Origin of the sequence: Duganella violaceipulchra, assembly GCF_019166075.1 — a bacterium.
Taxonomy (GTDB): domain Bacteria; phylum Pseudomonadota; class Gammaproteobacteria; order Burkholderiales; family Burkholderiaceae_D; genus Rugamonas; species Rugamonas violaceipulchra.
In genome coordinates this window covers 228033-281576 of sequence record NZ_JAHTGR010000003.1, presented here as the reverse complement: position 1 = coordinate 281576, position 53544 = coordinate 228033, and the positions used below count along the sequence as shown (strand labels likewise).

Below are 53544 nucleotides of genomic sequence, written 5' to 3'. Positions count from 1 at the left end.
ATCCTGTACAAGCAAGCCATCCGTTCGCGCCTGGAAAACCAGCCCAACCTGTGGCTGTTCCAGCAGGCGGTCGACGACCTGATGGTGGAGGGCGACCGCGTGATCGGCGCCGTCACCCAGATCGGCCTGAAGTTCCTGGCGCCGGCCGTCGTGCTGACCGCCGGCACCTTCCTCGACGGGAAGATCCACGTCGGCCTGCAGAACTACTCGGCCGGCCGCGCCGGCGATCCACCGGCGATCTCGCTGTCGGCCCGCCTGAAGGAACTGAAGCTGCCGCAAGGCCGCCTGAAGACCGGCACGCCGCCGCGCATCGACGGCCGCAGCATCGACTTCTCGCTGATGACCGAACAGCCTGGCGACCTCGATCCGGTGCCGGTGTTCTCGGTGATGGGCAATGCCGCCATGCATCCAACGCAGATGCCGTGCTGGGTCACGCACACCAACACCGAGACCCACGACATCATTCGTGCCGGCCTGGACCGCAGCCCGATGTACACCGGCGTCATCGAGGGCGTCGGCCCGCGCTACTGCCCGTCGATCGAGGACAAGATCCACCGCTTCTCGTCCAAGGAATCGCACCAGATTTTCCTGGAACCGGAAGGCCTGACGACCAACGAATTCTATCCAAACGGCATCTCCACCAGCCTGCCGTTCGACGTGCAGATCGCCCTGGTGCGCTCGATGAAGGGCATGGAAAACGCCCACATCCTGCGTCCCGGCTACGCCATCGAATATGATTATTTCGACCCGCGCGGCCTCAAGGCGTCGCTGGAAACCAAGGCCGTTGGCGGCCTGTACTTCGCCGGCCAGATCAACGGCACCACCGGCTACGAAGAAGCGGCGGCGCAGGGCATGCTGGCCGGTATCAACGCCGCGCTGCAAACCCAGGGCCGCGAAGCCTGGACGCCGGCCCGTTCCGAAGCCTACCTGGGCGTGATGGTCGACGACCTGGTCACACAGGGCGTGATGGAACCGTACCGCATGTTCACCAGCCGCGCCGAGTATCGCCTGAGCCTGCGTGAAGACAATGCCGACATGCGCCTGACCGAAATCGGCCGCAAGCTGGGCTGCGTCGGCGATGCGCAGTGGCAGGCATTCGAGACCAAGCGCGAAGCCGTCGCGCGCGAACTGGAGCGCCTGCGTTCCACGTGGGTCAATCCACGCATCCTGGAAGCGGCCGAATCCGAGCGCGTTATCGGCCAGGCGATCGAGCGCGAGTACTCGCTGGCGAACCTGCTGGCCCGTCCAGGCGTCGACTACGACAAGCTGATGAGCCTGTCCGGCATCGACGGCCGCGAGCTGGCCGGTCCCGGCGTGGCCGACGAGGCGGTGCGCGAACAGGTGGAAATCCAGCTCAAATATTCGGGCTATATCGACCGCCAGACCAAGGAAGTCGAGCGCCACGAGCACTACGAAAACCTGAAATTGCCGGAAGGTTTCAACTACCTGGACATCACCGCGCTGTCGGTGGAAGTGCGTCAGAAGCTGCACGCGCAGCGTCCGGAAACGCTGGGCCAGGCATCGCGCATTTCCGGCGTGACGCCGGCGGCGATTTCGCTGCTGCTGGTGCATCTGAAGAAGGCCGGTTTCGGCGGTTTTTTGAATCAAAAAGATGAGGCTGTTCAATGAAGGTGTTTGACCGTGTAGCAATTGCGGATGTTTTAAAACAAGGCATCAACAGTCTGAAGCTGGGCCTCGGCGACGACCAGGTGGAGAAATTGCTGGACTATCTGGCGCTGCTGAACAAGTGGAATTCGGTGTACAACCTGACCTCGGTGCGCGATCCGATGCAGATGGTCACCTTGCATGTGCTCGATTCGCTGGCGGCGGTGCCTGCCTTCGCCGGCGCGCAGAACGTGCTGGACGTGGGAGCGGGGGGCGGCTTGCCGGGCATGGTGCTGGCGATCAGCCGTCCGGATATGAAAGTGTCGATGATCGACACGGTGCACAAGAAGACCGCGTTCCTGAACCAGGTGAAGGCGGAGCTGGGCCTGGCCAACGTGACGGTGTACACCAAGCGCGTGGAGCAGCTGGAAGTGAAGACAAAGTTCGACGTCATCACCTCGCGGGCTTTCGCCGACCTGTCCGACTTCGTCAACTGGTCGGGGCACCTGCTGCAAGAGGGCGGGCGATTCATCGCCCTGAAAGGCACGGCGCCGGCAGAGGAGCGCGAGCGACTGCCAGAGCCATGGAAAGTGCAGAAACTGGAGCCTTTAGAAGTGCCGGGGCTGGACGCGGAGCGCCACCTGGTTTTCATCCAAGCCGAAACTAAGTAAATGATTTATACGATATAAATGGTTTATACAGTTTATTCTGTATAAACAGTATAAATCGTTTATATCGTTTTAATAGTATAAATAATTAAGAAGCACAACCCAAAGAAATACATGGCGAAAATTTTTTGCGTAGCAAATCAAAAGGGTGGCGTAGGTAAGACTACCACGACGGTTAACCTGGCCGCCGGATTGGCAAAGCTGAACCAGCGGGTACTGCTGGTCGACCTGGACCCGCAGGGCAATGCCACGATGGGCGCGGGCATCAACAAGGCGGGACTGGCCGCATCGACCTATGAGGTGATGCTGGGTGAATCCGACGTGGCCACCGCGCGCCAGCGTTCGGAGCCGGGCCAGTTCGACGTGCTGCCCTCCAACCGCGAGCTGGCCGGCGCCGAAGTCGAGATGGTCTCGCTGGAGAACCGCGAGCGCCGCTTGAAGGATGCGCTGGCCCTGGTCGACAAGGAGTACGACTTCATCCTGATCGACTGCCCGCCGGCGTTGTCGATGCTGACCCTGAACGGCCTGTGCGCCGCGCACGGCGTCATCATCCCGATGCAGTGCGAGTACTACGCATTGGAAGGTTTGTCCGACCTGGTCAACACGATCAAGAAGGTGCACGCCAACCTGAACCCGGACCTGAAGATCATCGGCCTGCTGCGCGTGATGTTCGATCCGCGCATGACGTTGTCGCAGCAAGTATCGGCCCAGCTGGAGCAGCACTTCGGCGACAAGGTCTTCAAAACCATCATCCCCCGCAACGTACGCCTGGCCGAAGCGCCGTCCTACGGCCTGCCGGGCGTCACCTTCGATCCATCCTCCAAGGGTGCGCAGGCGTATATCGCCTTCGGCGCCGAGATGGTCAAGCGCATCAAGAAAATGTAAGGCAATCACATGGCAACCAAAAAACTCAAAGGCCTCGGTCGCGGCTTGGACGCGCTGCTCGGCGGCGACGGCGACATCACCACCCCGGACGCCAACACGCCGTCCGAACTCCCGGTCACGCAAATGCAAGCCGGCAAATATCAGCCGCGTACCCGTATGGATGAGGGCGGCTTGCAGGAGCTGGCCGCGTCGATCAAGACCCAGGGCATCATGCAGCCTATCCTGGTGCGTCCGGTCGGCAGCGACAAGCTGACCGGCGCCATCAAGTACGAGATCATCGCCGGCGAGCGCCGTTTCCGCGCCGCGCAAATCGCCGGCCTGGAAGTGCTCCCGGTGTTGGTGCGCGACGTGGACGACCAGGCCGCCGCCGCGATGGCCCTGATCGAGAACATGCAGCGCGAGGATTTGAATCCGCTGGAAGAGGCGCAGGGCATCCATCGCCTGATCACCGATTTCAGTTTCACGCACGAACAGGCGGCCACGGCCGTTGGCCGTTCGCGCAGCGCCGTGTCCAACCTGTTGCGCCTGATGAACCTGGCCAACCCGGTGCAGACCATGCTGATGGCCGGCGATATCGACATGGGCCACGCCCGCGCGTTGCTGTCGGTGGATGCGGCCACGCAGATCAACCTGGCCAACATGGTTATCGCCAAACGGTTATCGGTGCGTGAAACTGAAAAGTTGGTGGCAAAAACTATCGAGGATCAAAAAGCTTCGCCGACCGAAGCGCGCCAGAAAGAGAAGTCCGGCGACATCGTGCGGCTGGAAGAAGAGCTGTCCGACAAGCTGGCCACGCCGGTCGTATTCAAGATGGGCAGCAAGGGCCGTGGTCAGATGATCATCGACTTCGCCGACCTCGACATCCTCGACGGCGTCCTCGCCCGCCTGCGCGCCTAACCCTGGGGTCAAGTCTGACATTCGGACACGAGCTCTGCAGTAGAAGCACTGCTACTGCAGAGCTCGTGTCCGAATGTCAGACTTGACCCCCCGATGTTGCGCTGGAGCCAATAAAAGACGAAAACGCTTAACTGGTTCCAACTTGGTGCAACCGGCTTGGAATTGTTTATAAAAGCGTCGCTTTCGTGCACCAATTGCTCTGCTGCGGTGCAGCAATGTTTGACGTGATACAGTAAAGACACATATAATCCCGTGTCTTTGGGTTTTATCGGCTTTTCAGGGAGCTCGCCAGATGAATGATTCGACGAGTATTTCCAAGCCGGTGTTTAAAGTTGTCGCCCTCCAGTTAGCCATCGCAACTGGATTCGCCTTGCTCGCCTGGAACTTGGGCGGAGTACTCAAAGCTTGGTCGGCCGCCTATGGCGGAGCAATCGCAGTCATCGGGAGTCTGATGTACGCGATGATTGTTGCGGGCGGAACAAATGACGCCAAAAAAGCTTTCCGGTCGCATGTACGCGCCGAAGTTGTAAAAATATTTATCACGGTAGTGCTGTTTGTGTTGGCACTGGCGCTGTTTCAGTCGGCCTCTTGGTTATGGCTGATCTTGGGTTTCGCGGTGGCAACCTTAGCTTATTGGTTTTCACTGCTCGCAATTTAATCACCAAAATCTAATACTTTTATGACCACAGAAAACGCTGTAGGGGCACACGAAGCGCCCACCTCCATTGAGTATATTCAGCATCACCTGTCGCACCTGAAGTCCGCGGACGGCGCTTTTAACCTGGACACGTTCTGGGTTTCGGCCATTCTGGGCTTGATTTTCCTCGGCGTGTTCTACATGGCTTCGCGCCGTGCGACCGCCGGTGTGCCGGGCAAGCTGCAAAACTTCGTCGAAGCCGTCATGGAGCTGGTCAACGAAGTCGTCAATTCCGCATTCCACGCCAAGAGCAAGGTCATCGCACCGCTGGCCATCACGATCTTCTGCTGGGTTTGGCTGATGAACGCGATGGACTTCCTGCCGGTCGATCTGCTGCCTAAGCTGCTTGGCTACGCTGGCGTCCACAAACTGCGTGTCGTGCCGACCGCGGACGTCAACCACACTTTCGGCATGTCGTTCGGCGTCATGCTGTGCATTATTGGTTTCTCGATCAAAGCCAAAGGTCTCGGCGGCTGGGGTAAAGAGTTGCTGACCGCTCCGTTCCACGCCCACGGCTTCATGGCCGTCGTGCTGGCTCCGGTCAACTTCGCCTTCCAGATGATCGAGTTGCTGGCTAAGCCACTGTCGCTGTCGCTGCGACTCTTCGGCAATATGTACGCCGGCGAGCTGCTGTTCATTCTGATCGCTCTGCTGCCATGGTGGGCGCAGTGGCTGCTGGGTGGTCCTTGGGTTATCTTCCACATCCTGGTGGTGACCCTGCAAGCGTTTGTGTTTATGGCGTTGACTGTTGTGTATCTGAGCCTCGCGGTTGAGAAACATTAAGCAACAAATCGTTTTAACTTTTTAGTATCTGTAGTCTTTTTTAAAATCTTAGGAGAAATTCAATGCAAGCTCTGATCGCACAAGTACAAAGCATGACCGTTCTGGCCGCAGCAATCATCATCGGCCTGGCCGCTATCGGCACCGCACTCGGTTTCGCAATTCTGGGCGGCAAATTCCTGGAAGCTTCGGCTCGTCAACCAGAACTGATGCCACAACTGCAAACCAAGCTGTTCGTTATCGCTGGTCTGCTGGATGCGATCTCGATGATCGGCGTCGGCGTTGCCCTGCTGTACACCTTCAGCAACCCGTTCCTGGCAGCTGTTCTGGCGGCACATTAATTCGCTCCCTTCTAGGAGAAACTTTTAGTTAGGAGCAAAGGTATGGACATCAATATGTCTCTCATCGGTCAGATGATCACCTTCGCGGTGTTGGTCTGGGTTTCGATGAAGTTCGTATTTCCATCGCTGAATGCAGCGTTGGATGAGCGTGCCAAGCGTATCGCTGACGGTCTGGCTGCGGCCGACCAAGGCCAGCAAGCGATGGTAGTGGCTGAGAAGCGCGCCAGCGAAGCGCTGGCAGGTGCACGCGAAGAAGCTTCGCAACGCGTTGCCGACGCTGAAAAGCGCGCGCAACTGGTGGCAGAAGAAATCAAAGCAAATGCACAAGCCGAAGCGGACCGCATCATTGCGCAAGCCAAGGCCGACGCCGATCAGCAACTGGCCAAAGCGCGCGACACGCTGCGCGCTCAGGTGGCTGACCTGGCTGTGAAGGGCGCCGAGCAAATCCTCAAGCGCGAAATCAACGCGTCGGCCCACGCCGATCTGTTGTCGCGCCTGTCTGTCGAGCTGTAATCATGGCAGAAAACGCAACCGTCGCCCGTCCCTACGCGGAAGCTTTATTCCGCGTAGCCCAAGCAGGTAAGGAATCGTTCAACCTCGCGGCGTGGTCCGAACTGGTGGCCGAACTGGCCCAGATCGGTGCCCACCCCGAGGTGCAAGCATTCGCCCGCAACCCGAAAGCGTCGGCTAGCGATGTGAGCGCCGCTATTTCGGCACTGGTCAAGTCGCCGCTGAACACGGAAGCGAAAAACTTCCTGGCGATGCTGGTCGACAATGGCCGCATCAGTCTGCTGCCGGAAATCGGCGCGCAATTCCAGGCGTTGAAAAACGCCGTGGAAGGTGCGGCAGACGCCGACATCACCAGCGCCTTCGACCTGAGCTCGGCTCAAGTGAGCGAGCTGGTCGCCACGCTGGAGAAGAAATTCAGCCGCAAGCTGAACCCGGTCGTGACCGTGGATCCAGCGTTGATCGGTGGCGTGCGCGTCGTTGTTGGCGATCAGGTGCTGGACACGTCGGTCCGCGCCAAGTTGCAGCAATTGCACGTTGTGCTGGTCGCGTAAGCGCCGCTTAGAACAGATTCTTCCCCTCGCGCAAGCTGAGAGAAACACTTTTAGGAGTTAGTATGCAACTCAACCCATCTGAAATCAGCGAGCTGATCAAGAGCCGTATCGAAGGCCTTGATGGCGGCGCTGAAGTACGCAACCAAGGCACGGTTATTTCCGTCGCCGACGGTATCGTTCGCATCCACGGCCTGTCGGACGTGATGCAGGGCGAAATGCTGGAATTCCCTGGTAACACCTTTGGTCTGGCGATGAACCTGGAGCGTGACTCCGTCGGCGCCGTGATTCTGGGTGCTTACGAGCACATCTCCGAAGGCGACACGGTCAAGTGCACCGGCCGCATTCTGGAAGTGCCGGTCGGTCCTGAACTGCGTGGCCGTGTGGTCAACGCCCTGGGCCAGCCGATCGACGGCAAAGGCGCCATCGACGCCAAGCTGACCTCGCCAATCGAAAAGATCGCTCCAGGCGTTATCGCCCGTGAGTCCGTCTCGCAGCCTATGCAGACCGGTCTGAAGTCGATCGACGCGATGGTACCAATCGGCCGTGGCCAGCGCGAGCTGATCATTGGCGACCGTCAAACCGGTAAGTCCGCCGTGGCGGTTGATGCGATCATCAACCAAAAAGGCCAGGGCATGACCTGCATCTACGTGGCGATCGGTCAGAAAGCCTCGACGATCAAAAACATCGTGCGTTCGCTGGAAGCGCATGGCGCGATGGAATACACCATCGTCGTCGCCGCCACCGCATCGGAATCGGCAGCGATGCAGTACATCTCGGCCTACTCCGGCTGCACCATGGGCGAGTACTTCCGCGACCGCGGTGAAGACGCCCTGATCGTGTACGATGACCTGTCGAAGCAAGCAGTTGCCTACCGTCAGATCTCGCTGCTGCTGCGCCGTCCACCAGGCCGCGAAGCCTACCCGGGCGACGTGTTCTACCTGCACAGCCGTCTGCTGGAACGCGCAGCACGCGTCAACGCCGACTACGTCGAAGCCTTCACCGGCGGCGCAGTCAAAGGCAAGACCGGCTCGCTGACCGCACTGCCGATCATTGAAACCCAGGCTGGCGACGTTTCGGCGTTCGTGCCAACCAACGTGATTTCGATTACCGACGGCCAGATCTTCCTGGAAACCTCGCTGTTCAACGCCGGTATCCGTCCTGCGATCAACGCCGGTATTTCGGTGTCGCGCGTCGGTGGCGCCGCCCAGACCAAGGTCATCAAAAACCTGTCCGGCGGTATCCGTACCGACTTGGCGCAGTACCGTGAACTGGCTGCGTTCGCGCAGTTCGCTTCCGACCTGGACGAATCGACCCGCAAGCAGCTGGACCGCGGCGCCCGCGTGACCGAACTGCTGAAGCAGGCTCAGTACTCGCCGCTGCCGATCTCCCTGATGGCCGCTTCGCTGTTCGCAGTGAACAAGGGCTTCCTGGATGATGTCACGGTCAAGCAAGTGCTGTCGTTCGAGGCTGGCCTGCACGGCTACCTGAAGACCAAGCAAGCCGACCTGCTGTCCAAGATTGAAGCATCGAAGCAACTGGACAAAGACGGCGAAGCAGCGCTGTCGGCCGCCATTGCCGACTTCAAGAAATCCGGCGCATATTAAGCTAAACGGCGGTCCCGGCTGAACCCTGGATCGCCTGCAGCGCAGAAGGAGTAAGGACTCATGGCAGCAGGCAAAGAGATACGTGGCAAGATCAAGAGCGTAGAAAATACGAAGAAGATCACCAAGGCGATGGAAATGGTCGCCGCATCGAAAATGCGCAAAGCGCAGGATCGCATGCGCGCCGCCCGTCCCTACAGTGAGAAGATTCGCAATATCGCCGCTAATCTGGCTACCGCAAATCCGGAATACACCCACCCGTTCCTGGCTGAAGAGCAAAAGGAACAGGCGAAGGCAGTTGGCTTCATCGTCGTCACCACGGACAAAGGTCTGTGCGGCGGCATGAACACCAACGTGCTGCGCATGGTGACGGCGAAAACCCGTGAGCTGGAAACAGCCGGCAACAAGATTGCCGCGGTAGCTATCGGTAACAAAGGTTTGGGTTTTTTGAATCGCGTGGGCATTCCTGTCGTTGCGCAAGTAACGCAGATCGGCGACACGCCGCACCTGGAAAAACTGATCGGACCTGTCAAGGTCATGCTCGAGAAATTCCAGAACGGCGAAGTCGACGCAGTCTACCTGTGCTACACCAAGTTCATTAACACGATGAAGCAAGAGCCGGTAGTGGAGCAGTTGCTGCCACTGCCAGCGGCGAAGACGCAGGCCGACGCGGGTAATCACAACTGGGATTACATCTACGAGCCGGATGCTGCGACCGTGATTGATGAGCTGCTGGAGCGCTATGTTGAAGCGCTGGTGTACCAGTCGGTGGCGGAAAACCTGGCGTCCGAGCAATCGGCGCGTATGGTGGCGATGAAGGCTGCGAGCGACAACGCTGGCAGCGTGATCGGCGAACTGAAGCTGATCTACAACAAAACCCGCCAAGCTGCGATTACCAAAGAACTTTCCGAAATCGTCGCCGGTGCGGCTGCGGTTTAAACGAATTAAACTATATAGAAGGAACGAACATGGCTGATGGCAAAATCGTTCAGTGTATCGGCGCTGTGGTGGACGTAGAGTTTCCACGCAACGCGATGCCTAAGGTATTCGATGCCTTGAAAATGGCTGGCTCCGAGCTGACCCTGGAAGTACAACAACAGCTGGGCGACGGCGTGGTCCGTACCATTGCTCTGGGTTCGTCCGACGGCCTGCGCCGCGGCATGATGATCCAGAACACCGGCAAACCAATCATGGTGCCAGTGGGCAAAGCGACCCTGGGTCGCATCATGGACGTGCTGGGCAACCCGATCGACGAATGCGGCCCGGTGTCGCACGAGCAGACCGCGTCGATCCACCGCGCTCCTCCTGCGTACGACGAACTGTCGCCATCGCAAGAGCTGCTGGAAACCGGCATCAAGGTGATCGACCTGGTGTGCCCGTTCGCCAAAGGCGGTAAAGTCGGCCTGTTCGGCGGCGCCGGCGTCGGCAAGACCGTGAACATGATGGAACTGATCAACAACATCGCCAAGGCGCACTCGGGTGTTTCCGTGTTTGCCGGCGTGGGCGAGCGTACCCGCGAAGGTAACGACTTCTACCACGAGATGGCCGATGCTAAAGTGGTCGATCTGGAAAATCCAGAGAACTCCAAAGTGGCGATGGTCTACGGCCAGATGAATGAACCACCAGGCAACCGTCTGCGCGTCGCGCTGACCGGTCTGACCATGGCGGAATCGTTCCGTGACGAAGGCAAGGACGTTCTGTTCTTCGTCGATAACATCTACCGCTTCACCCTGGCCGGTACCGAAGTATCCGCACTGCTGGGCCGTATGCCTTCCGCAGTGGGTTACCAGCCTACCCTGGCCGAAGAGATGGGCCGTCTGCAAGAGCGCATCACCTCGACCAAGACCGGTTCGATCACCTCGATCCAGGCCGTCTACGTTCCAGCGGATGATTACACCGATCCTTCGCCTGCAACCACCTTCGGTCACCTCGATTCGACCGTCGCCCTGTCGCGTGACATCGCCTCGCTGGGTATCTACCCTGCGGTCGATCCACTGGACTCGACCTCGCGCCAGCTGGACCCGCTGGTCGTCGGTCAAGAGCACTACGACACCGCCCGCGCAGTACAGATGACCCTGCAGCGCTACAAAGAACTGCGCGACATCATCGCGATTCTGGGCATGGACGAACTGGCGCCGGAAGACAAGCTGCTGGTGGCACGCGCACGTAAGATGCAGCGTTTCCTGTCGCAGCCGTTCCACGTTGCTGAAGTGTTTACCGGTTCGCCAGGTAAATACGTTTCGCTGAAAGACACGATCAAGGGCTTCAAAATGATCGCTTCCGGCGAACTCGATCACCTGCCAGAACAAGCGTTCTACATGGTCGGCACGATCGACGAAGCTATCGAAAAAGCCAAGAAGCTCAACTAATCATTGAGTTTCGATTGCGGCCTCGCGCGAGCGGGGCCGCATCACACCGACAGGACACACATGGCAAACACTATACACGTGGACGTGGTTTCCGCCGAGGAGTTGATCTACTCGGGCGAAGCCGAATTCGTCGCGTTGCCGGGCGAGCAGGGCGAGCTGGGGATCTATCCCAAGCACACGCCGCTGATCACCCGCATCCGTCCGGGCGCGGTGCGCATCCAGGTACCAGGTCAAGCCGAGGAAGAATTTGTCTTCGTCGCGGGCGGCCTGCTGGAAGTGCAGCCGGGCGCCGTGACGGTGCTGGCCGATACCGCGATTCGCGGCAAGGATCTGGACGAAGCCAAAGCAACGGCGGCCAAGAAACGTGCCGAAGAAGCGCTGGCGAACAACTCGTCCGGTATCGACTACGCGAAAGCGCAAGCCGAACTGGCGGCGGCCATCGGCCAGCTGGCGGCGATCGCCAAGCTGCGCGCCAAGCACTAAGCAACGCCACACAGTCAAAGGCGGCTTCGGCCGCAACGGACGGCCCGGTCGAGTTTTCGACCGGGCCGTTTTTATTTCAGACCAGGCTGGCGTCGTCTATCGTGCTGGCGAGCAGCTCGGCAAAGGCACTCGCCGCCGCGCTTTGGTAAGCGCCTTTCCGGCTGAGCAGCGCGACGCTGCGATGAGGGAAGGCCGGCGTCAGCGCGACCGACCGCAGCGCCGAATTGTCGCGGACGATCGCGTCCGGCAGTATCGTCGCCACCTTTCCCCGGCGGACGATTTCAACGATGCCGCTGATCGTGTTGGCTTCGATCGCAATCCTCGGCGCAATCCCGTGGGTCTGGAAGTACGCGTCCACATGCGCACGGGTCGCAAAATCGGCCGTCAACAGCGCCAGCGGCGTCGACGCCAGATCGGCGGCGCCGATGGCGCGCGGGCGCAGCGCAAAAGGATGACCGGCGCCGACCACCACGCTGAGCTTTTCAACAAACAAGCTGCGGCAATCCAGTTCCGCCGACCGCACCGCGCTGAAGGCGATGGCGAGATCCACCTCGTCCTGCGCCAGCGCGGATTCAATCGCGTCCAGCGCCATTTCACGGATGCCGAGCTTGATGCCGGGATAGCGGGTATGGAAACGCTCGATCACCGGTCCCACCAGATAGGCGGTGAACGTCGGCGTCATGGCCAGCCTGAGCACGCCGCGTGACAGGTCACGCACGTCATGTATCGCGCGCTCGCCCGCTTGAAGTTCCCTCAACGCCCTGCGCGCATGGCCGATATACGCTGTACCTGCATCGGTCGGTCGCACCGTGCGGCCGGTCCGGTCCAGCAACTGCACCCCTAGCGACTCTTCAAGTTGCCTGATCTGCTGCGACAAGGCCGGCTGCGACACATGCAGCGCCTCGGCGGCGCGGGTGAAATTGCTGTGCTCCGCCACGGCGAGCAGATAGCGGATGTGACGTAGTTGCATGTCCTGAACTATAAGCATTGATTATGGATTTCATTGTATATGAGTCTTGGACACAATAGCTGAACCGCTCCATCATGACCTTACTGCTACACCACCTTAGGAGAAACGCCATGAAGTCCATCGTCGACGGAGTTATCAAGTTTCAGCAACAGGCGTTCCCGGCGCTGTCATCGCTGTTCAAGCAGCTGGCCACCACCCAAAGCCCCACAGCGCTGTTCATCACCTGCTCGGACAGCCGGGTCGTGCCCGAACTGCTGACCCAGCAAGATCCGGGCGACATCTTTGTGATCCGCAATGCCGGCAATATCGTGCCCTCGTACAGCTCCGAACCCGGCGGCGTCACCGCCACGGTCGAATATGCGGTCGCGGTGCTGGGCGTGACCGATATCGTGGTCTGCGGCCATTCGGACTGCGGCGCGATGACGGCCATCTCCAGCTGCAAGTGCCTGGATCATTTGCCGGCCGTCGCCGGCTGGTTGCGCCACGCCGATTCGGCCAAGGTCGTCAACGCATCCCGCACCCATATCTCACCGGCTGCGCGCCTGAATTCGATGGTGCGTGAAAACGTCATCGCACAGCTGGTCAACATCCGTACCCATCCGTCGGTCGCGCTGGCGCTGGAACAAGGTCGCTTGAATCTGCACGGCTGGGTCTACGACATCGAGACCGGATCCATCGTGGCCCTGGATGGCGAGACCAACAGCTTTGTCCCGCTCGCCGAATTTCCACAAACCCGCGCTATGCAAGCCAAGCATAGCGCCCTGGTCGCCTGACCGTCTTCACCCCCCGTTGATAAAGGAAAATACCATGCAACAATCGAACGTTTTTCAAGATCCCCGCCTTGAAGTCACCTACCGCGTGCTGGCAGCCAAGGCGCTGAAGGACCTTTCCTGGAAAGAGATCGCCTCGGGCAGCGGCCTGAGCGTCCCCTACGTGACGGCGGCGCTGCTGGGGCAGCACACGCTGAACCAGGACGCTGCGGAGCTGGTGTGCCAGCGCCTGGGCCTGGACAGCGCCGACGCACGGCAACTGCAAGCCATTCCGCTGCGCGGCAGCATCCCCGGCGGCATACCCACTGATCCGACCATCTATCGTTTCTATGAAATGGTGCAGATCTACGGCACCACCTTGAAGGCCCTGGTCCACGAAGAATTAGGCGACGGCATCATCAGCGCGATCAACTTCAAGCTGGACTTCAAGACCGAAGATGATCCCGACGGCGGCAAGCGCGCAGTGATCACCTTGAACGGCAAATTCTTGCCGAACAAGCCGTACTGATGCGGCGCCGGCGCACCAGCATGGCTGATACCCCCACCCCCAGGCTCAGCGCCGGCCTCGTCATGCTGATGGCGACCGCCACCGGCGTTGCCGTCGCCAGCAACTACTATGCGCAACCTTTGCTGCCTACCATAGCCGCCCAACTGGGCATCTCCAACGCCAGCGCCGGATCGATCGTGACCGCGGCGCAAGTGGGATATGCGCTGGGCCTGATGCTGCTGGTGCCGCTGGCCGACCTGTTCGAACGCAGGAAGCTGATCGTCAGCATGACCCTGCTCTCGGCGGCAGGCTTGTTGCTGACGGCGCTAGCCTCCGGCATCACCCAGGTGTTGATCGGCACGGTGCTGACCGGCCTGTTTTCGGTGGTCGCGCAAATCCTGCTGCCCTTCGCCGCCACCCTGGCCGCGCCGGACCAGCGCGGCAGAGTCGTCGGCAATGTCATGAGCGGCCTGCTGCTGGGGATCTTGTTGGCCCGTACCATCGCCGGTTATTTTTCTTCGCTGGGCGGATGGCAAACGGTGTACTGGTTTGGCGCCGGCATGATGGTCGTCACGGCGCTCGCGCTTGGGCGCGCGCTGCCGCACCACCCGCAGTCGCCGGGCCTGGGCTACCCGCGCCTGCTGGTCTCGACGCTGACCTTGTTCGTGGAAGAACCTGTGCTGCGCGTCCGGGCTTTGCTGGGCGCCGTGGTCTTCTGCGTCTTCAGCATGCTGTGGACATCGTTGTCCTTCTTGCTGGCCGCCGCGCCCTACCATTATTCCGACCGCAGCATAGGTTTGTTCGGACTGGTCGGCGCAGCAGGCGCCCTGGCCGCTGCTCCGGTCGGGCGCTGGGCTGATCGCGGCAAGGCCGGCCATGTCACCAGCATGGGCCTGGGCCTGCTGCTGCTGTCGTGGCTGCCGTTGGCGGCCGCCCAGACTTCGGTCGTGGCATTGCTGGTTGGCGTGCTGGTACTCGACCTGACAGCGCAAGCGATCCATGTGATGAACCTCAGCGTCATCAACCAACTGCGTCCAGACGCGAGCAATCGGCTGACTGCTTGCTATATGAGCTGCTATTTCATCGGCGGCGCCTCCGGGTCCGTGCTCTCCACCTTCGTTTATGCCAGGGCCGGATGGACCGGCGTATCGCTGGCCGGCGCGCTACTCAGCGCAATTGCCATGCTCGCCTGGCGTGCGGGCAATACCATCCAGCTTGCCCGGAACGGTATTGTTGAGAGGAATTAAGCTTCGCTTGGTGACAATTGGTTAGTATTAAAAGACTATTTTCTGCAATAATTTCCGAAAATCAATAACTGTCGAAAAGCAAAGTTGATTTCCCAAAAATAAACTTGCTGGCCGTCGCTGGATTCCGGAGATTAACTTGCTTTTCAAAACGCCAGCCACCCCGCGCCTGTCCCTGCTGTTGCCGGCCTTGTGCCTGGCCTTGCTGCTGTCTCCCTTGTCGTCCAGCGCGCAGACGATCACCTTCGCCGGCTTCTCCTTTGCCGGCGATTAGGCGACGATAGCCGAACGCTTCCCGCACGCGGCCAGCATCGAAAAGTCGCTCAAGGCCGAGGGCGCCGGCCCCTCGCTGTCCCGCATCACCATCGACCGCGCCTACGCCGGCGAGCACGCCGGGCTGGAATACGCGCCGCGCGACACCCTGGCCAACGCCAAGGGCGCCGACCAGGTGCTGATGGCGGTGCTGCTGCTGAACGGCGAAACCGTCTCCACCGAACATATCGGCGACTACTACAAGACCTTCGTCAGCCTGCGCGCCGACGCCCTGATTTTCGACTACAAAAACAAGAACGTGGTGCGCAGCTATCCGCTCAGCGTGGTGATGTTCGACGCCACCGCGCAGCCGCCGACGCCGGCGGCGATCGAAGCCTACGTCAGGGACTTGCTGCTGCGCGAAGACGGCGGCGGCCTGCTGACCCAATTTACCCGCCGCCTGTCGGCCGCGCGCCTGCCGGCGCCCGGCACCAAGACCATCCAGGTACGCCGCGCCCAACTGGCGCCGGAAGCGATGGCGGTGATGCCGGCCGCGATCCGCGACAAACCGGCGCTGGCCGGACAGATGATCGCCGACGCCTTCGGCTCCATCCTGGCGGCCAAGCTGGGTGTGTCGCTGCTGCCAACCGGCCTCGGCCATGCACTGGGCACCATGTCCTTCCGCCTGGACAACGGCGACGCGCTGGACCTGAAGGTCGGCGAGGGCGATTACCTGTTCGACGTCAAGCTCAACAAGTTCGCCAAGATCAAGAGCGGCGAAAACAATGTCGGCGCGTCCTATGTCTACGGCGTGTACGGCAACGTCCGCTTCTTCGAGCCCTTGCTCAACACCGACTTCTTCAATTCGGATTTGAAGAACGGCGAAGTGAAGATCGTGCCGGCCAACCAGACCGACCTGGACGACTTCCCCGCCTACGAGGCGGCGATACGCGGCCTGTTCCTCAAGTTCGCCGACGCCCTGGTGCAGCCGGAGTCGAAGTGGATCGTCACCGCCGCCGCCGCCCCGGAAATCACCAAGCAAATCGCAACATCCAAAGCAATCATAAAGGCGAGTAAATAATGAAAAAAATTCTGTTGGCACTGGTTGCCACGCTGTTGGCGCTGCCGTCCTATGCGCAAGTCGTCACCGCCAAGGGCGTGGCGACGGTCAGCTACGGCGCCACCCTCGGCCCGGCCGACGTCGAGCGCGCCTACCGCGCCGCCCAGGTGGCGTCCATCGAGCGCTACTTCGCCGAAGCGGGCGAGGCGGAGTCCGAAAACTTCGAGACCATCCGGCCGCAGGTGGAAGCCAATCTCGACAAGTTCATCATGAGCGCCACCATGCTCAACGAGCAGGACCAGCCGGTGCTGCACAAGTATTCGGTCTCGGTGCGCACCGAACTGAACGTGACCAAGCTGCGCATCACCCTGCGCGGCGCCAGCCGCGTCAGCCAGACCGCACCGGCCGGCAATTCGCCGATGGTGTATGTCTTCCTCGGCCGCGAAGTGGGCGCGGTGAAATCGTTCGACGACCGCGTGGTCAAGCGCGTCGAAACCAAACTCGACAGCGACGTCAAGGTCAACACCACGGCCCGCGGCAGCGAAGGCGAGAACATCAAATCCAGCCAGATCGCCACCAACGCCAGCAAGCAGAAGACCGCCAAGGTCGCGCTGAACCAGACCCTCAACGTCGAAACCGGCGGCAGCACCACCCGCAAGCAGGACGAAACCAGCTTCCGCATGCTGTCCATGGCCGGCCACAAGACCTCGGTCACCAGCGTGTTCTCGCAATCGGGCTTCGCCGTCGCCGATCCCGAGTTCGTGCTGGCCGACGGCGACCTGAAGGCGGTCAACGCCGACTTCTCCAAAGGCAGCGACCTGACGCCGGCCACCATGCGCGCCCTGGTGCAGTCGCTGCGCAAGGCCGGCGTGCCGCTGTTCGTGCTGGCCACCTTCGACGTCGGCACGCCGGCGCAGGACCCGGAAACTGGCATGCAGCGCGTGACGGTCACGGTGTCGGGCCGCGTGCTCGACGTGAGCGGCGCGCTGCCGCGCGAAGTGGCTGCGGTGCCGCCGGTGCAGTACTTCGCCCTGGCGCCCGACAACGCGGTCGCCACCACCAAGGCGCTGAAAGATGCGTCGCTGCTGGCGGCCAAGGAAATCGTCAGCCGCCTCAACGTCAACGGTATTCACTGATGCATGCGACCGGCAGGCGAACGTCGATAGCCCGCCGGACTATCCAATCGACGGTCCTAAACTAATGAGAAGGCAATACCTATGAAAAGTTCTTACGTCAAAGCCATCGCCGCTGTCGCGATGGTCATGGTTGCCGGCGCCGCCTCGGCGCAATTGGGCAGCTTGACCAAGTCGCTGAACATCGGCACCGGTGGCGGCAGTGCGAGCGCCGAGCAGATCGTGGCCAAGTACGTGGGCGGCACCCAAAGCGTGATGCGCGCCGACGCCAACATGCTGGCGGCGGTGGGCTTGAAGGATGAGGCGGAGAAAGCATCGGTGCAGGCCAAGAACCTGACCGAAGGCGCCACCAAGGGTTCGCTGGAAGAGGCCGCGGCGGTTCGCACCTCCAGCAGCGAGGCGCTGGAGCGCACCTTGAACGGCAAGAAAATCGAGATGGACGCCGCCAGCAAGAAGCAATTCGCCAACGGCGTGGGCGACTTGGCCAAGGGCGTGATCCAGTACGTCGACATGAGCAAGGACGTCAGCGGCTTCAAGCCTGGCATGTCGTCCTTCGGCGCCGCCGCCGGTTCGGCGATCTTTGTCGCCAAGAACCTGCCCGATTCGATCAAGAACCTGGGCCGCACGCTGAAAACCGTGGTGGACTTCTCCAAGGCCAACAACATCCCGGTGCCGAAGGAAGCGACCGACGCCACCTCGCTGCTGTAATTCACCAGCACCATCGCAGCAAGGCGCGCCATCGCGCGCCTTTTTTTATCTCTAGGGAAGCGCAACGAATATGAAGAACATCGCGATAGCCAGCCTGCTGTGCGTCGGCCTGGTGGCATGCGGCCAGAAACAGGAAGCGCCCGCCGCGGCGCCCCCGCCGGCCGGCCCCAACCTGACCCAGACCCCGGACGTCGGCAAGATCGAGCAAGTCCAGACCACCGCCAGCGGCACCGGCATGACGCCCGGCGCGGCGATCAATGACGCGCTAAAGACGGCCATCATGCAAGTCAACGGCACGACTGTCGATGCCGCTTCCGCCAACCTCAACACCTTCTCGCAGGCCACCGCCACGCTGGACGTCGAAAGCTCCTACGGCAACGACAGCCTGAAGGCCAGCGCCACCGCGCAAGGCAGCCATTTCGCCGAGCAGATCGTCACCCAGTCCAAAGGCGTGGTGTCGTCGTTCAAGGTGGCCAAGCTGACGCCGCCGTCCAGCAAGGGCGGCTTGTACAGCGTGGAGATCGCCGCCAGCATCGCCAAGTTCAAGGCGCCGGCCGATAGCGGCAAGATCAAGATCGTGGTGGCGCCATTGCGCTCGAGCCGCAGCAGCTTCAATATCGGCGGACACAACGTTCCCGCCGCCGAGGTGCTGGGCGCGCTGCGCCAGCAAATCATCGACACGCTGTCGCAGAGCGGCCGCTTCACCGTGCTGGACCGCCAGTTCGAAGGCGAACTGCAAAACGAGCTGGACATGATCGGCTCGGGCCAGACCGTCAACACCGATTTCGCCAAGCTCGGCCAGGCCCTCAGCGCGGACCTGGTGTGGGTGGGCGTGGTCAACGATCTCGCTTATGACAAGCACGTGCGCAAATTGCAGACCTCGGATCGCGACCTGGTCAGCTATTCGGGCGGCTGGTCGGTCTCCCAGCGCATGATCAACCTGGCGACGCGCCAGATCCTGCAATCGGCTACCTTGCAAGGCACGGCGCCGTCGATCGCGGCCACGACCATGGGCGCCGGCATCGACGAAGGCGCGACCATGCGCAGCATGCAGTCGGAGATCGTCATGCGCTCGGCCGAAGCGATCCTGTTGCAGACCTTCCCGATCAGCGTGGTCGAACGCGACGGCATGACTGTCGTGCTCAGCCAGGGCGGCACGTCGGTGGTGGAAAACGGACGCTACAAGATCTACCTGCAAGGCAAGGAGATCAAAGATCCGCAGACCGGCCAGTCGCTGGGCAATATGGAATCGGCCTGCTGCGAAGTGGTGATCAACCGCGTCACGCCCAAGCTGTCGTACGGAACGTTGGAGAATGTCGCGATCAAGCTCGATGGCGTGCGTCCCGCCGCCTTGCAGCTGCGTGAAACAGTGACGGCGAAAGCGGCCGTGGCGGTGGCCGAGCCGGCGGAAAAACCGAAGGCGGCCGAACGCAAAGTCGCGGCCAATCGCAGCGTCCCCGCCGCTGCTGCAGGCGAACCGAAGAAGGAAGACTGGTAGTTGTGACAGCAGCCACAGCGGTGTGAAACCGGCCAGCTTTCCTGGCCTGGTCTGGCTGATCGGCGCAGGCCTGTATGTGCTGTGCCTGCCAGTGTTGGTGCGCAAAACTGAAGCGCCGCCGGCGACATCGTAGCCGGCGGCGCTACTGGCGCGGCTAACGCTTGCCGAGCTTGCCCTTCGAGCGGGCCACGGCGGCGCGCTGCATCACTTTCCACTTGGCGACTTCGGCGATGCGGTCCAACGGCGTCTGCTGGCTGCGGCGCGCCTCGCGCAGCAGCTTGTGGTAGTTCAGCAGACGGTCCTCGTCCACCGCGCCGCGCACCGCGCAGCCGGGCTCGGCGGCGTGGCGGCAGTCGCGGAACTGGCATTGCGCCGCCAGCGCGTCGATGTCTTCGAAGGCGGCCGTCAGGCTGGCCTCGTCGGCATCGGGTTGCCAGCTGCGCAGGCCGGGCGTGTCGATGATGCAGGCGCCGCCGTCGCACAGGTGCAGCGAGCGCGACGTGGTGGTATGCCGGCCGCGCCCATCTCCCTTGCGCACGCCGCCGGTTTGCTGGCCGGCCTGCGTCAGCGTGTTGGTCAGCGTGGATTTGCCGGCGCCCGAAGACCCCAGCAACACCAGCGTCTGCCCCACGCCCAGCCAGGGCGCCAGTTGCGCCGCGGCGTCGTCGCTGAGCGTGTTCACGGCCAGCAGCGGAATGCTGGCGGGCAGGCGCTGCCGCAGCAGCTCCATGCGCTGTTCCACCTCGTCGCCGATGTCGGCCTTGCTCATCACTACCACCGGCTCCACGCCGGCAGTCTTGACAATGGCGAGGTAGCGCTCCAGCCGGCGCGGGTTGAAGTCGTGATCCAGGCCCATCACCAGCAGCGCCGTATCGACGTTGCTGACCAGGCTGTGATGGCGGCCATCGTTGCCGCGCCGGGCGATGTGGGTGGTGGGCGGCAGCAGCGCGCTGAGCCAGCGTTCGTCGTGCGCCAGCGTGGTGCTGAGCACCCAGTCGCCGACGGCCAGGGCTGCGTCGTGCTGCACCGGCAGCACGCGCGCGCGGAACTCGGCCTGGCCGTCGTGGACGGTAAGCCAGTCGCGCTGGATTTCGGTGATGCGCACCAACTGGGCGTTGGCCGGGATGTCGTGCAAGAGATAAAGCTGGCTGGCGATGGTTTGCGTTAAGCCGATAAGGCGCAGCGATTCAAAATCGATGTCGATCATGGTGGTGTGTTTCCTGATTCCGGTAAGGCGAGCAATACCCTTCGCGGTAAGGCGAATAGGTGGCGAATACGGGAAGTCAGCTGCGCGAGTACGCGCGGATCAACACTCTACAGGGGGGAGTCCCGGCGTAATCAGGCAGCCGACAGGAGGGCAGTATCTACGTGGCGCATTTATGGTCTCCTGTGGTTGGGTAAGGCGCACAGTGTCGCACCGGAAGATAGCGCCGTCAATTGCCTTCACACTTCTTGAGGCTGGTTGGCGATCGCGATCAGTGCTTCAGGATGATGGAGGGCGATGGCGATCAGAGTCCGTACGGCACCGACAGGCGGCTTGCGGTCTTGTTCCCAGCTTTCCAGAGTGCTAACGGAAATACCGAATAAGGCGGCGAACTGCTCCGGTGTCAGCCCGGTATTTTTTCGTGCGGCGATGAGAGGCGAATAGACTACGCGTCCGAGCCCGGCTTTCATTTGCTCGCCAGCTTGAAGCAACTCGGCAGCCAAGTCGCGGGTGGCTTCAAAGGCTGCAAGCTCTTCATCGCTGAGAGGCAATTTACTATTCGTAGACACGGCGAATTTCCTTTAATGTTGCGCTGGACAGATTTGCGGTTTCTGCCTTCGCGTATAGCGTCAACAAAACAACTTCGTCAGCAGAGTTACGAGTAAAGTAAATCACTCTCACACCGCCTGACTTACCGGATCCTGCTCGGCGCCACCGGACTTTGCGAACGCCCCCGGTTGCTGGCACAACGTCGCCCGCCGACGGATGCATGGAGATGTATGCCGCAAAGGCTCCCCGTTCGTCCTCATTCCAATACAGAGGCCAGCGGCTTTGGAACAGCGGCGTTTCGATGACGGTGTACATGAAACGACTGTACCTTCAGGAAGTATAGTCGATTTGGCGTGGCGTCAAATGGTCGCCGGTCTTCGTGCTGCAGCTGGTTTGATACGGTCAACGATGCTGGCCGGCGAACGGAAACTCTTCCGCGGTGGTGAGGACATCAACCTGCTTGAAGCGACGACTCATGCTTGCTCCTTGCAACTGCGGCGGTAATCGGCGGGCGGCTTGCCGACCAGTTTTTCAAAATCGGTGGTGAAGTGGGCCTGGTCGTAATAGCCCAGCGCCTGCGCCAGCGAGGCCAGGTCGATCTCGCTGCCGTGCGACAGCTGGTCGGCCGCGTCCAGCAGGCGGTTGCGGCGTATCGCCCATTTCGGCGTGGCGCCCACATATTCCCTGAACAGCATTTGCAGGCGGCGCACGCTGGTGCCGGTGTGGTCCGCCAACTGCCGCACCTGCGTGATCTCGGGATGATGCTGGATCGCATCCAGGATCTGCGCGATGCGCGCGTTCTGCGGATCGGGCACGGGCAGGGCGCGGCGCAGGATGGCGCTGGCCGCCTCCACCATGCCGGCGTCGTCGGCTGCCGTCAGCACGCTGCGCTCGGCTTGCGCGTCGTCGCAATCGAACAGTGCCGACAGCGGCAATTCGCGGTCCGTCACCGACTGCACCGGCCGCTTCAGGAAGCTGCGGAAGGCGCCCGGCAAAAAGCGCACACCGAGGATGCGGCCGCTGTTTTTCAGCGTATATTCGAACGCACCCGTCATCACGCCGAACACCGCCGTGCGGCCGGCGTCGAACACCAGGTGGATGCAGGGCGAGGGCAGGGTGCGCTGCACATGGACCACGCCTTCGGGCAACTGCCACGCCACCAGCCAGAAGTACTCGACGAAAGGCGCCAGGTCGGGGCCGGGCAGGTAGCGTTCCAGGCGGAAGATTTTTTCGGCTGCGGCGGGATTGACCACGCCCTTGGGCCGGCTCGTCACGGTGTGCATACAATGTTCGCGTTTTTACAAGACCCCCATCATAGCAAGAGTTATCGTGGCGTTTCTTCACCATCGACAGGAGACATAACATGGCACCACTGCTGACTTTGTACCATTGCCCGTATTCCCGCTCCACCGGCGTCATGACCTTGCTGGAGGAGTTGCATGCACCCTACGACCTGCATGTGATGAACATGAAGAAGGGCGAGAACCGCGAAGCGGCCTACCTGGCCGTCAACCCGATGGGCAAGGTGCCGGCGGTCCGCCACGGCGACGCCGTCATCACCGAGCAGGTGGCGATCTACCTGTACCTGGCCGACCTGTTCCCGGACGCCAAGCTGGCGCCGCCGCTGGGCGATCCGCTGCGCGGACCGTACTTGCGGTGGATGGCTTTCTACGGCAGCTGCTTCGAGCCGGCCATCGTCGACAAGTGGATGAAAAACACGCCGGCCGACAAGGCGTCCTGCCACTACGGCGACTTCGACACCATGTTCAACACGCTGGTCGACCAGCTGTCCAAGGGCCCGTACCTGTTGGGCGAGCAGTTCAGCGCGCTGGACGTGCTGTGGGCCTCATCGATGGGCTGGATGGGCGCCTACGAGCTGCTGCCCAAGCTGCCGGTGATCGAGCAGTACGTGGCGCGCGTCACGAGCCGGCCAGCCTTTGCCGCAGCCAACGCCAAGGACGGCGAACTGGCCGCCGCCCAGGCCGCTTAGCGCTTTTCTTCCATCACGGCCAGCAGGTGGCCGTCCGGGTCGCGGAAAAAGCCCATCCACAGTTCGTGGTCGGGCATTTTCGCGACCAGGTGCGGCGCCGCTTCGAACACCACCCCTTTGGTTTGTAGCTCGGCGGCCACAGTCTCGATCTGCTCGACCTTGAAATAGTGGCACACGCCGGTACCGGCCTGCACCGGCGCCTTGCCCGACCCCTCCAGCATCAGGCGCACGCCGCCGCAATCGAAAAACACCAGCTCGCCGTAGCGGAACAGCTTGGGCAGCCCCAGGCTGTCGCCGTAAAACTGCTCCGAGCGGTCGGCATTGGAAACGGGCAGGGCGATCTGCCCCAGGCAGGAAAGCGTCATGGTGCACACCTTTGAAAATTGCATATTGTCATCGTCTATTTCCTGAGTGATAATTTGATGGGCAAGTTGTCCATCAGGGGAAATACATGAAAAGAATACTCGCTTTATCGTGTTTGTTGGCACTGGCCGCTTGCGCCCCGGCGCCGGTCATGGTCGTCGCGCCGGCGCCTCAGACTGCCGCGCCCGTCATGACCGCCAACCTGCCGCTGGAGGAAGTGCCGCTGAAACTGATGTCGCCCAGCCAGAGCGCGGCCCGGGTCAACTGATCGCGGGAGGCGCTCGCCGCACCGTGTTGATGCGGCTGGATGCAGGCTGCAAGGCCGTTTCGATGATGGTGAGCGCTAACTCAGGCTGCGCGCTGCCGCACATGAAGATGTCGGCGGCGGCAAAGCCGCATTCGGGCCAGGTGTGGATAGAGATGTGCGATTCGGCCAGCAGCACCACGCCGGTCACGCCCTGGCCTACGCCAAAGCCGTGAAAATGACTGAACAGCACGCGCGCGTGCGCGGCCTCGGCCGCCGAGCGCAGCAGCGCCTCCAGCGCGGCGCAATTGCCCAGTTTTTCAGCAGCGATGCCGCTCAGGTCCGCCAGCAGATGCGTGCCGGCCGGCTGGTGCACGGCCGCCGCCTGCGGAAGTGTTTCGCGTTTCACTTGTGGCCTCCGCCGCCGGAGCCGCCGCCGTAACTGCCGCCGCCGCCGCCGGTGTTCGAGCTCCAGGTGCTGCCCCGGTAGCCGCTGCCGTAGTTGTTGCCGCCGCTCGTGGCGCGCATCCAGCTGCTGCCCGAGGTGACCACCGACACGATGATCGCGTAGATGAAGAATTTGCTCATGACTTGTCCTCGTTATCCATAAACCAGGCGGGCAGGTAGATCGCCGCCGCGCCGACCAGGCTGAGGAACCAGGTGCCGGAGAAATTCATCAGCAAGGGGATCGCATTAATCGCCAGCATGAACCAGATGATGTATTTGGCCGTGTCGCGGTAGCGGCGCTTGCCGCCCTTGGCCGCCGCCGGCGCGCCCACGCGGCCCTTGAACTTGTCGCCGAACCAGGCCTTGAGCTGGTCGGCCGATACCGGCGAGGAGCGCGACCACGTCATCTCCTGGTCCGTCGTTTCGGACGCCAGCCGGATCTGGCCGGCGGAGAATTCCTCCACCCGCGTGCGGTCGCCCGCCGCCACCCGCCAGTTGAAGGCGCCGGCGGCGAAGGTCACCACCGAGCCGTAATCGTACAGGCGGGAAAACTGCGACTTATCCACAACCACTGTCGGCGCGCCCGGCGCATAGCGCGCCGGCCACTCGGCCATCACGTTGGAACCGGACCAGCCCTCGTCGGTTTCCACCAGCCACGAGAAGCCGGCGCGGGTGCCGTACATCAGGTACTCGTTCCACTGCGTGCCCTCGTCGTCGGCGCGGCGCATCATGCCGATGATGGTGAAGTCCTGGTTGTTGATCCTGGCGGTCGCGCCCAGTTCTATCGTCATTGGCACGGCGGCCACGCGCTCGCCGGCGGCCAGCACTTCGGCCTTCGGGTTGGCGGCGTCGATCTGCGCGTGGCAGGCCGGGCACACCAGCGTCGCCGTCACGCCGGGGATGTATTTGATCGCGCTGCCGCAGGACGGGCAATCGAGCGCATCGAGCTTGCCGCGATAACGGCCGGCCGCGCGCTGGATGGTGTCGTCGTCGCGCAGCAGCTGGCATTGCATGCTCTCCAGCGTCACCGCCACGCCGGTGTAGACCACGGGGCGCGGGGCATCCGAATAATCGAGCGTGATGAATTCGCCGCCGCGGCGGAAGTCCGCCACCTTGGCCTGGTAGCCTGCACCGACCTTGAACGGCAGCTCGCCCTGGCCGCCGATGCAATCGGCGGTGCGGATTTCGGCGGCGATGTAGGGCGCGCCATTGATCGGGTAACTCTGGCCGGGCCGCAGCTGCTCGAAGGCCGGCAACTCGCCCTCGCCCTTGTACTGCGCGGTGACGGTGTACATGCCGGACGAATCGCCCAGCCACGAGGTGATGCCGTCGTCGAACAGCAGATACCACTCGTTCCACATGCCGGCCGCATAGCGCAGCTGGATGCGGCCGACCACCGTGAACTGGCGCTTGCCCAGCACCCCGGTGGTGCCGATCTGGATCGGCGAATAGTCCTCCAGCACGGACGACATCTTGCCCAGGTCCTTGACCGAGTCGGCGTCTTTGAGCACGCTGGTGCTGCAATATTCGCAGACAGCCATAACCGAGGCGTGCGAGCGGAATTTGACTTCCGCGCCGCAGCTGGGACAGGAAACGATTTGCATTAGCCGATCAGTTTTTTCAGCAGTTCGGCCTTGGTGCTGTCGTAGTCGGTAGCCGAGATCAAGCCCTTGTCGAGCAGACCCTTAAGTTTTTCCAGCCGCGCCTCGATCGAGTCCTCGGCCGGCGCCGCAGGCGCTGCGGCAGCCTGCGGCGCCAGGGTCGCGCCGAGCGCCTGGCCCATCACCTGGCCCAGCTGCACGCCGGCGCCCAGGCCGACGCCGATGCCGGCCATGCCGCCCTCGTTCTGCGCCGCCATCGGAATCGCGCTGGCCACCTGGTACTTGGTGAAGCCGGCCATCTTGTCGGCGCTCATGCCGCCCTTCATACCGGCGGAGATGCGCTCGTCCAGCGCGGCCTGCAATTCCTCCGGCAGGCTGACGCTGGCGACGTTGAATTCATCGAGGCCGATGCCGTAGCGGCCGAACGCCGCGGCCAGGTCGCCCTTGACCTGCTGCGCCATCAGCGCCTGGTTGGCCGCCATGTCGAGGAAGGGCACCTGCGCGCTGCCCAGCGAGCTGGCCATGGTCGCCATCAGGATGCCGCGCAGCTGGTCTTCCACCTCGTCGCGGGTGTAGGCCTCGCGGGTGCCGCTGATCTCCTTGAAGAACAGCCGCGGATCGGCCACGCGGTACGAGTACATGCCGAAGGCGCGCACGCGCACCATGTCGAAGTCCTTGTCGCGGATGGTGATCGGTTGCTGCGTGCCCCATTTGCGGCCGGTCTGCACGCGGGTGCTGAAATAGTAGACGTCCGACTTGAACGGCGAATCGAACAGCTTGTCCCAGTTTTTCAGGTTGGTCAGCACCGGCAGGGTTTGGGTGCTCAGCTTGTGGGTGCCGGGGCCGAACACGTCGGCGATCTGGCCCTCGTTGACGAACACCGCCATCTGCGATTCACGCACCACCAGCACGCCGCCGTTCTGGATCTCCTGGTCCTGCATCGGATAACGCCAGGCCAGTACGCCGTCGATTTCCTCGTTCCACTGAAGTACGTCGATAAACTGCTTCTTGATAAAGCTGCCTAAGCCCATGATGGTCCTCGCTAATTAGGAAATGCAGGCGCCGTTGATGGCGCCGATGGAAATGGAGATGGCGCCCAGCAGGCCGCCGAAGGCCGCGTTGTTGCCTTCAATCTGGTCCTTCGACATGTTCAGCACACGCGTGGTGATGGCATAGGCCAGCATCTGCACCACCATCGCGCCGAGCGCCCAGGCGGAGAACTCCCGGTAATCGGCAGTATGCACCAGCGCCGAAGCGATGGTGATGGAAAAACCTATCAGGGCCCCGCCCAGCGATAGCGCCGCGGCGAAATTCCCCTGCCGTATCAGCAGCACCTCGTCGAAAGGCGTCATCCACGTGTAGGCTTTGAAAAATATCGCCAGCAGCACGGCGGCCAGCAAAAGGTGAATCAGGTAGTTTAGGATGGCGGGCACGGCGCACCTTGGGTTAAAGTGGTTAACTTGCTAACGCTCAAACATATTAGTGCAAAAATAGCTAAATGACCAAAAAGATTCTCATCCTGTCCGTCTTCGTCGTCGCTTCCTGCGGCCTGGCCTATGAATTGATCGCCGGCGCCCTGTCCAGCTACCTGCTGGGCGATTCCATCCTGCAGTTTTCCACCATCATCGGCTGCTATCTGTTCGCCATGGGCGTGGGTGCGCACTTTTCCAAGTATGTCAGGGATGAGGATGTGCTCTCGCGGTTTGTGGATATCGAACTGGCGGTCGGCCTGGTGGGCGGTTTGTCGGCGGCGGTGCTGTTCCTGACCTTTTCGTGGATGGCGGCGCCGTTCCGCACGCTGCTCTACGTGATGGTGTTTCTGATCGGCGCCTTCGTCGGCATGGAGGTGCCGCTGGTGATGCGCGCGCTCAACGAGCGCAAGACCGAATTCAATGAGCTGGTCAGCCGCGTGCTGACCTTCGACTACCTGGGCGCGCTGGCCGTGTCGCTGCTGTTCCCGCTGGTGCTGGCGCCGTATCTGGGGCTGGTGCGCACCGGCTTCCTGTTCGGCATGTTGAATGTGGGCGTCGCCCTGTGGACAATTACCGCGTTTCGCACAGAGCTGAAAAACGTCAGCGGCCGCATGCTGCGCGCCGCCAGCGTGATGTGCGTGCTGGTCTTCGGCTTCGCCTTCGCCGACAAGATGACCTACTGGGGCGAGCATGGCCTGTTCGGCGACGAGATCGTGTACGCCACCACCACGCCCTACCAGCGGCTGGTGATCACGCGCTGGAAGGACGACCTGCGCCTGTACATCAATGGCAACCTGCAATTCTCCTCGCGCGACGAGTACCGCTACCACGAGGCGCTGGTGCATCCGGTGCTGCAACCGCTGCCCTGGGCGCGGCGCGTGCTGGTGCTGGGCGGCGGCGATGGCCTGGCGCTGCGCGAGATCCTGCGCTATCCGAACGTCGAGCAGGTGACGCTGGTCGACCTGGACCCTGCAATGACAGGCGCCTTCACCAAGCGCGAAGAGCTGGTCAAGCTCAATCATGGCTCCTTCAGCGACAAGCGGGTGCGCGTCATCAACGCCGATGCGGCGATCTGGCTGCAACACAGCGACGACATGTTCGACGCCGTCATCGTCGACTTCCCCGATCCGTCCAGTTTCGCGCTGGGCAAGCTGTATTCGGTGCCGTTCTACGGCATGGTGAAGAAGCACCTGTCCGCCAACGGCCTGATGGTGGTGCAATCGACGTCGCCGTTCTTCGCGCCGCACGCCTACTGGACCATCGACGCCACGCTGCGCGAAGTCGGCCTGAAGACCTATCCGTATCACGCCTACGTGCCGTCGTTCGGTGAATGGGGCTTCATTCTCGCCACGCCGCAGGCGGACTACAAGCCGCCCACCGCATACCGCCTGCCGATGCGCTACCTGAACGCCGAGACCACGCGCGAGATGTTCATCTTCCCGCCGGATATGAAGGCGCTGCCGATGGAGCCCAACCGCCTCAACACGCAGTCGCTGGTGCACGAGTTCGAGCAGGACTGGCGCAGGGTGATCCGCTGATGCTGCGCCGCTCCTTCCTTGTATGGGCCGGCGCCAGCGGCGTGGTGGCGGCGGGCAGCGTGGCGGGATTTCATCGCTGGCAGGAGATCACGCCGGCGGTCCACTATCCGGGCCGCGACGAGGGCCACTTCCTGCGCGACCGCCGCGCCTTGCCTCCGCCGTCGGAAGTCATCCACACCGACATCGCCATCCTCGGCTCCGGCGTGGCCGGCCTGACCGCCGCATGGAAGCTGAAAAAAATCGGCAAGACCGAGGTGCTGATGATCGACGGCCCGCAGCCGCACGGCAACGCCGCCGGCGGCGCCTTCGGCGAGCTCGAATATCCGACCGGCGCGCACTACCTGCCGCTGCCGTCGCCGGAATCGGTGCATGTGCGCGAGATCCTGGCCGACCTGGGCATCATTCAAAAAGATGCGATGGCGGAGAAGCCCTACTACGATGAGCGCTTCATCCTGCACGGGCCGGAAGAGCGCCTGCTGTTCAACGGCCACTGGCAGGACGGCTTCATCCCCACCGACGGTGTGGCGCAATGGGAGCGCGATGAGCACAAGCGCTTCTTCGCCGAGGTAACGCGGCTGCGCCAAACCCACGGCGCCGACGGCCGCCGCGTGTTCGTGTTCCCGACCGTGCTGTCGTCGGAGGACCCGCAGTGGCAGGCGCTGGACCGCATCACGCTCAGGCAGTGGCTGGAGCAGAACGGCTACAAGTCGCCGACGTTGCACTGGTATCTGAACTACTGCTGCCGCGACGATTACGGCACCCGCTATGACCAGGTTTCGGCCTGGGCCGGGCTGCACTACTATTGCAGCCGCTGGGGCCAGGCCGCCAACGCCGGCAACGGCGCCTGGCTCACCTGGCCGGGAGGCTTGCAGCCGCTGGCTTCCAGCATCGAGCGCGCGGCCGGCGTCCAGCGCAAGGCCGGCACCGTGGTGTCGCTGAAAACCACCGCGGACGGCGTCGAGGCGCTGTGCTTCAAGCTGGAAAACAGCAAGCCGTCCACCTACATCGTGCGCGCCCGCAAGGCGATCTGCGCGATGCCGACCCACGTGGCGGCGCGGGTGGTGGATAACATCGCCGCTTACGGCTTCGACCCGGCCAAACACGTTCCCGACTACGCGCCGTGGATGGTGGCGAACTTCCTGCTCAAGCGCTTCCCGGATGAGCGTCCCAGCCAGCCGCTGTCGTGGGATAACGTGGTGTACAGCGAGCCGGGACTGGGCTTCGTCGTCTCGACGCACCAGGACATTCGCGTGGGGCCGCCGGAGAAGACGGTGTTCAGCGCCTACGTCGCCCTGTCGGACCGCAAGCCCGCCGCCGCGCGCCGCTGGCTGGAGGCGGCCAGGCCGGAGGAGCTGCTGGCGCTGGCCAGCGCCGATCTGAAGGAAGCCTACGGCTCGCAGTTCGCCTCCTGCGTTGAGCGGGTCGACATCACGTTGCGCGGCCACGCGATGGCGTCGCCGGGGCCCAACTTCCGCAGCAACGCCGGCATGAAGGCGCTGCGTGAAGTGGATGGCCCCATCCTGTTCGCGCATGCCGACCTGTCGGGCTTCTCGGTGTTCGAGGAAGCCGCATGGTGGGGCTATCGCGCCGCAACCCTCGCCGCAAAGTGATAAGCTGATCTCATGACACATAACGCCCGCCAGCGCTTCGGCGCCTCCGCCAAACTCAAACTGCACGAAAACCATGCAGACGACGCGGCGTTTTCCAGCCGTTCCGCCAACCCGGAACTGAGCAAGGCCAAGGCCAAGATTCTGGACCGCAAGCGCATCGCCGCGCTGATCGATCGCATCGGCGCCTTGCAGGACAAGCTGTACGCGCAGCACAAGCAGAAGGTGCTGCTGATCTTGCAGGGCATGGACACCGCAGGCAAGGACGGCACGATACGCGCCATGTTCAGCGGCATCAGCCCGATGGGCATACGCGCCGCCGCCTTCAAGCAGCCGACCGACAATGAACTGGCGCACGACTACCTGTGGCGCGTGCATCAGCAGGTGCCGGTCAAGGGCGAGATTGCGATCTTTAACCGCAGTCACTACGAAGACGTGTTGATCACCAGGGTGCAGGGCATGATCGACGGCGAGGAATGCCAGCGCCGCTACGCGCAGATCCGCGATTTCGAACGCATGCTGGCGGAGACGGGCACGGTGATCGTCAAGGTGTTCCTGCACATCTCGAAGGAAGAACAGCGCCAGCGCTTGCAGGAGCGGCTGGACGATCCCGACAAGCAGTGGAAATTCAATCCGGCCGACGTCGAACAGCGCAAGAAGTGGGGCGAGTACCAGCGCGCTTACGAACAGGCCATCCGCGAGACCAACGCGCCGCATGCGCCGTGGTACGTGGTGCCGGCCAATTCCAAGACCCACCGCAACCTGGTGGTCGCCAGCCTGCTGCTGGAGACCTTGGAAGGCATGGACCTGGCGTATCCCGAGCCGCATCCCGATTTGTCCTCATTCACCGTCGAATAAAGGAGCTTACCCATGTTGCAACTTAAAGATCCCAGCCTGCTGCGCCAGCAGGCCTACATCAACGGCGAGTGGAGCGACGCCGACAACGGCGCCACGCTGGCCGTGACCAATCCCGCCACCGGCGAGCAGCTCGGCACCGTGCCGCTGATGGGCACCGCCGAAACGCGCCGCGCCATCGTCGCCGCCAATGCGGCCTGGCCGGCCTGGCGCAAGAAGAGCGCCAAGGAGCGCGCCGTCATCCTGCGCAAGTGGAATGACCTGATCCTGGAAAACACCGAAGACCTGGCGCAGCTGATGACGGCCGAGCAAGGCAAGCCGCTGGCCGAGTCGCGCGGCGAGGTGGCGTATGGCGCTTCGTTCATCGAATGGTTCGGTGAGGAAGCCAAGCGCGTGTCCGGCGAAACGCTGGCCTCGCCGTGGCCGGACCGCCGCCTGGTGGTGACCAAGGAACCGATAGGCGTCTGCGCCGCCATCACGCCGTGGAATTTCCCGATCGCGATGATCACCCGCAAGGCCGGCCCGGCGCTGGCCGCCGGTTGTCCGATGGTGCTCAAGCCCGCCGAGTCGACGCCGTACTGCGCGCTGGCGCTGGCGGTATTGGCCGAGCGCGCCGGCGTGCCGGCCGGGGTGTTCAGCGTGGTGACCGGCACGCCAAAGGACATCGGCGCGGAGATGACGTCCAACCCGACCGTGCGCAAGCTGACCTTCACCGGCTCGACGGCGGTGGGCCGTTTGCTGATGGAGCAGAGCGCCAAGACCATCAAGAAGCTGTCGCTGGAACTGGGCGGCAACGCGCCGTTCATCGTATTCGACGACGCCGACCTCGATGCGGCGGTCGAGGGCGCGCTGGCCTCCAAATACCGCAACGCCGGCCAGACCTGCGTCTGCGCCAACCGCATCTACGTGCAGGACGGTGTGTACGAGCAGTTCGCTGAAAAACTGGTGGCCGCCGTGGCCAAGCTCAAGGTCGGCAACGGCGCGGACGAGGGCGTGACGCAAGGCCCGCTGATCGACGAGAAGGCTGTACAGAAGGTCGAGCAGCACGTGGCCGACGCGCTGGCCAAGGGCGGCCGTCTGCTGGCCGGTGGCAAGCGCCATGCGCTGGGCCACAGCTTCTTCCAGCCGACCGTGATCGCCGACGTCACCAGCGACATGATCGTCGCCACCGAGGAAACCTTCGGCCCGCTGGCGCCGCTGTTCCGCTTCACGACCGACGAGCAGGCCGTGGAGCTGGCCAACAACACCGAGTTCGGCCTGGCTAGCTACTTCTACTCGCGCGACATCGGCCGCATCTGGCGTGTGGCGGAGGGGCTGGAGAGCGGCATGGTCGGCGTCAACACCGGCCTGATCTCCAACGAGATCGCACCGTTCGGCGGCGTCAAGCAATCGGGCCTGGGACGCGAAGGCTCGCACTACGGGCTGGACGACTACCTGGTTATCAAATACATCTGCCTCGGCGGCATTTAGTGCGCGCCTAGCCGCACCAGCACGGTGGCCGGCGCCACGCCGGTCAGTCGGTCGACCATGCCCTTGACGGCCGCCATCTGGTGGCCGGATTTCTGCGCAAAGCGCGGATCGTCATAGGAAAACCAGTCCCAGCACGCGTTGGGATTGGTGTACGGGTAGATCGCCGACGCTTGCGGATACAGCACCACGATCTTGTTGCTGTCGGCCCAGGCGTTGTAGCCGGCGTGTTCGACAAAGGTGGTGCCGATGTTGTCCAGGTCTTGCAGGCAGCCGTGGAAGGCCACGTGCAGCTTGCATCCTGCGCCGCTGTTGCCGTCGCAGGCCTTGGGCACGTACAGATAACCGGTGCTGGCCATGCCGTGCCAGCCCGGCAGCGTGAGGAAATCCGACTGGTCGAAGGCGATCAGGCGGCCTCCCAGCGTACCGTTGTTGCGCGGTGTGAGCGGGCCATAAATCCATCGCAGCAGCTCGCCCGCCGCATCGTAGCCGCAGTTGTTGATGTAGGGCGTGCCCAGCGTGCTGCAAGTGTTGCCGTACTGGTCGGTCGGCATCGCGTGCTCGGCCGGCAAGGTGCGGGTGTAGGAGATGTGGTCGGCGTCGACATAGTGGCGATAATAAAAGTACAGGTCGGTCATCACCGCCTGCGGCACGACGGTATCGGCGCTGCCGGACAGCATCCAGATATGGTGGCCGGCCAGGGCGGCGGTGGGGTCGATGCTGCCGCCGCCGGCGAACCAGTCGGTGAAGGCGATCAGGTCGTTGATGCGGGTGGCGCCGGGGCGCACGCGGCAGGTGAACAGCTCGCTGGTGCAGCTGCAACTGGTGGTGGCGGTGAACACGCTGCCCTGCGAGCAGAAGTACGGCCCGCCGGCGATGATGCCGGCGCCCTGCACCGTCTCCGAGAAGGCCACCTCGAACTGCACCGCCATGTAGGCGCCGGACGAGAGACCGGAAACGGTGACCTGGGTGGTCGTCATATTCGGCAGGGGCGCCACCTGTGGCGTCTGTGCATGGGCCGCGCCCATCAGCAGCCACAGCAAACACAGCATTCTCATCACGCTCTCCTCGCGTCGAACTGGAATTCGAGTGTGGGGCAGGGGAGTGCACCTTGCTTAATTTCGCTCAATCGTGCGCGGGGCATGCAAGGGTTATTCACAGCCTCGGCAAGCAGGGTGTTGGCGTTTGGCATAGAATGGTTTTTTCCCCTTTTCAGCCCATCACCATGTCCAAGACCTTTGCCCAGTTATGCCTGCTTTCCTCGCTGACTTTGCTGGCCAGCGCGTCCGCGTTTGCCCAGGCGCCCGCCGCCACGCCAATGGCGGCCCCGGCCGCTGCGGCGGGCAGCTGCCCGGCCATTCTCAAGCAGACCTTCAAGCGCTTGCAGGATGAGTCGCCGCAGGACCTGTGTCAGTACGCCGGCAAGGTGATCCTGGTGGTCAACACGGCCAGCTACTGCGGCTTCACCAGCCAGTACGAAGGCCTGGAAGCGATGTACGCCAAGTACGGCAGCAAGGGCCTGGTGGTGCTGGGATTCCCGTCGAACGACTTCGGCCAGCAGGAGCCGGGCAGCAGCAAGGAGATCGCCGATTTCTGCTACAACACCTACGGCGTGAAGTTCCCGATGTTCGCCAAGTCGGTGGTGTCGGGCAAGGAGCCGAATCCGCTGTTCGCCAACCTGATCAAAATCACTGGCAAGGCGCCGGCCTGGAATTTCCATAAATACCTGATCGACCGCAACGGCAAGGTGGTGGAAAACTTCGGCAGCAAAGTCACCCCTTCCGACAAGCAACTGGTCGGCGCGGTGGAGAAGGCGCTGGCGATGTAAGTTGTGCTGAACTTTTGAGCAGCGCCTGGGTCTACCAGTAATGGCCGCCCCGGCGGCTCAATCGTCAGAGTGGGGGATGTTATGGCGCGTATTGCGAAGAAAGCAGTGGCTGAATCGGCCATGTCTGAAGCCAGCGATTTGATTGATATCACGGTTGGCAGCATTACCATCCGGGCAAAAAAACCGACTGCCCAGCAAATGGTGCGGGCGCGGGGCGAAGGCAAACGCGCCGCCATCGCGCTGGCCGGCGTGCTGGCCGAACCGGGCGTCGAATTAATCTTCGAGCCCGGCACGCCCATTTTCAGCGTTGATCCCCAAGACCCCAATCTGGTGATTCGCGAACTCGACGGCCGAACGGCGCGGGGCTATTTCAAAAATGGGAAGTTTGTTGAAGTCCCGTGACCTTATGTTGTCGCTAATGCGAAGCCCTCATCCACCCAACCGGTAATCCCGCCCGGCATCAATTTGACCGGACGGCCCAGCTGCGCCAGGCGCACGGCGGCGCGGGCGGCGCCGTTGCAGTGGGGGCCGGCGCAGTACACCACGAACAGCGTGTCGGCCGGGAACTCGGCCAGCCTGGAGCCGATGATCTTGCGGTGCGCCAGGTCCAGTGCGCCCGGCACGTGGCCGGCCGCGTATTTCTCCGTGCCGCGCACATCCAGCAGGACGAAATCCTGCGGGCCGTTGGTCAGCGCGTCGTGCACGTCCCAGCAGTCGGTTTCGTAGCTGAAGCTCGCTTCAAAGCGGGCCAGCGCATCGCTGCTGGCGGCGGCGGGTATGGCTGCGACGAGGGACTTGGCGGACATCGTGATCTCCTTCAATGAGTGGACAGTGACGCCATTGTGCGACGCCGCCGCCGTCGCCGGCAGTGGCGCATCTGCCATTCTGCGTTAAGATCACGCCATGAAAAAACATCTGGTTGTCGCACTGGCCTACGACCGCCTGTGCACCTTCGAGTTCGGCTGCACGGTCGAACTGTTCGCGCTGGAGCGCCCCGAGCTGGAGGTGGACTGGTACGACTTCGCCGTGTGCGCCGTCGAACCCGGCACTATCCGCGCGGCCGGCGGCATCACCGTGCAGGCGCCTTACGCGCCGGAGCTGCTGGAACGGGCCGACACCATCGTCATCCCCGGCTGGCGCGACGCCGACGAGCTGCCGCCGCCGGCCGTGCTGGACATGATCCGCGCCGCCCACCGTCGCGGTGCCCGCCTGTGCTCGATCTGCTCCGGCGTGTTCGTGCTGGCCGCCGCCGGCGTGCTGGACGGCCAGCGCGCCACCACCCACTGGCGCTACGCCGACCGCCTGGCGCAACGTTATCCACAGATCCAGGTCCAGCCCGACGCCCTGTACGTGGACAACGGCCAGATCATCACCGCCGCCGGTTCGGCCGCCGGCCTCGACATGCTGCTGCATCTGGTGCGCAGGGATTACGGCGCCAAGGTCGGCAACCTGGTGGCGCAGCGGCTGGTGGTGGCGCCGCATCGCGAAGGCGGCCAGGCGCAGTTCCTGCCGCGGCCGATGGCGCAGGGCGAGCAGGGCCGCCTGTCGCGGCTGATGGACTGGCTGCGCAGCCACCCGGAACAGCCGCACACCGTCCATAGCATGGCCGAACGCGCCGCCATGAGTCCGCGCACCCTGCAGCGCCAGTTCCAGCAGGCCACCGGTCTCGGCCCGGTCGAATGGCTGATCCGCGAACGCATCGCCATCGTCAAGGACATGCTGGAAATAGCGGACGTGCCGCTGGCGCAGATCGCCGAGCGCGCCGGTTTCGGTTCGGAGGAATCGCTGCGCCACCATTTCCGCCGCCTGGCCGCGACCACGCCGGGCGCCTACCGCCGCCGCTTCGCCCACGCGATTTAAGCGTCGCTAGTCGAATTTGTAGCGCTTTTGCAGCGCCTTCAGCTCGCCGGAAGCGTCCAGCTTGCGCATGCCGTCGGCGAGTGCGCGTATCCAGGTGTCGGCCCGCATGTCCTGCGTCGCGAAGCCGATGGTCAGGGGCAGTTCGTGGTCGAGGCAGCCCGCCTGGCGGATGCGGTCGGCCACGTCGAGGCGCTTGCCCAATTGCGCCATGACGGCGGTATGCTCCAGCATCACGCGATAGCGTCCGCCCAGTAGCTTCTGCACATTAGTGGTGCCTGCCGACGCGCCGAAGGCAAGCGCGATGAGGGACGGTTTGTGCCGGTTTTCGGCAATATAGGCATCCATCGGACCGTCGTCGTAGCCGTAGTCGTCGATCACGCCAACCGCCAGTGTCTTGAGCGACTTGATGGACTGAAAAGTCCAGTCGTCGCCTGCCCGCGTGTAGAAGCAGGCCCGCGAGTGCGCCAGGGGAGCGCTCAGGCGCAGGCGCTGATCGATCGGTGGCGCATATACCCCCTCGATATCGCCATGCGCCGTTTGCGTGATGGCGCGATTGAGCGGCATGAGCACCGGTTCCGCCCGATACCCTTCCTGCGCCATCGCCAATGCGGTCAGTTCCACCAGGTAGCCGCCGGGAGGTTTGCCGTCGACCGCGCATACGAATGGACACCAATCGTCCGAACCCAGGCGGATCAGCGGGGCGGCCCGCGCCGGCCCCGAGGATGCCAGCATGCCAGCGAGTACCACAGCGGCAAACAGTCGGCCCGCGTTGATCGTCATGCCGCCCTCCCAATGTGTTGGTATCCAAGCTTACCTCATTCGACCGCGTGCACGGCACTGCTTGTCATTTCGGCCATATTTGGCTACCCTGAATTTCCATTCTGAGAAGGAGACAGCCATGTCCTATGTAGACGGTTTTGTGATTCCGGTGCCGAAGGAAAACGTTGAGGCGTACAAGAAAATGTCGCTTGAATGCGGCAAGGTCTGGAAGGAATTCGGCGCGCTCGAATTCCGCGAGTGTATCGGCGACGATGTCCCGCCCGGCAAGGTGACGTCGTTCCCGCTCAGCGTCGATTTGCAGGACGGCGAATCCGTGGTGTTTTCATGGATCGTCTACGCCAACCGCGCGGCGCGCGACGAGATCAACGAAAAGGTGATGAAAGACCCGCGCATCGCCCACTTCATGGATCCGAAGAACATGCCGTTCGACGGCAAGCGCATGGTCTGGGGCGGCTTCGAAATGATGATCGACCTGTGATGCGGGCACTCCAGCCTGCTGGAGTGGCGGTCCTAGCCTGCCAATACGGCTCGCATGGCGCCGCGCAGCGCATTGCAAACGACGATTTCATCGGCCGCCGCCAGCATCGCCCGCGTGACGACGGCTTCGCCGGCTTGCCATTGCGGATCGTCCAGCAACACGCCGCGCATCACGCCGGGCAGCACGCCGCTGCCCAGGGGCGGCGTCATCCAGCGGCCGTCCACGCGCACGAAGACGTTGGTGCGGCCGCCTTCGGTCAATTCACCGCGCTCGTTGAAGAACAACGTATCGAAGGCGCCCTGCGCCTCGGCCTCGCGCCAGGCGGCGTCGTAGCGGCTGCGGATGCTGGTTTTGTGGCGCAGGAACAGGTCGCCCGATTCGGTGGCGTCCGGCGCCAGCAGCACGCGTACCGGTTCGGTCAGCGGGACCAGCGGCGCATGCTGTACCGAGAACGCACCCGCTGAGCTGAGCGCCAATCGCAGCCGGTAGTCGACGCCCGCATCGAGCATCGCGCAGGCGGTGTCCAGGTAGGCGTTGGCCGCCGCCACGTCCCAGGCGTAGCCGAAGCAGGCCGCCGATGCCGCCAGCCGCTTCAGGTGGCGCGCGCGGTGGCGCACGCCGTCCGCCCGCGTGGCGCGCGTGGTCTCGAAAATCTCGAAGTCGTTTTTCAGGCCGGTGAGGAAGCGCGCCTTCAGCTGGCATTCGGCGTATTCCTCCTGCGCGTCGCTGTCGAAGACGATGCCTGCGCCCACGCCCATCTCGCCGCGGCGCACCCCGTTCGGGCTGTCCGGCGCCTGCAGCGTCAGCGTGCGGATCGGCACCGACATGCAGAAGTCGCCCACCTTGCCATCCTTGCGCGGATCGAACCAGCCGATGGCGCCGGTGTAGATGCCGCGCGGGTCCGGCTCCAGTTCGCGGATGATTTCCATCGTGCGCCGCTTGGGCGCGCCGGTGATCGAGCCGCACGGGTACAGCGCGTTGAAGATGTCGGCCAGCGTGGCGTCGTCGCGCAGCCTGGCCGTGATGGTGGAGGTCATCTGCAGCACGCTGCTGTAGCGGTGCACCTCGAACAACGCAGGCACCGTCACGCTGCCGGTCTGCGCGATGCGGGCAATGTCGTTGCGCAGCAGGTCGACGATCATCAGGTTCTCGGCGCGGTTCTTCGGATCGGCCGCCAGCGTGGTGGCGCGCAGGATGTTCTCGGCCGGTTGCGACGGCGGCGCGGCGGGCGCGGTGCCCTTCATCGGCCGCGCCGTCAGCACGCCGTCCTCGTGGCGCACGAACAGCTCGGGCGACAGCGACAGGATGGCCGTGCCGTCGTCCAGCCGCACCAGCGCGCCGTAGGGCACCGGTTGGCGGCCGCGCAGGCGCGCGTACAGCGCGTGGATGCTGCCAAACGCGTCAAAACGCAGCCTGTACGTGTAATTGACCTGGTAGGTGTCGCCGGCCTCGATGTAGTCGTGGATGCGCGCCAGGGCGCCGCTAAAGGCTTGCTGGTCGATGTTGGCGCGGACGTTGGCGATGCCGGACGGACGGTCGACCGGGAAGGAGCGCGCCGCCAGCCAGTCGCCCACCTCGTCCGACGACAGCTGGGCGCAGTGCGAGAAGAGCAGGATCTGCGCCAGCGGTGGGGCTTCGGCGGAGTTTGTGGCGTGGTTGGCGGCGGCTGCGCCCAATTCCAGCAGCTCCGCTCCCAGCTCGTAGCTGCAGACGGTGACGGCGTATTCGCCGCGCGTCAGCGCCGCCTGCATCTGCTCCAGCAGTTGCGGCCACTGGCCGATGTCGTCGCAGCGCAGGGTGCCGGTATGGCCGGTGTACAGGCGCGAACGCGCGCCCGGAGTTTGCGTACCTTCCGGGCTGGCGTCGTCCAGCAGTGCAAAACATTCAGCGTTCATCTTCTACGTACGGCAGCAACAGGGCTATTTGCAGCGGCGCGTCCTGCGCCGGGTTGTTCTTGAATCCACTCTTGGCGTAACGGTGCCAGCGGCCGATGACGAAACTCACCAGCATGCCGGCGCGCGCGGCCACTTCCGTCTCATGCGCCTGGCCTTCGGTCACGGCCAGCCGCAAGGCCTGCTTCAGCGCCAGCTCGACGCGGTCGTAGAACTGGTTCATGCGCAGTTGCAGGCGTTCGTCCTCGTTGACCAGCGCCTCGCCGGTCAGCACCCGCGTCATGCCGGGATTCTGGCTGGCGAAGTTGAGCAGCATGCCGAGGATGTCGCGCGCCTGCGCCAGGCCGTCGCTCTGACGCTCGGCGATCTGGTTAATCAGGCCGAACACCGACGATTCGATAAACTCGATCAGCCCCTCGAACATCTGCGCCTTGCTGGCAAAGTGCCGGTACAGCGCGGCCTCGGAAAATTCCAGCTTGCGCGCCAGCGCAGCGGTGGTGATTTTCTCGCCTTTGGGTTGTTCCAGCATCTCCGCCAGCGCCTGCAAAATTTGCATGCGGCGCTGGCCCGGCGGGTTGCTTGCCATGTGATCTCGCGGATAAGTGAATGGGTGTTGTGTTCTTTGGTTCAGCGCAGGTGATGCAGGCGTGCCGGCAAATTCCTGACAGATTTTACTTTGACATCGACATAAGCGGGGCGAATTAACCTTTTTTGCGGATGCGCCAGGCCGACCGCGTCGCCCACTTCCAGGTACTGCGTGACCCAGGCGGTGCGCATGCCCAGCGCGTGGGCGCTGCGCAGGTTGGCCAGCGTATCCTCGACCAGCACGCAGCGGCGCGGCGTCAGTCCGTGGCGGCGCATCAGTTTGCGCAGCAGCAGCTTGGACGGCTTGGGCCGCATCTGCCGGTGCACCTTCATCGATTCGACCGAGATGTGGTGGCTGAAGTGGCGCTGCAAGCCCAGATGGCGCAGCACCTGCATCGAATAGCGTTGCGGCGCGTTGGTCAGCAGGATTTTGCGGCCGGGCAGGCGGCGCAGCAGTTGGCGCAGCCCGCGTTCGGCGCGGATCATGTCGGTCAGGCTGTCGAAGCGGTGGGTTTCGTCGAGAAAATGCGCCGCTTTGACGCCATGGTGCTTCACCAGTCCCAGCATGGTGGCGCCGTAGCGCCGCCAGTACAGCGTGCGCGCGGCGTTGACCGCGTCCTCGCTGGCGGGCGTGACGCCGTCGCCCAGCACATGGGCGATGTAGGCGTTCATGTTGGCCATCAGCGCCGGGAAGATCGCGTGCGAGGCGTTGTGCAGCGTGTTATCCAGATCGAATAGCCACACCGGGGCGTTGCGAGTAATAATGTTCACTTCAAGTCAGTCATCCAAGGAAGCCATGCGGGTAGCCATACAGCGCCAGATTATAGTGATGTTCTGGACTTTGTTCAGTTTCACGTTCATGCCGGCGTGGGCCGCCGACAAGGCGCCGGCGCCCAACCACGGCGCCTTGTTCAAGGTGCAGCAGGGCGGACACACACTGTACCTGTTCGGCACCATCCACGTCGGCGCGGCCGATTTCTATCCGCTGGAGCCGCGCATCAGTGCCGCGTTGAAGAAGGCGCCGGTGCTGGCGCTGGAGATCGATCCGCTGGGCGACCAGCAGCCGCTGATGCGCGCCGTGCAGCGCCACGGCATGCTGACCAGGGGCGGCCCGGCGGGACCGGAACTGTCGGCCGACTGGCGCCAGCGGCTGGACCGACTGCTCAAGCAGTACAACATCGAACCGGAGACCGTGGCGGCGATGAAGCCCTGGCTGCTGGCCAGCCTGCTGACGGTGAGCGAGTTCTCGGCCCAGGGCTACGAGGCGGCGCTGGCGGTGGACGCCCATTTGTCGCGGCAGGCGCACGGGCGCGGCCAGAAAGTGGTCGAGCTGGAATCGGCCGAGAGCCAGATGGCCCTGTTCGACCAGATGAGCGCTGCGGAGCAGCTGGTGTTCCTGCAGGAGGCCATCGCCGGCATCGAGGACAAGGAGCAGGCCAACCAGGCGCGCGAGATCGCCGACGCCTGGCGCAAGGCCGATGTCATTGGGTTGGACGCGCTGGCGCTCAAGGCCGAGATGGACGACAGCTTCTCCGGCCGCTTCGTGCAGAAGGTGCTGCTGGACGGACGCAATCCGTCGCTGGCCGACGGCATGGCCAAGCTGATGGCGCGCGATAACAACAGCGTGGCGGCGATCGGCATACTGCATTTGATCGGTAACGGAAGCGTGCCGGAACTGCTGCGCAAACGCGGCATGACGGTAGAGCGGATTTACTGAGCAGGGAGGGTGCTACGGAAGGGGTATTGCAGAAATGGTGCCCTTTACGTGGATTGAACACGTGGCCTCTCCCTTACCAAGGGAGTGCTCTACCACTGAGCTAAAAGGGCGTACTGGTATGACGATGCACTTGAAATCGCGGCTAAAAGTGCATCGCCGTTTTTTCAGTGAGACCGGATCATAGTGCCAAAAGCCTGTTCGGTCAACACCTCGAGCAATAAACTGTGTTCAATTCGCCCGTCGATGATGTGAACCGTGTTGACGCCGGACTTCGCCGCGTCCAAGGCTGATGAAATTTTAGGCAGCATGCCGCCCGAAATCGTCCCGTCGGCGAACATCTCGTCGATCTCGCGCGCCGACAAATCGGTCACCAGGTTGCCCTGCTTGTCCTGCACGCCGGCGATATTGGTCATCATGATCAGCTTTTCAGCCTTCAGGATCTCGGCGATCTTGCCGGCGACGACGTCGGCGTTGATGTTGTACGCCTGGCCATCCTGGCCGAAGCCGATCGGCGAAATGATCGGGATGAAGGCGTCGTCCTGCAGCGCCTTGACCACGGCCGGGTTGATCGCGTCGATCTCGCCGACGAAGCCGATGTCGAGGAACTGGCCCGGATTGTCCTTGTCCGGCATGGCCATCTTCTTGGCGCGTATCAGGCCGCCGTCCTTGCCGGTCAGGCCAACCGCCTGGCCGCCGTAGTGATTAATCAGCATCACGATGTCCTGCTGGACTTCGCCGCCCAGCACCCACTCCACCACTTCCATGGTTTCTTCGTCGGTGATGCGCATGCCCTGCACGAAGGTGCCTTGCTTGCCGATTTTTTTCAGCGCGTTGTCGATCTGCGGACCGCCGCCGTGCACCACGACCGGATTCATGCCCACCAGTTTGAGCAAAATGACATCGCGGGCGAAGCCGTGTTTCAGGCGCTCGTCGGTCATCGCGTTGCCGCCGTATTTGATGACAATCGTCTTGCCATGGAAATTACGGATGTAGGGCAGGGCTTCAGCCAGGATCTGCGCCTTGATCTGCGGCGCCACCGCGGTCAAGTCGTCAGTCATGCCTAAGTTAAGGTTGCTTAGTTGGGTCATGGCGAGTCCGGTTAGAAAATTTTGTGCAATTTTACAGCGTGAAGCTGCAATCAACCATGCATTATAGGGCTATCCGGTTGTATTTTCAGAGATCATCCGATACGCTGGCCGTCATATGAGCCCTATCGATACCCTTCACCGCCAGTTGGAAGTCATGCGCCCCCTGCTTGTTCGATTTGCACAATTGCAAATACGGAATCAGGCCCTGGCCGAAGACGCGGTCCAGGACGCGCTGATCGCCGTGCTGGAAAAACCCGAACGCTTCAACGGACAATCCTCCCTGCGCACCTATGTGACGGGGATCCTGAAGTACAAGATCATCGACTGCCTGCGCGCCAGCTCGCGCGAGCGCCAGATCGACACCGCCGAGGACCAGTCCGAGGACGACGCCATCGATGCGCTGTTCAAGGCCGACGGCCACACCCGCGAGCAGCCGCTGGCCTGGGGCGATCCCGATGCGACCTTGGAGCAGAAGGATTTCTTCAAGGTGCTGGAGATTTGCCTGGAAAAGCTGCCCGCCAAGACCGCCCGCATTTTCATGATGCGCGAATGGCTGGAGCTGGAAACCGACGAAATCTGTAAGGAACTGGCGATTACAACGTCTAATGCCTGGGTGCTCCTGTACCGGGCCCGGATGCGCTTGCGCGAATGCCTGGACTTGAACTGGTTTGGCAACCGCCAGGCCACGTGACCGCGCCATTGACCGTCTCACTTATTGTCTGCGACCATGGAACCACATAAAACCGGCTTGAAACCGACCTGCCGCGAAGTACACCGGCTGGTGTCGGAGGGGATGGACCGCGACTTGTCCTTCATCGAACGCACCCGCATGCGGCTGCACCTGATGGTGTGCGACGCCTGCACCCGGTTCAACGGCCAGATGTCGCTGCTGCGCACGGCCATGCACCGCTTCCCTGACGACAGCCCGCCGCCGCTGGACGACGACGAGCACGCGGAACATCCTCACACGTAAGGGCGCCATGAGCACCTGTTCGCGCTGCGGCGCCCAATTCAGCTGCGCCATGGTGGACGCCGATCCGTCGGCGCCGGCGCAGCCCTGCTGGTGCACGTATTTGCCGGCCTCGCTGCCGGTGCCGTCCGCGCCGGGCGCCAGCTGCTGGTGCCCGGATTGTCTGAAACAGCATATTTTGGACCAACCCGCCGACCATCCCAAACCGGCCGGCTAACCTGAAGGAAGCATGATGCGCCGTTTTAGCGACATGGGTATCCGCGCGCGCATCAGCAGCGGCTATATCATCCTGATCCTGCTGATGATAGGCGTGATCCTGGTGGGCGTGAGCCGCATCTACGCCATCCGCGGCGAGAGCGACCATATCCTGCACCAGGACTGGGCCGCCAGCGCCGCCATCAACGCCATCGACACGCAATCGCGCGAGGCCGCCACCCGCATCATCACGCTGATCATCCAGAAGGACCAGAAGCACCGCGTCGACAGCTACAGCCGCATCGACCGCATCAAGCTCGATATCGACGCCCAGCTGGAACTGTTGGCCAAGCTGGACGCCACGCCGGAAGCGCGGGCGCAGATCGAACAGGTCAAGCGGGCGCGCGCCGCCTACTACGACACCTTCATCGCCGTGGCCGACATGGTGGAGGCCGAGGACCGCGACCGGGCCGAGGAAAAAATGAACGCGATCGCGCTGCCGGCGCTGGATCACCTGCTGGAGCAGATCCGGATACTGGGCCAGCTGCAGCAAAGCCAGGTGATGGCCAGCGCCGAGCGCGCGCGCGCCGACATCAACTTTTCGCTGATGTTGATTTCGCTGATGGGCGGCGCGGCGGTGCTAGTGGGGATAGGCTTCGGCTTTTCCGCGCGCTCGATCACGCGGCCGCTGGAAGAGGCGATCGGCATCGCCAAGCGCGTCGGCCAGGGCGACCTGAGCTCCGTGATCGAAGTGACTTCGCACGACGAGACGGGCGAGCTGCTGCACGCCCTGAAGCTGATGACGGCCAGCCTGGCGGCCGAACAGCAGCTGCGCCACGCGGTGACGGTGGCCGAGGACGCGACCAAGATGAAGTCCGACTTCCTGGCCAATATGTCGCACGAGATCCGCACGCCGATGAACGGCATCATCGGCATGACCCACCTGGCGCTGCAAACCGACCTCACGCCCAAGCAGCGCAACTACCTGGAGAAGGTGGAAGGCGCGGCCAAGAACCTGCTGGGCATCATCAACGACATCCTGGATTTCTCGAAGATCGAGGCCGGCAAGCTGGCCTTCGAGCAGGTCGATTTCTACGTCGAGGACGTGATGGCGAATATCGCCGACCTGTCCGTCATGCGGGCGCAGGACAAGGGCCTGGAGCTGCTGTTCGACGTGGCGCCGGACGTGCCGCAGGCGCTGGTCGGCGATCCGCTGCGCTTCGGCCAGGTGATGATCAACCTGACCAACAACGCCATCAAGTTCACCCAGCAGGGCGAGATCGTGGTGACGATCCACGTGCAGGAGCGCTTGCCCGACCAGCGTGTGCGCCTGCGCGTGGAGGTGCGCGACACCGGCCCTGGCCTGACGCCGGAGCAGCAGGCACGCCTGTTCCAGGCCTTCTCGCAGGCCGACACCTCGACCACGCGCCACCACGGCGGCACGGGCCTGGGCCTGACCATCAGCAAGCGCCTGGTCGAGCTGATGGACGGCGAGATCGGGCTGGAAAGCCAGCCCGGCGTTGGCAGCACCTTCTACTTCACGGCGGTATTCGGCGTCGCCACCGTCGAGGCGCCGCTGCCGCTGCCGGACATCACCGGCCTGCGCGCGCTGGTGGTGGACGACAACGCCAGCGCCCGCGAAATCTTCATGGGCATGCTGGCCACGATGCAGTTCAACGCCGCCTGCGCCGACAGCGGCCAGCGCGCCATCGACATGGTGGCGCAGGCCCGCAGCGAAGGCCGGCCGTTCAACATCGTGCTGCTGGACTGGCAAATGCCCGGCATGAACGGTCTGGAGACGCTGCAGGCGATCCGCGAGCAGGCGCAAGCCGCCGGCGCGGAATCGCCGGCCTTCATCATGGTCACCGCCTACAACCGCGACGTGCTGATGGAAGAGGCGCGCGGCATCGCCATCGACGCCATGCTGAACAAGCCGGTCAGCGCGTCGACGCTGCTCGATTCGATATCCACCGCGTTCGGCAAGGACTTGAGCCGCTGCCGCAGCACGCGCCGCCGCGCCGACTACATGGCGGCCGAAGAGGCGATGCGCGGCGCCTACCTGCTGCTGGTGGAGGACAACGAAGTCAATCAGGAAGTGGCGCAGCAGATCCTCAGCGACGCCGGCATCCGCGTCGACATCGCCGTCAACGGCGCGATGGCGCTGGCGAAAATCGCCGTGGCCGACTACGACGGTGTGCTGATGGATTGCCAGATGCCGGTGATGGACGGCTACGACGCCACCCGCAAGCTGCGCGAGGACGCGCGCTACGCCAGCCTGCCGGTGATCGCCATGACCGCCAACGCCATGGTCGGCGACAAGGAGAAGTGCCTGGCCGCCGGCATGAACGACTTCATCGCCAAGCCTATCGACGTGGCGCAGCTGTTCACGACGCTGGCGCGCTGGGTCAGGGTGAAGAATCCGCTGGCGCCCGAAGCGGAGGCCGAAACGCCGCCCGGCGCGGCCCGCGACGAGTCGCTGCCGGTGGTGGCCGGCCTGCGCATGGAAGCCGCGCTACAGCGGGTGGGCGGGAATGTTAAGCTGATGCGCAAGCTGCTGTCGCGCTTTGTCGAAACCCAGATCGACGCCATGCAGCGCATCGCCACCGCCATCGAAAACAACGATTTATCCGGGGCCACGCGCGAGGCGCATACTGTCAAGGGACTGGCCGGCAATATCGGCGCCGGCGGCATGGCCGACGCGGCTGGCAAGGTGGAGCAGATGCTGGCGATGGGCGCGACCAAGGGCCGCGACGAAGCCATCGCCGACATGGCGAGCGAATTGAACGAGCTGGTGGCGCGCATCGCGATGGCGATGTCGCTGGACAGCAAGCCGGCCGCCGATGCCGCCGAACCTGCACCGGCCGCGCAGGCGGTCGACATGGCCGAACTGGCGGCGCAGGTGCAAGCGATGGCGCGCCTGCTGGCGCAGGACGACGGCGCTGCCGTCAAGCTGCTGGACCGCCTGTGCGGTGCGCTGAGCGCCGCCGGCCAGGCGGAACATGCGCGCCAGATGCGGCGCAAGCTGGGACAATATGATTTTGAAGGCGCGCTCGATGAACTGAAGGCCGCCGCCGATGCATTGAACATCGCTTTGTGAAGAGAGAACGCCGATGAACGCTAAACCTACGATCCTCGTGGTCGACGATATCCCGGACAACATCGATCTGCTGTGCGCCGTGCTGGAAGACGACTACCGCACCAAGATCGCCGTCAACGGCGAGCGCGCCCTGAAGATCGCCAACGGCGAATCCAAGCCGGACCTGATCCTGCTGGACGTGATGATGCCGGGGATGAGCGGCTACGACGTCTGCAAGGCGCTCAAGGCCAATCCCGCCACGCGCGACATTCCGGTCATCTTCGTCACCGCGATGAGCGAGGCGGTGGACGAGCAGCTTGGCCTGAGCCTGGGCGCGGCGGACTACATCACCAAGCCGATCTCCGCGCCGATCGTGCAGGCGCGCATCAAGACCCAGCTGTCGATGAAGCGGGTGCACGACTTCCTGCGCGACCAGAACAGCTTCCTCGAAACCGAAATCGAAAAGCGCACGCGCGAAATCGTCGCCTTGCAGGACGTGACCATCCACACCATGGCGTCGCTGGCCGAAACGCGCGACAGCGAAACCGGCAACCATATCCGCCGCACCGCGCACTATGTGAAGACGCTGGCGGAAAAGCTGCGCACCAATCCGCGCTTCAGCGATTTTTTGACCGACAAGAACATCGAGCTGCTGTTCAAGTCCGCGCCGCTGCACGACATCGGCAAGGTCGGCATCCCGGACCGCATCCTGCTCAAGCCCGGCCGCTTCGAGGGCAACGAGTTCGAGATCATGAAAACCCACACCACGCTGGGCCGCGACGCGATCCGCCAGGCCGAGCGCGAGCTGGGGCTGGAGGTGGACTTCCTCAAGTTCGCCAAGGAGATCGCCTACGGCCACCAGGAGAAATGGGACGGCAGCGGCTATCCCGAGGGCCTGAGCGGCGACAACATCCCGATCTCCGCGCGCCTGATGGCGGTGGCCGACGTGTACGACGCGCTGATCAGCCGCCGCGTCTACAAGGCCGGCATGTCGCACGAGGCGGCGGTGGCCATCATCATCGAGGGACGCGGACAGCACTTCGATCCCGACATGGTCGACGCCTTCCTGGAACTGCAACAGGAGTTCATCGACATCGCGAAACGCTACGCGGACTCCGATCTCGACATGGAACAGAACCGCGCGAAGATCGAGCGCTTCAGCGGTTGAGTCATTCGGCCAGCAACGCCAGTCCGGGGACGGTATGGTTGGGAGCTATGTCGAGGATCTCGGCCTTGACGATGTCGTGGACCACGAACGGGTCCTGGTCGATGCGGGCTTGCAGCGCTTCGGGCGACGGCCCGGCGGCCAGGATGGCGCCGCCCAGCCCGGGGCGGATACTGCCGGCCAGCAGGAATACGCCGTCGTCGATCCCTTTTTGCAGCCATTCACGGTGGGCGGCCATGTGCGCGGGCGCCAGGCTTTTGTTGGCAGAGAAGCGAAGCAGGATGATGTACATGTGGTTTCTCCTTGGTTAAGTGTCGAGTGACATGAGCCGGGTCTTCAGCCGCCGCACGTCGCGCTCGACGTAATCGCGGTCGCCGAAAGCGTTCGACAGCGTCGCGACGCCCTGGCTGAACGCCAGCACCTGCAGGGCGAGATCGTCGGCGTTGGCCGAGTGGCCGAGTTCCTTGAACTGCTCCCCCAGCCAATCGCGGAAGACGCCGAAGATGCCCACCGCCTGCGCGCGCGAAGGATGACCCAACTTGGCGAGCTCGCTGGTCAGGGTCCCGACCGGGCACCCGTAAAGTTCGATATCGCCGCGGTTGGTCACCACGATGTCGACGAAGCGGAACACGCGCTCCAGGGGCGTGGCCGCAGCTTCGGTCCAGCCGGCCAGCATGGCGCGCGTGTCCCCCAGGCGCGCCTGGAGGACCGCCTCAAGGATCTCGTCCTTGGTCTTGAAGTGATAGTAGAAATTGCCGCGAGAAATACCGACGGCTTCGGCGATGGACGCGAACGACGTCCGTTCATACCCTTGCTGGTAGAACAGCCGGTTCGCGGCATCCACGATCTGCTTGCGCGTTCCCATTCGTGCTCACGTCTCCCGTTGGCTAAGTTGTCGGGAGATTGTAGGACAATTGTCCTACTGTCGCAATATGAATGTTGTTAAAAAGCCTAACTGACGGTACGGAAGAAGCGCAGCATCTCGCGGCTGGCGTCCGGGCCTTTGGCGTCGGTGTAGGTGCCGCCGGCGTTGCCGCCGAACCAGGCGTGGCCGGCGCCGTGCACCACCCAGTGCTCGCCGATCGGCGTGCCGTCCGCCTTGGTGTGGGTGGTCTGCGTGTAGCGGTGGCCGTTCGGCACGCTGCCCGATTGCACCGACTGTTTGCCCTGCTGGCGGTGCAGCAGCTGTTCGATCACCTGTTCGCCGTTGCGCGGATGGACCGTGTTGTCGCTGTCGCCGTGGAAGACGATGATGGGCTGCGAACCGTCGCCGGCCTTGCGTGGCGACATAACGCCGCGCTTCATGGCCGTCAGCGCCGACGGCAGGTCCTGCGCCGAGGCAAACGGCAGCCCCGAATGCACGCCCACCGCCGCAAACAGTTCCGGGTACAAAGTGCCGACGATGACCGCCATCGCGCCGCCCGCCGACAGGCCGGCCACATACACCTGGCGCTCGTTGACCGGGTAGTCGTCGATGATCTGCTGCGTGATGCCGGCGATGATGGACGGTTCGCCCTGGCCGTGCTGCTGGTCGATGGCGCTGAACCAGTTCCAGCATTTGCTCTGATTGGCGTTGGCGGTCTGCTCCGGATAGACCACGAAGCATTCCATTTCCTCCGCCAGCTGGTTCATTTGCGTGCCGGTGGCGAAATCATCCGGGTTCTGGGTGCAGCCGTGCAGCATCACCAGCAGCGGCATCGCCTGGCCGTGATAGCTGGCCGGGATGTACAGCTTGTAGTTGCGGGTGCCGGCGTGGTTGGTGTAGCTGCTCTTGATGAACTGCGCGCCGTCCGGCAGCGCCACTTCCGGCGCCGGGTGCATGATGGCGCCGACGTCGATGGCGCGGTCGATATTGGCTTGCAGGTCGACCTTGATGCCCATGCGGTTCAGCATATCCTGCGCGAACTCGGTCGGATGCGTGGCCGGATTCGGCCGGGCGCCATTGGGCGGCGGCGCCGCCTTGGCCGTGACTTCGGGCGCCGCTTCCGCGGCGGCCCGTGGTGGCGGTGGATTGATGTCGCGCATGGTGGGTTGCGCCGGCGCGGCCGGCGGCATGGACGGATGTCCACGCAGGCTGTCCATGGCCTGCTGGATGGTGGCCGACGCGCTTCGGTTCATCAGCTTTTGCGCCGCTTCGCGCATGTGTGAAAACAACGGTAATTTCATGATGCTCCCTTAATGGATGCGGTTTGCCAGCGCGGTTTTGAGCACCGCGCTGGCGTGCAGCGATCCCAATACGAAAATTGATTCGATCGTTGCCAGCGCCAGTTCGACGGAAACGTCGTTGGCGATGCTGGCCAGTCCCAGTACCTGGATTTGCAGCCGCTGTCCCGCCGCCTGAGTCGCTTCGAGGTCGGCGCGGGTGTAATGCTGCATCCCGAGCACCAGGCTTTTGCGCGCCACCGTCTGTTTCACGACGTCGGCATGCTGGTTCAACTGATTGCGGATCGCTGTGCGTATCAAGTCGGTGCGGTTGGAATAAAAGCCCTCCTGCACCAACAGGTCAATTTGTCCCAGGTCGATAGGACCGAGGTTGATCGTGATCTTTTCCGATTCAGCGGTCTTCAGTTTTAATTCTTGCTTTGCCATGAGTCTCCATCCGGTTACCATCTACATGGATGGTAGTATAGACCTGAAAATCTCCAAGTCAAGCGAGTTCGCGGGCATAATGGCGGCATGAGTGAACCAGCTAACCTAATTCCCCCCGGTGCGCCGGAATTGGCCACACCGGTGCCGTCGCCTTGTGTCAGCCTGTGCAAAATGGACGCCGACCGCCTGTATTGCATGGGCTGCATGCGCACGATCCCGGAGATCATCGCCTGGTCCAATGCGGACGACGACTACAAGCGTGGCGTATGGGCGGAAATCCGCCGCCGTGAACAATTAATCAACTTCGACGACGAATGAACGCGCTCCCCGATACCATTCAAGTGTTTGAACGGGGTTGGCTGTCGTCCAACAACGTGATGCTGCTGGGCCGCCACGACACGGCCATCATCGACACCGGTTACCTGAGCCACGCGCCGCAAACGCTGGCGCTGGTGCGCCATGCGCTGCACGGCCGCCACCTCGACCAGATCGTCAACACCCATCTGCATTCCGACCATTGCGGCGGCAACGCCACCCTGCAGGCGCATTTCGGCAGCCGCACCTCGATCCCGGTGGCCGAGGCCGACAAGGTGCGGCGCTGGGACGTCGAGGCGCTCAGTTTCAAGGCCACCGGCCAGCGCTGCGAGCGCTTCACCTTCGACGCCACCATCGCCCCCGGCGACGTGCTGACACTGGCGGACATGGAATGGCAGGCGCTGGGCGCGCCCGGCCACGATCCGCATTCGCTGATCTTTTACTGCCCGCAGGAGCGGCTGCTGATTTCGGCGGACGCGCTGTGGGAAAACGGCTTCGGCATCATCTTCCCGGAGCTGGACGGCCAGTCCGGCTTCGCCGAGGAGCGCGCCACGCTGGAGGTGATCGAGGGACTGGACGTGCGGCTGGTGATCCCCGGCCACGGCAAGCCGTTCAACGACGTGGCCGGCGCGCTGGCGCGGGCCCGTTCGCGGCTGGACTACCTGGAGGCCGATCCGCTGCGCAACGCCCAGAACGCGCTGAAGGTGCTGCTGAAGTTCCTGCTGCTGGAGCGCCAGCGCATCCCGCTGGCGGACGTGCCGCAGCTGCTGATGGCGATGCCGGTGTTTGAAAAGGCCAACACCAACTTCCTGAAGCAGACGCCGGAACAGGTTGGTGCCTGGGCGGTCGGCCAGTTGGTGCGCGCCGCTGCGGCCCGTATCGAGGGTGAGTACTTACTCAACGAGTAGTTGCGGAGTAGTCGCCAGGAAATATAGAGGAAGCCGCCTAGTTTCGGCACGGTCGTACTATTTTCGATCTATAATCGATTTTCCTTAACTCACCGACAGCGAGTTCGCCATGGCCCTGCCAGCAGCGTTGCAAAACCTTACCCTCCCAGTTATCGCATCCCCGATGTTCATCGCCAGCGGCCCGGCCCTGGTCGCGGCGCAGTGCAAGGCCGGCATCGTCGGCTCCTTCCCGGCGCTGAACGCCCGCCCGGCCGAGCTGCTGGACGTGTGGCTGACCGATTTGCAGAAAGAGCTGGCCGAATTCCAGGCCGCCAATCCGGACCAGCGTGTCGGCCCGATCGCCGTCAACCAGATCGTGCACCAGTCGAACGACCGCCTGGCGCACGACGTCGAAGTGTGCGTCAAGCACCAGATCCCGATCATCATCTCCTCGCTGCGCGCGCCGCCGAAAGAGATGCTGGACGCGATCCACAGCTACGGCGGCATCGTCCTGCACGACGTGGTCTCGATCCGCCACGCGCAGAAGGCGCTGGAAGCGGGCGTCGATGGCCTGATCCTGGTGGCCAGCGGCGCCGGCGGCCATGCCGGCACCTTGTCGCCGTTCGCGCTGGTCGGTGAGATTCGCAAATTCTTCAAGGGTCCGATCGCGCTGTCCGGCTCCATCGCCACCGGCGATGCGATCCTGGCGGCGCAGGCGATGGGCGCGGACTTCGCGTACATCGGCTCACGCTGGCTGGCGACGCAGGAATCGAACGTCAGCGACGACTACCGCAACGCGATCGTGGAATCGACCGCGGCGGACATCGTGTATTCGAACCTGTTCACCGGCGTGCATGGCAACTACCTGAAAAAATCCATCGTCGCCGCCGGCCTGGACCCGGAAGCGCTGCCGCAGGCCGACAAGAGCTCGATGAACTTCGGATCGTCCAGCGCCAAGGCCTGGCGCGACATCTGGGGCGCAGGCCAGGGCGTGGGCCTGATGGACGACGTGCCGACCACCGCCGAGATGGTGGCGCGCCTGAAGCAGGAATACGACGCCGCCCGCGCGCGCCTGGCGCTGTAAAACCCCTGGGGTCAAGTCTGACATTCGGACACGTGCTCTGCCGTAGAACCCAACTACGGCAGAGCACGTGTCCGAATGTCAGACTTGACCCCGGGTTTATTTGACCGACAGGCTGCCGCGCGCAGCCTGTTTGCCGCGTACCCAGACGGTGTCGATGCTGTCGTAGGCGCGGATGTCGGCCAGCGGCGA

The 53544-nt window shown here is 63.2% G+C and carries 63 protein-coding genes and 1 tRNA gene (2 of these 64 running past the window's edge); 40 read left to right on the top strand and 24 right to left on the bottom strand.

Annotation, left to right across the window (positions count from 1 at the left end):
* The 13 genes from mnmG to KVP70_RS07165 form a co-directional block, all read left to right on the top strand.
* A protein-coding gene (gene mnmG, locus KVP70_RS07225; protein WP_217941464.1) for a tRNA uridine-5-carboxymethylaminomethyl(34) synthesis enzyme MnmG crosses the window boundary here: on the top strand, nt 1-1629 show its 3' portion. Its footprint begins 303 nt before the window's first position; 1629 of the gene's 1932 nt are visible here — the last part of the coding sequence; its start codon lies beyond the left edge, outside the window; its stop codon occupies nt 1627-1629.
* Entirely contained in the window at nt 1626-2276 is a 651-nt protein-coding gene (rsmG, locus tag KVP70_RS07220) for a 16S rRNA (guanine(527)-N(7))-methyltransferase RsmG (RefSeq protein ID WP_217941463.1), read from the top strand. Before mnmG ends, rsmG begins: the two co-directional genes overlap by 4 nt.
* A gap of 111 nt (nt 2277-2387) precedes the next feature.
* Nucleotides 2388-3158, top strand: coding sequence for a ParA family protein (locus tag KVP70_RS07215; protein ID WP_026334773.1), 771 nt, complete (start codon nt 2388-2390; stop codon nt 3156-3158).
* Between the two features lie 9 nt (nt 3159-3167).
* Nucleotides 3168-4055: a ParB/RepB/Spo0J family partition protein gene (locus KVP70_RS07210; RefSeq protein WP_217941462.1), complete on the top strand. Its 888-nt coding sequence runs from the start codon at nt 3168-3170 to the stop codon at nt 4053-4055.
* Nucleotides 4056-4347: 292 nt separating this feature from the next.
* Complete coding sequence (locus KVP70_RS07205; RefSeq protein ID WP_036622994.1) at nt 4348-4713, top strand: ATP synthase subunit I; 366 nt, start codon at nt 4348-4350, stop codon at nt 4711-4713.
* Nucleotides 4714-4734: 21 nt separating this feature from the next.
* The gene (gene atpB / locus KVP70_RS07200) at nt 4735-5535 is read left to right on the top strand and encodes a F0F1 ATP synthase subunit A (RefSeq protein WP_217941461.1); all 801 of its coding nucleotides are present in this window, start codon (nt 4735-4737) and stop codon (nt 5533-5535) included.
* A gap of 62 nt (nt 5536-5597) precedes the next feature.
* On the top strand, nt 5598-5873 hold the full coding sequence (atpE, locus tag KVP70_RS07195) for a F0F1 ATP synthase subunit C (protein ID WP_008443432.1): 276 nt from the start codon (nt 5598-5600) through the stop codon (nt 5871-5873).
* Nucleotides 5874-5915: 42 nt separating this feature from the next.
* Nucleotides 5916-6386, top strand: a complete 471-nt coding sequence (locus KVP70_RS07190; protein WP_020703971.1) for a F0F1 ATP synthase subunit B — start codon at nt 5916-5918, stop codon at nt 6384-6386.
* A gap of 2 nt (nt 6387-6388) precedes the next feature.
* A complete protein-coding gene (locus KVP70_RS07185) occupies nt 6389-6934 on the top strand; it encodes a F0F1 ATP synthase subunit delta (RefSeq protein WP_217941460.1) in 546 nt (181 codons plus the stop codon).
* A gap of 62 nt (nt 6935-6996) precedes the next feature.
* Nucleotides 6997-8538 (top strand): F0F1 ATP synthase subunit alpha, encoded by a 1542-nt coding sequence (gene atpA, locus KVP70_RS07180; protein ID WP_217941459.1) that lies wholly within the window; start codon nt 6997-6999, stop codon nt 8536-8538.
* A gap of 60 nt (nt 8539-8598) precedes the next feature.
* Nucleotides 8599-9474 carry a F0F1 ATP synthase subunit gamma gene (atpG, locus tag KVP70_RS07175; protein ID WP_020703974.1) on the top strand — a complete coding sequence of 292 codons (876 nt, stop codon included), beginning with the start codon at nt 8599-8601 and terminating at the stop codon, nt 9472-9474.
* 29 nt (nt 9475-9503) lie between these two features.
* Nucleotides 9504-10904 carry a F0F1 ATP synthase subunit beta gene (atpD, locus tag KVP70_RS07170; RefSeq protein WP_026334776.1) on the top strand — a complete coding sequence of 467 codons (1401 nt, stop codon included), beginning with the start codon at nt 9504-9506 and terminating at the stop codon, nt 10902-10904.
* Between the two features lie 60 nt (nt 10905-10964).
* Nucleotides 10965-11387, top strand: a complete 423-nt coding sequence (locus KVP70_RS07165; protein WP_026334777.1) for a F0F1 ATP synthase subunit epsilon — start codon at nt 10965-10967, stop codon at nt 11385-11387.
* Between the two features lie 76 nt (nt 11388-11463).
* Here KVP70_RS07165 and cynR read toward each other — a convergent pair whose 3' ends face one another.
* Nucleotides 11464-12357 (bottom strand): transcriptional regulator CynR, encoded by an 894-nt coding sequence (gene cynR / locus KVP70_RS07160; RefSeq protein ID WP_217941458.1) that lies wholly within the window; start codon nt 12355-12357, stop codon nt 11464-11466.
* Nucleotides 12358-12467: 110 nt separating this feature from the next.
* On the opposite strand from cynR, the gene KVP70_RS07155 reads away from it, so the two are divergent.
* The 8 genes from KVP70_RS07155 to KVP70_RS07125 all read left to right on the top strand — a co-directional run bounded on the left by KVP70_RS07155 (nt 12468) and on the right by KVP70_RS07125 (nt 19509).
* On the top strand, nt 12468-13130 hold the full coding sequence (locus KVP70_RS07155; protein WP_217941457.1) for a carbonic anhydrase: 663 nt from the start codon (nt 12468-12470) through the stop codon (nt 13128-13130).
* Nucleotides 13131-13164: 34 nt separating this feature from the next.
* Nucleotides 13165-13635: a cyanase gene (gene cynS / locus KVP70_RS07150; RefSeq protein ID WP_217941456.1), complete on the top strand. Its 471-nt coding sequence runs from the start codon at nt 13165-13167 to the stop codon at nt 13633-13635.
* A 20-nt stretch (nt 13636-13655) separates the two neighbouring features.
* Nucleotides 13656-14861 (top strand): MFS transporter, encoded by a 1206-nt coding sequence (locus KVP70_RS07145; protein ID WP_217941455.1) that lies wholly within the window; start codon nt 13656-13658, stop codon nt 14859-14861.
* Between the two features lie 136 nt (nt 14862-14997).
* Nucleotides 14998-15132 carry a hypothetical protein gene (locus tag KVP70_RS34595; RefSeq protein ID WP_255575800.1) on the top strand — a complete coding sequence of 45 codons (135 nt, stop codon included), beginning with the start codon at nt 14998-15000 and terminating at the stop codon, nt 15130-15132.
* A 180-nt stretch (nt 15133-15312) separates the two neighbouring features.
* Nucleotides 15313-16191, top strand: a complete 879-nt coding sequence (locus KVP70_RS07140; RefSeq protein WP_217941454.1) for a hypothetical protein — start codon at nt 15313-15315, stop codon at nt 16189-16191.
* Nucleotides 16191-17306 (top strand): hypothetical protein, encoded by a 1116-nt coding sequence (locus KVP70_RS07135; RefSeq protein WP_217941453.1) that lies wholly within the window; start codon nt 16191-16193, stop codon nt 17304-17306. Before KVP70_RS07140 ends, KVP70_RS07135 begins: the two co-directional genes overlap by 1 nt.
* Before the next feature lie 81 nt (nt 17307-17387).
* On the top strand, nt 17388-18011 hold the full coding sequence (locus KVP70_RS07130) for a hypothetical protein (RefSeq protein ID WP_217941452.1): 624 nt from the start codon (nt 17388-17390) through the stop codon (nt 18009-18011).
* 70 nt (nt 18012-18081) lie between these two features.
* Nucleotides 18082-19509 (top strand): CsgG/HfaB family protein, encoded by a 1428-nt coding sequence (locus KVP70_RS07125; RefSeq protein ID WP_217941451.1) that lies wholly within the window; start codon nt 18082-18084, stop codon nt 19507-19509.
* Between the two features lie 154 nt (nt 19510-19663).
* Here the strand turns inward: KVP70_RS07125 and rsgA are convergent, their stop codons facing one another.
* From rsgA to KVP70_RS07105, 4 genes are all read right to left on the bottom strand, one after another.
* Nucleotides 19664-20716, bottom strand: a complete 1053-nt coding sequence (gene rsgA, locus KVP70_RS07120) for a ribosome small subunit-dependent GTPase A (protein WP_217941450.1) — start codon at nt 20714-20716, stop codon at nt 19664-19666.
* 236 nt (nt 20717-20952) lie between these two features.
* A complete protein-coding gene (locus tag KVP70_RS07115; protein ID WP_217941449.1) occupies nt 20953-21282 on the bottom strand; it encodes a helix-turn-helix domain-containing protein in 330 nt (109 codons plus the stop codon).
* Nucleotides 21269-21484, bottom strand: a complete 216-nt coding sequence (locus KVP70_RS07110; protein WP_307730271.1) for a type II toxin-antitoxin system RelE/ParE family toxin — start codon at nt 21482-21484, stop codon at nt 21269-21271. Before KVP70_RS07110 ends, KVP70_RS07115 begins: the two co-directional genes overlap by 14 nt.
* A gap of 251 nt (nt 21485-21735) precedes the next feature.
* Complete coding sequence (locus KVP70_RS07105; protein ID WP_217941447.1) at nt 21736-22545, bottom strand: AraC family transcriptional regulator; 810 nt, start codon at nt 22543-22545, stop codon at nt 21736-21738.
* 80 nt (nt 22546-22625) lie between these two features.
* On the opposite strand from KVP70_RS07105, the gene KVP70_RS07100 reads away from it, so the two are divergent.
* Nucleotides 22626-23252, top strand: coding sequence for a glutathione S-transferase family protein (locus tag KVP70_RS07100; protein WP_217941446.1), 627 nt, complete (start codon nt 22626-22628; stop codon nt 23250-23252).
* On the opposite strand, the gene KVP70_RS07095 is transcribed toward KVP70_RS07100, so the two are convergent.
* Nucleotides 23249-23617: a VOC family protein gene (locus KVP70_RS07095; protein ID WP_217941445.1), complete on the bottom strand. Its 369-nt coding sequence runs from the start codon at nt 23615-23617 to the stop codon at nt 23249-23251. The two genes, KVP70_RS07100 and KVP70_RS07095, sit on opposite strands and share 4 nt — an antisense overlap.
* 86 nt (nt 23618-23703) lie before the next feature.
* Between KVP70_RS07095 and KVP70_RS07090 the strand changes: the two genes are divergently transcribed.
* A complete protein-coding gene (locus KVP70_RS07090; RefSeq protein ID WP_217941444.1) occupies nt 23704-23883 on the top strand; it encodes a hypothetical protein in 180 nt (59 codons plus the stop codon).
* Here the strand turns inward: KVP70_RS07090 and speD are convergent.
* The 5 genes from speD to KVP70_RS07065 form a co-directional block, all read right to left on the bottom strand.
* Entirely contained in the window at nt 23876-24268 is a 393-nt protein-coding gene (gene speD / locus KVP70_RS07085) for an adenosylmethionine decarboxylase (RefSeq protein WP_217941443.1), read from the bottom strand. The genes KVP70_RS07090 and speD overlap by 8 nt on opposite strands.
* Nucleotides 24265-24447, bottom strand: a complete 183-nt coding sequence (locus KVP70_RS07080) for a hypothetical protein (RefSeq protein WP_217941442.1) — start codon at nt 24445-24447, stop codon at nt 24265-24267. The genes speD and KVP70_RS07080 overlap by 4 nt, the downstream gene beginning before the upstream one ends.
* Nucleotides 24444-25847 (bottom strand): DUF4178 domain-containing protein, encoded by a 1404-nt coding sequence (locus KVP70_RS07075; RefSeq protein WP_229224662.1) that lies wholly within the window; start codon nt 25845-25847, stop codon nt 24444-24446. The genes KVP70_RS07080 and KVP70_RS07075 overlap by 4 nt, the downstream gene beginning before the upstream one ends.
* 62 nt (nt 25848-25909) lie before the next feature.
* A complete protein-coding gene (locus KVP70_RS07070; RefSeq protein WP_217941440.1) occupies nt 25910-26938 on the bottom strand; it encodes an SPFH domain-containing protein in 1029 nt (342 codons plus the stop codon).
* 15 nt (nt 26939-26953) lie between these two features.
* On the bottom strand, nt 26954-27340 hold the full coding sequence (locus KVP70_RS07065; protein ID WP_262311726.1) for a DUF350 domain-containing protein: 387 nt from the start codon (nt 27338-27340) through the stop codon (nt 26954-26956).
* A 65-nt stretch (nt 27341-27405) separates the two neighbouring features.
* Between KVP70_RS07065 and KVP70_RS07060 the strand changes: the two genes are divergently transcribed.
* Genes KVP70_RS07060 through gabD form a run of 4 tightly spaced genes read left to right on the top strand, consistent with a single transcriptional unit; the run spans nt 27406 to nt 32849 of the window.
* A complete protein-coding gene (locus KVP70_RS07060) occupies nt 27406-28917 on the top strand; it encodes a polyamine aminopropyltransferase (RefSeq protein WP_217941439.1) in 1512 nt (503 codons plus the stop codon).
* Nucleotides 28917-30527 (top strand): NAD(P)-binding protein, encoded by a 1611-nt coding sequence (locus tag KVP70_RS07055; protein ID WP_217941438.1) that lies wholly within the window; start codon nt 28917-28919, stop codon nt 30525-30527. The genes KVP70_RS07060 and KVP70_RS07055 overlap by 1 nt, the downstream gene beginning before the upstream one ends.
* 12 nt (nt 30528-30539) lie before the next feature.
* Nucleotides 30540-31382 carry a polyphosphate kinase 2 family protein gene (locus tag KVP70_RS07050; protein ID WP_217941437.1) on the top strand — a complete coding sequence of 281 codons (843 nt, stop codon included), beginning with the start codon at nt 30540-30542 and terminating at the stop codon, nt 31380-31382.
* 12 nt (nt 31383-31394) lie between these two features.
* Nucleotides 31395-32849: an NADP-dependent succinate-semialdehyde dehydrogenase gene (gabD, locus tag KVP70_RS07045; RefSeq protein ID WP_217941436.1), complete on the top strand. Its 1455-nt coding sequence runs from the start codon at nt 31395-31397 to the stop codon at nt 32847-32849.
* Here gabD and KVP70_RS07040 read toward each other — a convergent pair.
* Nucleotides 32846-33904: an extracellular catalytic domain type 2 short-chain-length polyhydroxyalkanoate depolymerase gene (locus tag KVP70_RS07040; RefSeq protein WP_229224661.1), complete on the bottom strand. Its 1059-nt coding sequence runs from the start codon at nt 33902-33904 to the stop codon at nt 32846-32848. The genes gabD and KVP70_RS07040 overlap by 4 nt on opposite strands.
* 167 nt (nt 33905-34071) lie before the next feature.
* Between KVP70_RS07040 and KVP70_RS07035 the strand changes: the two genes are divergently transcribed.
* A complete protein-coding gene (locus KVP70_RS07035; RefSeq protein ID WP_217941435.1) occupies nt 34072-34674 on the top strand; it encodes a glutathione peroxidase in 603 nt (200 codons plus the stop codon).
* Nucleotides 34675-34755: 81 nt separating this feature from the next.
* A complete protein-coding gene (locus KVP70_RS07030; RefSeq protein WP_229224660.1) occupies nt 34756-35076 on the top strand; it encodes a hypothetical protein in 321 nt (106 codons plus the stop codon).
* A gap of 2 nt (nt 35077-35078) precedes the next feature.
* Here the strand turns inward: KVP70_RS07030 and KVP70_RS07025 are convergent, their stop codons facing one another.
* A complete protein-coding gene (locus KVP70_RS07025; RefSeq protein WP_217941434.1) occupies nt 35079-35480 on the bottom strand; it encodes a rhodanese-like domain-containing protein in 402 nt (133 codons plus the stop codon).
* A gap of 97 nt (nt 35481-35577) precedes the next feature.
* Between KVP70_RS07025 and ftrA the strand changes: the two genes are divergently transcribed.
* On the top strand, nt 35578-36534 hold the full coding sequence (gene ftrA, locus KVP70_RS07020) for a transcriptional regulator FtrA (protein ID WP_217941433.1): 957 nt from the start codon (nt 35578-35580) through the stop codon (nt 36532-36534).
* A gap of 6 nt (nt 36535-36540) precedes the next feature.
* On the opposite strand, the gene KVP70_RS07015 is transcribed toward ftrA, so the two are convergent.
* Nucleotides 36541-37266, bottom strand: a complete 726-nt coding sequence (locus KVP70_RS07015; protein ID WP_217941432.1) for a substrate-binding periplasmic protein — start codon at nt 37264-37266, stop codon at nt 36541-36543.
* Nucleotides 37267-37432: 166 nt separating this feature from the next.
* On the opposite strand from KVP70_RS07015, the gene KVP70_RS07010 reads away from it, so the two are divergent.
* Entirely contained in the window at nt 37433-37792 is a 360-nt protein-coding gene (locus KVP70_RS07010) for a DUF1428 domain-containing protein (RefSeq protein WP_217941431.1), read from the top strand.
* A 32-nt stretch (nt 37793-37824) separates the two neighbouring features.
* Here KVP70_RS07010 and pabB read toward each other — a convergent pair whose 3' ends face one another.
* The 3 genes from pabB to KVP70_RS06995 are packed head-to-tail and all read right to left on the bottom strand — an operon-like array spanning nt 37825 to nt 41040.
* Complete coding sequence (gene pabB, locus KVP70_RS07005; protein WP_217941430.1) at nt 37825-39687, bottom strand: aminodeoxychorismate synthase component I; 1863 nt, start codon at nt 39685-39687, stop codon at nt 37825-37827.
* On the bottom strand, nt 39677-40270 hold the full coding sequence (gene slmA, locus KVP70_RS07000) for a nucleoid occlusion factor SlmA (protein WP_217941429.1): 594 nt from the start codon (nt 40268-40270) through the stop codon (nt 39677-39679). The genes pabB and slmA overlap by 11 nt, the downstream gene beginning before the upstream one ends.
* 41 nt (nt 40271-40311) lie before the next feature.
* Complete coding sequence (locus tag KVP70_RS06995) at nt 40312-41040, bottom strand: pyrimidine 5'-nucleotidase (RefSeq protein WP_262311727.1); 729 nt, start codon at nt 41038-41040, stop codon at nt 40312-40314.
* Nucleotides 41041-41065: 25 nt separating this feature from the next.
* On the opposite strand from KVP70_RS06995, the gene KVP70_RS06990 reads away from it, so the two are divergent.
* Complete coding sequence (locus KVP70_RS06990; protein WP_217941428.1) at nt 41066-41986, top strand: TraB/GumN family protein; 921 nt, start codon at nt 41066-41068, stop codon at nt 41984-41986.
* 35 nt (nt 41987-42021) lie between these two features.
* Here KVP70_RS06990 and KVP70_RS06985 read toward each other — a convergent pair.
* A tRNA-Thr gene (locus KVP70_RS06985) sits at nt 42022-42096 on the bottom strand.
* A gap of 54 nt (nt 42097-42150) precedes the next feature.
* Nucleotides 42151-43044 carry an acetylglutamate kinase gene (argB, locus tag KVP70_RS06980; RefSeq protein WP_020704010.1) on the bottom strand — a complete coding sequence of 298 codons (894 nt, stop codon included), beginning with the start codon at nt 43042-43044 and terminating at the stop codon, nt 42151-42153.
* Nucleotides 43045-43189: 145 nt separating this feature from the next.
* Here argB and KVP70_RS06975 point away from each other — a divergent pair, with 145 nt between their 5' ends.
* From KVP70_RS06975 to KVP70_RS06955, 5 genes are read left to right on the top strand one after another with little or no spacing between them, the layout of a single operon-like run.
* A complete protein-coding gene (locus KVP70_RS06975) occupies nt 43190-43765 on the top strand; it encodes a sigma-70 family RNA polymerase sigma factor (RefSeq protein ID WP_217941427.1) in 576 nt (191 codons plus the stop codon).
* Nucleotides 43766-43801: 36 nt separating this feature from the next.
* A complete protein-coding gene (locus tag KVP70_RS06970; RefSeq protein WP_217941426.1) occupies nt 43802-44047 on the top strand; it encodes a zf-HC2 domain-containing protein in 246 nt (81 codons plus the stop codon).
* Between the two features lie 7 nt (nt 44048-44054).
* Complete coding sequence (locus KVP70_RS06965; RefSeq protein ID WP_217941425.1) at nt 44055-44261, top strand: cysteine-rich CWC family protein; 207 nt, start codon at nt 44055-44057, stop codon at nt 44259-44261.
* Between the two features lie 12 nt (nt 44262-44273).
* Nucleotides 44274-47336 carry a hybrid sensor histidine kinase/response regulator gene (locus tag KVP70_RS06960; protein WP_229224659.1) on the top strand — a complete coding sequence of 1021 codons (3063 nt, stop codon included), beginning with the start codon at nt 44274-44276 and terminating at the stop codon, nt 47334-47336.
* A gap of 13 nt (nt 47337-47349) precedes the next feature.
* Nucleotides 47350-48483 carry a response regulator gene (locus KVP70_RS06955; protein WP_217941424.1) on the top strand — a complete coding sequence of 378 codons (1134 nt, stop codon included), beginning with the start codon at nt 47350-47352 and terminating at the stop codon, nt 48481-48483.
* Between the two features lies 1 nt (nt 48484).
* Here KVP70_RS06955 and KVP70_RS06950 read toward each other — a convergent pair whose 3' ends face one another.
* The 4 genes from KVP70_RS06950 to KVP70_RS06935 all read right to left on the bottom strand — a co-directional run bounded on the left by KVP70_RS06950 (nt 48485) and on the right by KVP70_RS06935 (nt 51069).
* Nucleotides 48485-48772: a YciI family protein gene (locus KVP70_RS06950; RefSeq protein WP_217941423.1), complete on the bottom strand. Its 288-nt coding sequence runs from the start codon at nt 48770-48772 to the stop codon at nt 48485-48487.
* Between the two features lie 15 nt (nt 48773-48787).
* Nucleotides 48788-49345, bottom strand: coding sequence for a TetR/AcrR family transcriptional regulator (locus KVP70_RS06945; protein WP_217941422.1), 558 nt, complete (start codon nt 49343-49345; stop codon nt 48788-48790).
* A gap of 86 nt (nt 49346-49431) precedes the next feature.
* Nucleotides 49432-50622: an extracellular catalytic domain type 1 short-chain-length polyhydroxyalkanoate depolymerase gene (locus KVP70_RS06940; RefSeq protein ID WP_217941700.1), complete on the bottom strand. Its 1191-nt coding sequence runs from the start codon at nt 50620-50622 to the stop codon at nt 49432-49434.
* A 33-nt stretch (nt 50623-50655) separates the two neighbouring features.
* On the bottom strand, nt 50656-51069 hold the full coding sequence (locus KVP70_RS06935) for a ribbon-helix-helix domain-containing protein (protein WP_217941421.1): 414 nt from the start codon (nt 51067-51069) through the stop codon (nt 50656-50658).
* A gap of 87 nt (nt 51070-51156) precedes the next feature.
* Between KVP70_RS06935 and KVP70_RS06930 the strand changes: the two genes are divergently transcribed.
* The 3 genes from KVP70_RS06930 (at nt 51157) to KVP70_RS06920 (ending at nt 53355) form a co-directional block, all read left to right on the top strand.
* Nucleotides 51157-51387 carry a DUF1289 domain-containing protein gene (locus tag KVP70_RS06930; RefSeq protein WP_217941420.1) on the top strand — a complete coding sequence of 77 codons (231 nt, stop codon included), beginning with the start codon at nt 51157-51159 and terminating at the stop codon, nt 51385-51387.
* Nucleotides 51384-52292 carry an MBL fold metallo-hydrolase gene (locus KVP70_RS06925; RefSeq protein WP_217941419.1) on the top strand — a complete coding sequence of 303 codons (909 nt, stop codon included), beginning with the start codon at nt 51384-51386 and terminating at the stop codon, nt 52290-52292. Before KVP70_RS06930 ends, KVP70_RS06925 begins: the two co-directional genes overlap by 4 nt.
* 109 nt (nt 52293-52401) lie before the next feature.
* Entirely contained in the window at nt 52402-53355 is a 954-nt protein-coding gene (locus KVP70_RS06920; RefSeq protein ID WP_026334789.1) for an NAD(P)H-dependent flavin oxidoreductase, read from the top strand.
* 96 nt (nt 53356-53451) lie between these two features.
* Here the strand turns inward: KVP70_RS06920 and KVP70_RS06915 are convergent, their stop codons facing one another.
* On the bottom strand, nt 53452-53544 hold the 3' end of the coding sequence (locus tag KVP70_RS06915; RefSeq protein ID WP_217941418.1) for an amidohydrolase family protein. 1374 nt of this gene lie beyond the right edge of the window; only the last 93 of its 1467 coding nucleotides appear in the window; its start codon lies off the right edge, out of view; it ends in the stop codon at nt 53452-53454.

What these genes read in the sequence shown, in the direction of transcription:
- rsmG (WP_217941463.1), top strand. Translation starts at nt 1,626, where the DNA reads ATGAAGGTGTTTGACCGTGTAGCAATTGCGGATGTTTTAAAACAAGGC.
- KVP70_RS07215 (WP_026334773.1), top strand. Translation starts at nt 2,388, where the DNA reads ATGGCGAAAATTTTTTGCGTAGCAAATCAAAAGGGTGGCGTAGGTAAG.
- KVP70_RS07210 (WP_217941462.1), top strand. Translation starts at nt 3,168, where the DNA reads ATGGCAACCAAAAAACTCAAAGGCCTCGGTCGCGGCTTGGACGCGCTG.
- KVP70_RS07205 (WP_036622994.1), top strand. Translation starts at nt 4,348, where the DNA reads ATGAATGATTCGACGAGTATTTCCAAGCCGGTGTTTAAAGTTGTCGCC.
- atpB (WP_217941461.1), top strand. Translation starts at nt 4,735, where the DNA reads ATGACCACAGAAAACGCTGTAGGGGCACACGAAGCGCCCACCTCCATT.
- atpE (WP_008443432.1), top strand. Translation starts at nt 5,598, where the DNA reads ATGCAAGCTCTGATCGCACAAGTACAAAGCATGACCGTTCTGGCCGCA.
- KVP70_RS07190 (WP_020703971.1), top strand. Translation starts at nt 5,916, where the DNA reads ATGGACATCAATATGTCTCTCATCGGTCAGATGATCACCTTCGCGGTG.
- KVP70_RS07185 (WP_217941460.1), top strand. Translation starts at nt 6,389, where the DNA reads ATGGCAGAAAACGCAACCGTCGCCCGTCCCTACGCGGAAGCTTTATTC.
- atpA (WP_217941459.1), top strand. Translation starts at nt 6,997, where the DNA reads ATGCAACTCAACCCATCTGAAATCAGCGAGCTGATCAAGAGCCGTATC.
- atpG (WP_020703974.1), top strand. Translation starts at nt 8,599, where the DNA reads ATGGCAGCAGGCAAAGAGATACGTGGCAAGATCAAGAGCGTAGAAAAT.
- atpD (WP_026334776.1), top strand. Translation starts at nt 9,504, where the DNA reads ATGGCTGATGGCAAAATCGTTCAGTGTATCGGCGCTGTGGTGGACGTA.
- KVP70_RS07165 (WP_026334777.1), top strand. Translation starts at nt 10,965, where the DNA reads ATGGCAAACACTATACACGTGGACGTGGTTTCCGCCGAGGAGTTGATC.
- cynR (WP_217941458.1), bottom strand. Translation starts at nt 12,357, where the DNA reads ATGCAACTACGTCACATCCGCTATCTGCTCGCCGTGGCGGAGCACAGC.
- KVP70_RS07155 (WP_217941457.1), top strand. Translation starts at nt 12,468, where the DNA reads ATGAAGTCCATCGTCGACGGAGTTATCAAGTTTCAGCAACAGGCGTTC.
- cynS (WP_217941456.1), top strand. Translation starts at nt 13,165, where the DNA reads ATGCAACAATCGAACGTTTTTCAAGATCCCCGCCTTGAAGTCACCTAC.
- KVP70_RS07145 (WP_217941455.1), top strand. Translation starts at nt 13,656, where the DNA reads ATGGCTGATACCCCCACCCCCAGGCTCAGCGCCGGCCTCGTCATGCTG.
- KVP70_RS07140 (WP_217941454.1), top strand. Translation starts at nt 15,313, where the DNA reads ATGGCGGTGCTGCTGCTGAACGGCGAAACCGTCTCCACCGAACATATC.
- KVP70_RS07135 (WP_217941453.1), top strand. Translation starts at nt 16,191, where the DNA reads ATGAAAAAAATTCTGTTGGCACTGGTTGCCACGCTGTTGGCGCTGCCG.
- KVP70_RS07130 (WP_217941452.1), top strand. Translation starts at nt 17,388, where the DNA reads ATGAAAAGTTCTTACGTCAAAGCCATCGCCGCTGTCGCGATGGTCATG.
- KVP70_RS07125 (WP_217941451.1), top strand. Translation starts at nt 18,082, where the DNA reads ATGAAGAACATCGCGATAGCCAGCCTGCTGTGCGTCGGCCTGGTGGCA.
- rsgA (WP_217941450.1), bottom strand. Translation starts at nt 20,716, where the DNA reads ATGATCGACATCGATTTTGAATCGCTGCGCCTTATCGGCTTAACGCAA.
- KVP70_RS07110 (WP_307730271.1), bottom strand. Translation starts at nt 21,484, where the DNA reads ATGCATCCGTCGGCGGGCGACGTTGTGCCAGCAACCGGGGGCGTTCGC.
- KVP70_RS07105 (WP_217941447.1), bottom strand. Translation starts at nt 22,545, where the DNA reads ATGCACACCGTGACGAGCCGGCCCAAGGGCGTGGTCAATCCCGCCGCA.
- KVP70_RS07100 (WP_217941446.1), top strand. Translation starts at nt 22,626, where the DNA reads ATGGCACCACTGCTGACTTTGTACCATTGCCCGTATTCCCGCTCCACC.
- KVP70_RS07095 (WP_217941445.1), bottom strand. Translation starts at nt 23,617, where the DNA reads ATGACGCTTTCCTGCCTGGGGCAGATCGCCCTGCCCGTTTCCAATGCC.
- KVP70_RS07090 (WP_217941444.1), top strand. Translation starts at nt 23,704, where the DNA reads ATGAAAAGAATACTCGCTTTATCGTGTTTGTTGGCACTGGCCGCTTGC.
- KVP70_RS07080 (WP_217941442.1), bottom strand. Translation starts at nt 24,447, where the DNA reads ATGAGCAAATTCTTCATCTACGCGATCATCGTGTCGGTGGTCACCTCG.
- KVP70_RS07075 (WP_229224662.1), bottom strand. Translation starts at nt 25,847, where the DNA reads ATGGCTGTCTGCGAATATTGCAGCACCAGCGTGCTCAAAGACGCCGAC.
- KVP70_RS07070 (WP_217941440.1), bottom strand. Translation starts at nt 26,938, where the DNA reads ATGGGCTTAGGCAGCTTTATCAAGAAGCAGTTTATCGACGTACTTCAG.
- KVP70_RS07060 (WP_217941439.1), top strand. Translation starts at nt 27,406, where the DNA reads ATGACCAAAAAGATTCTCATCCTGTCCGTCTTCGTCGTCGCTTCCTGC.
- KVP70_RS07055 (WP_217941438.1), top strand. Translation starts at nt 28,917, where the DNA reads ATGCTGCGCCGCTCCTTCCTTGTATGGGCCGGCGCCAGCGGCGTGGTG.
- KVP70_RS07050 (WP_217941437.1), top strand. Translation starts at nt 30,540, where the DNA reads ATGACACATAACGCCCGCCAGCGCTTCGGCGCCTCCGCCAAACTCAAA.
- gabD (WP_217941436.1), top strand. Translation starts at nt 31,395, where the DNA reads ATGTTGCAACTTAAAGATCCCAGCCTGCTGCGCCAGCAGGCCTACATC.
- KVP70_RS07040 (WP_229224661.1), bottom strand. Translation starts at nt 33,904, where the DNA reads ATGAGAATGCTGTGTTTGCTGTGGCTGCTGATGGGCGCGGCCCATGCA.
- KVP70_RS07035 (WP_217941435.1), top strand. Translation starts at nt 34,072, where the DNA reads ATGTCCAAGACCTTTGCCCAGTTATGCCTGCTTTCCTCGCTGACTTTG.
- KVP70_RS07030 (WP_229224660.1), top strand. Translation starts at nt 34,756, where the DNA reads ATGGCGCGTATTGCGAAGAAAGCAGTGGCTGAATCGGCCATGTCTGAA.
- KVP70_RS07025 (WP_217941434.1), bottom strand. Translation starts at nt 35,480, where the DNA reads ATGTCCGCCAAGTCCCTCGTCGCAGCCATACCCGCCGCCGCCAGCAGC.
- ftrA (WP_217941433.1), top strand. Translation starts at nt 35,578, where the DNA reads ATGAAAAAACATCTGGTTGTCGCACTGGCCTACGACCGCCTGTGCACC.
- KVP70_RS07015 (WP_217941432.1), bottom strand. Translation starts at nt 37,266, where the DNA reads ATGCTGGCATCCTCGGGGCCGGCGCGGGCCGCCCCGCTGATCCGCCTG.
- KVP70_RS07010 (WP_217941431.1), top strand. Translation starts at nt 37,433, where the DNA reads ATGTCCTATGTAGACGGTTTTGTGATTCCGGTGCCGAAGGAAAACGTT.
- pabB (WP_217941430.1), bottom strand. Translation starts at nt 39,687, where the DNA reads ATGAACGCTGAATGTTTTGCACTGCTGGACGACGCCAGCCCGGAAGGT.
- slmA (WP_217941429.1), bottom strand. Translation starts at nt 40,270, where the DNA reads ATGGCAAGCAACCCGCCGGGCCAGCGCCGCATGCAAATTTTGCAGGCG.
- KVP70_RS06990 (WP_217941428.1), top strand. Translation starts at nt 41,066, where the DNA reads ATGCGGGTAGCCATACAGCGCCAGATTATAGTGATGTTCTGGACTTTG.
- argB (WP_020704010.1), bottom strand. Translation starts at nt 43,044, where the DNA reads ATGACTGACGACTTGACCGCGGTGGCGCCGCAGATCAAGGCGCAGATC.
- KVP70_RS06975 (WP_217941427.1), top strand. Translation starts at nt 43,190, where the DNA reads ATGAGCCCTATCGATACCCTTCACCGCCAGTTGGAAGTCATGCGCCCC.
- KVP70_RS06970 (WP_217941426.1), top strand. Translation starts at nt 43,802, where the DNA reads ATGGAACCACATAAAACCGGCTTGAAACCGACCTGCCGCGAAGTACAC.
- KVP70_RS06965 (WP_217941425.1), top strand. Translation starts at nt 44,055, where the DNA reads ATGAGCACCTGTTCGCGCTGCGGCGCCCAATTCAGCTGCGCCATGGTG.
- KVP70_RS06960 (WP_229224659.1), top strand. Translation starts at nt 44,274, where the DNA reads ATGATGCGCCGTTTTAGCGACATGGGTATCCGCGCGCGCATCAGCAGC.
- KVP70_RS06955 (WP_217941424.1), top strand. Translation starts at nt 47,350, where the DNA reads ATGAACGCTAAACCTACGATCCTCGTGGTCGACGATATCCCGGACAAC.
- KVP70_RS06950 (WP_217941423.1), bottom strand. Translation starts at nt 48,772, where the DNA reads ATGTACATCATCCTGCTTCGCTTCTCTGCCAACAAAAGCCTGGCGCCC.
- KVP70_RS06945 (WP_217941422.1), bottom strand. Translation starts at nt 49,345, where the DNA reads ATGGGAACGCGCAAGCAGATCGTGGATGCCGCGAACCGGCTGTTCTAC.
- KVP70_RS06940 (WP_217941700.1), bottom strand. Translation starts at nt 50,622, where the DNA reads ATGCGCGAAGCGGCGCAAAAGCTGATGAACCGAAGCGCGTCGGCCACC.
- KVP70_RS06935 (WP_217941421.1), bottom strand. Translation starts at nt 51,069, where the DNA reads ATGGCAAAGCAAGAATTAAAACTGAAGACCGCTGAATCGGAAAAGATC.
- KVP70_RS06930 (WP_217941420.1), top strand. Translation starts at nt 51,157, where the DNA reads ATGAGTGAACCAGCTAACCTAATTCCCCCCGGTGCGCCGGAATTGGCC.
- KVP70_RS06925 (WP_217941419.1), top strand. Translation starts at nt 51,384, where the DNA reads ATGAACGCGCTCCCCGATACCATTCAAGTGTTTGAACGGGGTTGGCTG.
- KVP70_RS06920 (WP_026334789.1), top strand. Translation starts at nt 52,402, where the DNA reads ATGGCCCTGCCAGCAGCGTTGCAAAACCTTACCCTCCCAGTTATCGCA.